The sequence below is a fragment of the Paludisphaera sp. genome, assembly GCF_037189885.1.
In the GTDB taxonomy this organism is placed as follows: domain Bacteria; phylum Planctomycetota; class Planctomycetia; order Isosphaerales; family Isosphaeraceae; genus Paludisphaera.
The window spans coordinates 57672-114436 of record NZ_JBBCIR010000004.1 but is presented as its reverse complement, the minus strand read 5'-3'; the positions used below and the strand labels follow the sequence as shown (position 1 = coordinate 114436).

Below are 56765 nucleotides of genomic sequence, written 5' to 3'. Positions count from 1 at the left end.
GTGGGCGTCGACCTGGACGTCGAGGCCGGGGCCGCCGCCGCCCGCCAGACGGGGCTGGCGGTGCTGGCGACGCTCAAGGACCACCTCGGCTCGCTCGACCGCGTCGTCCGGCTGGTCAAGACGTTCGGCCTGGTCAACTGCCCGGCCGATTTCACCGAGCAGCCGAAGGTCATCAACGGCTTCTCCGACCTGATGCGCGAGGTCTTCGGCGAGGCGGGCGTCGGCGCCCGGAGCGCCGTCGGGGCCGGCTCCCTCCCCGGCAACATGGCCGTCGAGGTCGAGGCGATCTTCCAGATCAAGGACTGACGCCGTGGCGGGACGGATGGACGGCTCGCGCTGCCTGGTCGTCGGCGGCACCGGCGGCATCGGCCTGGCGACCGTCCTCCGCTTCCTCGACGAAGGCGCCACCGTCGCCTTCTGCGGCAAGACCGACGCCGAGGTCGACGCCGCCGTCGCCGCCCTGCGCGCCGCCGACTCCCCTGCCGATTTCCACGCCCTGACGGCCGACGCGACCGACCCGGGCGAGGTCGACGGGCTGTTCCGCGAGGCGATCGACCTGCTCGGCGGCCGGCTCGATGTCCTGTTCCACGTCGCCGGCATCAGCGGCCGTCGCTTCGGCGACGGCCCGTTGCACGAGTGCTCGCCTGAAGGCTGGGACGCCGTCCTCGCCGCCAACGCTCGCTCCACGTTCCTGACCAACCGCGCGGCCGTCCGCCGGATGCTATCGCAGCCGATCGACGCTCATGGCCTGCGTGGGACCGTCGTGAACACGGGATCGGTCCTGAGTCGGTCCCCCGCGCCCGACCATTTCGGGACGATCGCCTACGCGGCGAGCAAGGGGGCCGTGGAGGCGTTGACGCTCGCGGCGGCCTCGCGATACGCCCGCGACCGCGTCCGGTTCCACATGATCGCGCCGGCCCTGATCGAGACGCCGATGGCCGCTCGCGCGTGCTCCGACCCCGCCATCCGGTCGTACCTGGCGGCCAAGCAGCCCATGGCCGGCGGCCCCGGCGCGGCCGTCGACGTCGCGGAGGCGGCCCTCTTCCTCTGCGAGCCGGCCTCGCGGTTCATGACCGGCGTCGCGCTGAACGTCGACGGCGGCTGGAGCGTCTCGGAAGGCCGCCTCCCCCCCGCCCCGGAATCCGACGAACCATGACCGAAGACGTCCTCTCGCAATACCTCCGCGCCGCCCGCGCGGGGCTCGACGCCATCGAGGCCACGCAGCTCCCCGCCACGCGCCAGGCCGCCCGGCTGTTCGCCGACGCCATCCTGGCCGATCGCCTGGTCCACGTCTTCGGGACGGGACACTCGCGCATGGCCGTGGAGGAGATGTTCCCGCGATACGGCTCGTTCCCGGGGTTCCACCCGATCGTGGAGCTGTCCATGAGCTTCCACAACCCGGTCGTCGGCGCGAACGGCCAGCGCCAGGCCATGTTCCTGGAGAACGTGCAGGGGTTCGGCCCGGTCCTCTGGCGGAACTTCGCGACCAGCCCGGCCGACGTCCTGCTCGCCGTCTCCAGCAGCGGCTGCAACGCCGTGACGATCGACGTCGCCGCCGAGGCCAAGCGCCTGGGCATGACCGTCGTCGCGCTCACCTCGCTCGCGAACGCGGCCGTGTCGACCTCGAAGCACGAATCCGGGCGCAAGCTCCACGAGATCGCCGACCTCGTCCTCGACCACAAGGCCCCGCCGGGCGACTCGTCGGTCTGGGTCGACGGCTTGGAGACGCCCGTCTCCCCCCTCTCGTCCGTCACCGGCTGCGCGCTCATCAACATGGTGAAGGCGGAGACCGCCCGCCTGCTGACCGAGGCCGGCCGGCCCCCGAAGGTCCTCACCTCCGCCTGCCACCTCGGACCCGATCGCGCGCGAGCCCTGTTCGAAGAGACCTACGACGACTACCGGCGACGGATCGGCGTCCTCTATCGTTGAACACGGCCGGCGAATTCAATGCTCGTGCCACTCATCCTCTCGGGGAGTGGGGCTCAGCCATTGCACGAGATAGGTGATGGCCCGGCCGATGAGGCCCAACACTCCCGCGCACGCGATCAGGATGAGGCCCGTGAAGATCGTCGCGAGCAGGGCGGTCGCCGGGTCCAGCCTCAGCGTGGCGGCGGAATGCCACTGGAGGAGGAAGCACGCCGCGCCAACCCCCGCCGCGCCGGCGAGCAGTTGGGGGATGGGGAAGAACTGGCAGAACGCCACGACGACGCCCCCACGCGAGACGGTCTGGACCGCCCACGGATAGACGTGGCAGGCCCGACGCCCCGCCTCGTGCAGGAGCGCCACCCCAGCCGCCATCCCGAGCAGGCCCCAGCCGTAGGACAGCCAGGCCCCCATGAACGCCGGGAACGGCAGGTTGGCGACGTATACCCACGACCAGAGCGCGACCGGCGGCGTCGGCGCGGCCTTCGCGCGGAACTTCTCGGGTTGTTTCTCCGGCAAGTCATGGAAGTCGGGATCGTAGACCATCGCCATGCCCCCGTTCGCGCGGTCGGTCCCCGGCCTCAATCCCATGCTACCATCGACGTCGCGACGCTTGGCCGCGCAATCCGCGCTCCATGCTCGGCCCGTTCGCCATCGACGGCCGGCTCAAGGAGCCCGCGATTCCGCCAGGAGGCAGACCGCCCGGCCGATCAGTCCCATGGCCCCGGCCCACGCGATCAGGATTAGCCCCATGACGACCGTCGCGACCAGGGCCGTCGCCGGTCCCAGCCTCGTGCCGTTGGCAACATCCCACGGGACGATGAAGAACGCCGCGTCCACCGCCAGCTTCCCGATGATCATATGGATCACGGGATAGAGCTGGACGGCCGCCACGACCACGCCCCCATGCGAGACCCTTCGGATCGCCCAGGGACACGCGTGGCAGGAGCGACGCCCCACCTCGTACAGCAAGACCACCCCCGCGACCAGGCCGGGCAGCCCCAGGCCGAAGGACAGGTCGGCGCCGAAATACGCGGGGAGCGGCAGGTTCGCGATGTAGACCCACGACCAGAGCGCGACCGGCGGCGTCGGCTCGCCCTTCGCGCGGAACCCCTTGGGTCGCTTGTCCGGCAAGTCCTGGAAATCGGGATCGTAGACCATCGTCAGGCCCCCGCGCGGGCGTTCGGTCAGCGACGCCGACGCCATGCTACGCGGCCCCAAGCTGCTTTGCAACACAAAGTCACACGAAAGCTCGAAGCTTTGCCTCGCAAAGACCGTTTCGGAGTCCTCCCGCGCGAGGCCGGGGCCCCGCTTGCGACGTCTCGGCCGGGGGGTCATCATGGCTGGCGGTCCCCCGTCGGGGACCGGACGAGATCGAGACGACCCGGAGACGAGCCATGCTGAAAGTGCTGTGCGTCGCGCCGCTGCTGCTGATCGGGGCCGCCCTGGCCTACCCCGCGTTCGCGACGACCGCCGACGACAAGGCCGAGGGGCCGCCGCTGGCGCACATGGTCTTCTTCACGCTGAAGGACCACTCGAAGGAGTCGGTCGACGCCTTCGTCGCCGACTGCGAGAAGTTCCTCGGCGAACACGAGGGGACGGTCTATTTCTCGGTCGGCCGCCGCGCCGAGGACGTGGAGGAGCCTTCGAGCGTGAAGGACTTCGACGTCGCGCTGCACCTCGTCTTCGCCGACCGGAAGTACCGCGACAAGTACCTCGAAAGCCCCCGGCACGACGACTTCGTCGCCGCCATCAAGGACAAGCTGGAGAAGGCCAGCGTCTTCGATTCCTACCTGTCGAAGCCCTGAGCCGTCGATCGGCGGGGGGCGACGCCTCGGCGTCCCCCCTCAGATCGTCCAGTCGCGCGCGTGCTGCTCGTCGGTCAGATGCGCGATCGTGGTCCGATTCAGGATCTCGACCTGCGACGCCTGGAGTCGATCCCACAGCCGGGCGAGCGCGCCCGGCGTCGAGCGACGCGATGGACGATCCTGGATCGGGTCGCCGTCGATGACCCGCAGGACGTCGCCCAGCGAGATCGACATCGGGTCTCGGGCCAGGCGATAGCCCCCGGACGACCCCCGCGTGCTGGTCACCAGCCCCGCCCCCCTCAGCCGGATGAGGATCTGGGTCAGGAAGGTCTCGGGGATGCCGTAGGCGTCGGCGATCTCGCGGATCGGGACCGGTCGCGCGTCGCCGTGACGATCCGCCAGGGCCATCACGGCCAGGCAAGCATACTCCGCCTTCGCCGAGAGCTTCATCGCCGCCCTCCTGGAACCGCCGGGCGGTCACGACGCCTGGTGCCCGCCCCTCGTCAGTTCCAACAGGGTTCCAGCATCCTCTGGAAGCGCGACGGCGTCGTCGCCGCCAGGGCCCGCTCGTACGCGAGCCGATAGATCGCGGCCCAGGGACCGGACACCGCGAACCCGCCGTTCATCGGCCCGAACCCGGCCGCCGCCGCGTCGAAGGCCGGGAGGGTCGCCGCATGGGCCGGTGCCGCCGGGGGATTGACCGTCCAGTTGATTCGGGACATCCGCGAGACCTCTTCTTACGGGACTCGATCGCCATCTCCACCGCTATATTACCATCCCGATCACGATGGTCAAGTTGAATCTTCGGAATTCCCACTGACTTTAGGGGTATTCGTGTTGGCCGAATCCGAGGCACGTCGATCAGACTGATCGAGAAGGTCATGATGCATCAGGATTCTTTGATTAATTCCTTGCGGCCCGGGGCGCGGCGTGGCTATAAATTCCAGAGTCGGGCGGCCGGTCGCGGTCGCCCCCGGATCGACCGGACGCCGGGCTTCCAACAGAGGGTATCCACGATGACCGCGATGATGATGGAACGGGGCGCGATGGGGATGAACATGGGCATGGGCGGCATGACCTCCGGCGCCGCGATGCCGACGACGCCGCAGTGGATGATGGTCCCCCGCTGCGCGATCATGATGGAGAAGTGCGACGGCGGCATGCGGATGGTCTGCAAGACCGACGACCCGACCTCGGCGTCGATGATGCAGAACCTCTGCGCCATGATGGCCGGCGGCATGTGCTCCTGCTGCATGATGATGAACGGGATGATGATGTGCTGCTGCAACATGGCGATGGCCATGTGCAAGTGCGAGGCGACGGCCGACGGCGTCACCATGACCTGCACCAGCGGCGACCCCGAGTGCGCCAGGATGATCCAGGCCTGCTGCGACTGCATGACGACCATGATGGCGTCGGGCTGCGTCTGCTGCGTCTGCATGAACGGCATGCCGGTCTGCTGCTCCTGCTGAGCCCGGCGGGCCGCCTTCGAAACGCCATGCTCCGGGGCGATCGGCGTGATGATCGCCCCGGAGCATGGCGGGTCCGCGCGGGGGGCGGCCCCCCGGCCGCTCGTCGATCGCGGGCCGATTTCGATCCAGGCCGATGGTCGGCCATGGCGGCGAGGGACGTGGGGCGCGGCTGGATATCCGTGGGCCGGCTCGCGACCCGGCTCGCGAAGGCTCCACGGCTCGCGAGCGCCGGGCTCGACGCGGCCGGCGACGGCGGTCTAGAAGACCATGACGGCGTGCCGGTCGGTCGCCGCGAGCCCGGCGCTCAGATCGTCCAGTCGGCGACGTAGGGGTCGCGCAGCTCGCGGTTCTCCTTGATGAGATCCGCGACGGTCGTCTCGTCGACGACGTCGGCGATGGCCTGGCGGACACGGCCCCAGAAGCCGAAGAACGGGCACTGGCCGGGGTATTCGCACTCCTTCGGCCGTGACTGGCTGACGCAGTCGACCGGCGCGACGGGGCCGTCGATGAACCGGATGATCTGCCCGATGGTCAGATCCTCGGGCGCCTTCGCGAGGAGGTATCCCCCCTCGGCCCCGCGACGGCTGTTGACGAAGCCCCCCCCGCGGAGCTGGCTGAGGATCGCCTCCAGGAACTTGATCGGGATGTGCTGGCGCTCGGCGATCTCGTTGGCCTTCATCGGCCCGGGGCCGCGATGCTCCGCGAGCGCGTAGATGGCCCGCAACGCATAATAACACTTCGCCGATATCGTCATCCCGCCCTCTTCCGCTCGCGACCGCTCGGCCGGCCATCCCCACCCTTTCGATTCTACCCCACCCGCGCGACGCGGTGAATCCCCCCTTGTCCGTCGACTTCGTGGAGATTCATCGAGCGCGACCCTTCCCCCTCTCATTGAACGCGAAAGGGCGGGCGCGGGGACCTCGCCCCACGCCCGCCCCCTGTGGACGACCAACGGTGTTCTCGCCTCGGAGACGTCGGGTCAGTTGGCCCGGCGGCGGCGGGCCGCCATCACCAGCCCGGCGGCGCCGGCGATCAGCCCCATCGCCACGCTGGACGGCTCCGGCACGGCCGGCGTGGGGAGGCCGCGAACCTCGAAGTTGTAGGTCGTCGACGCGCCGTTGAAGCCGAAGGTGATGTTGTCGACGGCCCCCTCGAAGGAGTAACCCGAGCTGGAGCCCACGCCGGAGGAGAACCCGATGATGCTGAGATTGTTCACGGCCGAGATGGCGATCCAATCCTCGAGCGTCATGTTGTAGCGATAGTTCGCCTGGCCCAGATGGGCGATGTCGCCGGTGTACCAGAAGTTGCCTCCGAGCACGTCGCTGGTCGTCCACTCGCCGGTCGGGATGGCCGTGCTGGACGAGCTGGCCGCGTTGGCGAAGCCGTTGTAGATCGGCTCCCAGACCAGGTACCTCTGGTTCGACAGCAGGATGCGAAGGCTCGGCACCTGGGTCGTGCTGTTGCTGGAGGCGCGATACCAGTCGTAGGCGAGCGAGGTCAGCTCGCTGAGGGTTCCGAGGTTGCCGCCGGGCCTGTACTCGATGTCGGCCTTGTTGTTGGTGCCCGATCCGGTCGCGCCGTTGGTCTTGAGGTAGACCGAGCCGTTGCTACCGGCACCCGCGAAGGTGGTGGTGATGCCAACCTGTCCGCCCCTATAGACATTCGTGTAGGACCAGCCGCCCGACAGGGCTTGCGAGTTGGCGAGGGACCCCGGAAGGAACCCCAGTTGGGTGACGCTGTCTCCCGGCGAGGTGTTGTTGGAGTGGATGATGACCGTGCCCGCCGTCGTCGCGCCGCAGCAGCCCAGCACCAGCGCCGCCGCCCACATCATCCGACGACCGCCGCTGACCAAGAAATGCGCCATGTCCGACCCCTTCACCATCAAGCTGACGTTGTAGAGAGGCGATGCATCCGACCCCACTGACCGGTTCGCCCGTCCGTCGACCACGAGACGGACTATAATCCATCAATTTTGGATCACACAGTCATGACTCCATTTATCATCGCGTGATGCCGCGGTCCATCGCCTGGCGCAAAGGGGCATCGCTCGGTAATCTTGGCGATGCGCACGAGGCGCGTCCTGTCACGGCCCGGACCTCGGACGAGGCGGCGATGAGAGGGCGTCGCGCCAGTCGGCGGGCCGCGACGCGGGTGATCCTCTCGCGGGCGTCCATCGACGCCGAAAGGCGGGCGCGGGGGCCTCGCCCCGCTCCCGCCAGGAAGGCGGCGTCGATCTGTCGACCAGGAAGCCCCCGGCTCAGGTCGCCCGGCCGCGGCGGCGATCAGCCCCATCGCCACGCCCGACGGCTCGGGCACGGCCTCGAAGTTGGTTGACCGTGCCGTCGAAGTCGCGAAACCGGCCGTATCCGAGCGTCGTCAACCGATTCAGCGTCCCGCCGAGGAAGCCGCCGGGCGTGTACCAGAGGTCGGCCTTGCCCGTCCCGCTGGCGAGGCTGAAGTAGGCCGAGCGGTTGCCACTCCGAGCGTGCTCCGTGTTGACGCCGACCGTGGCGTCCCGCCGAACGTTGGCGTAGATTCAGCCTGGCGAGGTTGTTGTAGGGAGTCGATGCATCCGATCTCATCGACGGGTTCGCCCGTCCATCGGCCATGGGACGCGATCCAAGCCACCGAAACGTCCGCATACAGCAATTCTCATCATACGATCCTCACCCCCGGACTCCTCGCCGCGACGCTTGGCGTCGCGATTCGTCGACTCGGCCCCGCTTCGGGCTGGCCGCGAGGGGCCGCATCCTCGCGAGACGCCTGGAACCGTCGGCTTTGTCGTGGAAGCATCCGAGCCTCGCGGCTATCCTGGCGTCGGGTCTTACTTTTTTGAAAGCGCAGAGGACGTCACGACCTGGGGGGACGCATGAGCGAACAAAACCGCCGCACGTCGCGCCGATGGTTCGAAGAGGTGTGGAACGGCCGCGACGCCTCGGGTGCCCTGTCGATGTGCAAGGCGGACGCCGTGGGGCACTCCGAGGGGGGCGACATCCACGGCCTCGATGAATTCATGGACTTCCGCGCCCGCTTCCTCGGGGCCTTCCCGGACCTGACCTTCGAGGTCGAATCCGTGGCGGCCGACGGCGACGACGCGGTCGTCCGATGGGTCGCGCGCGGGACGCACACCGGCGACGCCCTGGGCATCCCCGCGTGCCGCAAGACGGCCCAATTCCGCGGAACGACCTGGCACCACTACGAGGATGGCGTGATCGCCGAGGTGTGGGACTCGTGGAACCTGGACGGCCTGATGAAGCACCTGACCGAGGACTCGGTCGAGGCCCAGGCCGAGTCCGAAAGCCGGCCGGCGGCCCCCCCCGCCTTGCCCGGCATCGCGGCGCGACCGGGGCTCGCCGATCGGATCAGCGAGATTCGCGAGGAGGTCTTCGGCGAGCACGGCGGCCCCGAGCTGGCGCGTCGCCTCGGGATCCCCGGCCGGACGCTGTACGACTACGAGACCGGCGCGACCGTGCCCGCCGAGATCCTCCTCAAGCTCGCCGACCTGACCGGCGTGGAGCTGCGCTGGCTGATGACCGGCGAGGGCCCGCGCTACCAGAAAGGCCGCGAGCCGAAGCCCAAGGCCTGATGGATCGCCACGCGCGCCGGGCTCAGGCCCGCGTCAGGATCGCCCGGCGCGCCTCGGCGAGCCAGTCGGCCGACTTCGGGAAGTCGGCGTAGTCCTTGATGGGTGCCAGGATCGTGTCGTCGGGGCCCACGCCGGCCGATTGCAGCAGCGCCATGTCCTGGAGGCTCTCGGCGAAGACCTCCCAGCGGATCGAGTCGAGCGGGCCGTCGGGGCCTGGATAGACCGCGAAGGCGTCGCCGTAGGGCATCCCCGGCCACGCGCCGACGGAGGCGTCGGCGAACGGGTCGCCGATCTTGCTCGTGCAGAAGACGAACCAGTAGTTGTAGCCCCAGTGCAGGAACCCCCGCGCGCCGAGCCGGTGGAACAGCCAGCCGGTCATGCGGATCTTGGCCAGAGGCGTGTCCAGCAGCCGCTGGACGAAGCGATCGCGCGGGCCGCAGCAGAAGTAGGCCCACGCCGGGCAGCCGGCCCGCGTGAACGCCGGCGCGGTGGCGATGCTGGGGATGGGCATGTCGGAGAGGCGCTCCGTGGCGAAGCGCGGGTCGCTCATCGCGTCCATGACCTTCATCCACGGCGCCAGCTCCGTCAGCAGCGCGCGGGCCTTGCGATAGTCGGCCATCTGGACGTCGCCGTCGGGCTCGTCGGCGCAGTGGAACAGCGATCGATCCAGGACCCCTTCCTCCTCCAGGAACGCCTTGAACTCCGGGAGGAACTGGGCGAGGAACGCGCGGTAGGTGTCGGAGGTCGCGGCGATCTCCGGCTCCCAGAGCATGGGGCCGATCGCCTCGTCGTCGCGTTCGAAGACGCGCTGGGGGTGCCGCGCGCTGGTCGGCGCGGGGGTGAACAGGTGGGGCCATTCCAGGTGGTTCGCCCCGGCCTCCACGGCGATCCGCACCCAGCGCCGGACGTCCTCGAAGTCGAACTCGTAGCGATCCGGCGCGGTCCGCTTGACCTTCAGGAGCTGCGCGGGGCGTTCCAGGATCTCGTGCCGGATGTTGAGCAGCGGCGTGTAGATCACGTCGACGCCGTGATCCGTCAGGTTGCGGATGTAGGCCGCGGCGAGCTTCCAGAACTCCTCGCCGCACGGCTTGACGCGATACCACTCCCAGATGGAATCGGCCGAGATCCACTTCGTCACCGGGAAGTCCCGACGCGGCCGGACGACCAGCGGGCGAACGTCGACCCGGACGGGCATCTCGATCGTGACGGGCTCGGGGCGGGTGAAGTCGACGTAGCCGTAGCGGTTTTCGAGCGTCAGCTTCACGAGGACCTCGTGGACGCCCGGCGTCGCCCCCTCGGGGACCTGGAGCGAGATCCAGAAGACCCCGTTCGCCTCGGGACCGACGTGGGCGCGGGGCTCGTCGTGCAGCGGGTCGGGGCAGAGCCCGGGGATGAAGCCGACCCCCTCCAGCTCGTCCTTCGGCGTGTAGGTGTCGAGGTGTTGCATGGGCACGAAGCCGACCCGGCGGACGCGGGCTTCCCAGCCGTCCGGGGGGGAGACCTCGCAGCGGACGACGGCGGAATCGGTCTCCACGTTGCGGAAGCACGCCTGCAGCGACAGCCGCTCGTTGCGCGCGGCGAGCATCTCCAGCGACGTCATTTCGCCGGGAGGAGAGGTGGGATAGACTCGCCGCAGGGACGTCTCCAGCCAGCAGCGGAGGCCGTCGCGTTCGATGGCCTTGGCCGGCTCGGCGCCCGCCTTCGCCTCGATCGTCCCCAGGGCGCCCGCGATGGCCAGGCCCCGGATCGCGTCCCTTCGATTCATGGCGGTCATCCCCGATTCGCGCGGTCGCCGGCGATCGTCCCGCCGCCCTCGCGGCGAGCCCTCCGGATCAATCTACACGAGCCGACATCCGCCCGGAACCACGCCCCGAAGGAGCCCCCATGCGGAACCGATCCCTTCCCATCGCCACGTTCGCCCTCGCGTCATGGGCCGCGATCGCGGCCCGGGCCGACGACGCGCGGCCCGCCCCGCCCGCGATCCGCGCCGAGATCGGCGAGGCGCGGGCACCGGTCGCCTACTGGCTGGAATCGTCGCTCCGTCGGGTCTATCCGGCGACCACGCCCGGCTCGTCGAGCCTGGCGATGACGGTCCCGCGAGCGGGCCGGGCGTCGTTCCAGGTCTGCGTTCGGAACGACAGCATCCATCCCGTCGGCTTCCGCTGCGCGGTCGCGGGCGCCGACGACCTGAAGCCGCGCGTCCGGCTCGTGGGGCTCGTCCCGCTCCCCCACTTCACGCCCGGCACCGCGCCCGAGGAGTTGGAAGGAGTCGAGCACGGGCCGGGGCTGGTCCCCGACCCGCTCTACCCCGAGGACTCGGTCCTCGTCGGGCCGATGGAGTCGCGGTCGTTCTGGATCTCGCTGGATGTCCCCGCGGGCGCGGAGCCCGGCCCGCGGACGATCACCGCGCGGGTCACGCCCTGGGGCGCGAGCGAGTCGGTCGAGATGCCCGTCGCGCTGGGGGTCGCGGAACTGGTCGTCAAGCCCCGTCGCGACTTCCCCGTGATCCACTGGTGGCGCGGCGAGGCGACCTGGGACTACTACGGGACCGAACGCTTCGACGAACGCTGGTGGGAGCTGACCAGGGCGCAGCTCCAGAACATGTGGGACCACGGCTCCGACGTCATGCCCGTCCCCCTGCTCGTCGCGCGTCGGGAGGCCTTCAAGCGGCCCTGCCAACTGCTCGACGTGGAGGAGACGGCGCCCGGCCGCTACGCCTTCGACTGGGCCCGGACCAAGCGATTCATCGACATGTGTCGCGAGATCGGCTTCCGCGAGTTCGAATGGTCGCACCTCTGGATCTACTGGGGCGCCGAGAACCCGGTCCGCGTCTACACGCCGAAGGGGGACGGCTTCGAGATGCTCTGGCCGCCGGACATCAGCGGCTTCTCGGACGTGTTCCTCAACTTCCTGGACCAGTTCCTCCCCGCGTTCCACGAGTTCCTCGTGAAGGAAGACCTGCTCGACGGCGCGTACTTCCACCTTTCGGACGAGCCGGGCGAGGGCCGGCACATCGAGAACTACCGCAAGGCCCGCGCGATCCTCCGCGAAAAAGCCCCCTGGATGCAAGGCAAGGTGATGGACGCCCTCAGCTCGATCGAGTACGGCCGCGAGGGGCTCACCGACATCCCGATCCCGCTCGTCTCCTCGGCCCAGGCCTACATCGACGCCGACATCCCGCACTGGGTCTACTACTGCTGCGCCCCGACGGGGCCGTGGCTCAACCGCTTCCTCGACACCCCGCTGGCGAAAATCCGCATGTCGGGCTGGCTGTTCCACCGCCAAGGCGCGCGCGGCTTCCTCCACTGGGGCTTCAACTACTGGCATCTGATGGAACGCGAGGAGTTGGGCGACCCGTTCCACGACGCCTCCAACGGCTCGTGGCCGAACATCCCCTTCGGCGACCCGTTCATGATCTACCCCGGCAAGGACGGCCCGCTCGACTCGATCCGCTGGGAGGTGTTCGCCGAGAGCCTCCAGGACATGGCCGTTCTCCAGACGGCCGGCGTCAGGCCGGACGACCCGCGGCTGGCCGCGATCAAGACCTACGCCGACTTCCCGAAGTCGGAAGACTGGCTGAAGACCGCGATCGACGCCGTCCTCGCGCCCGGGCCATGAACGTCTCCGACCCCGCCCTCAGGACTTGATCTCGACCCGGCGGGCCCGGACGCGATCGGTCCTGGGGAGGAAGACCTTCAGGACGCCGTCCTTCAGCTCCGCGGTGATGCGGTCGCGGTCGACGTCGTCGCTGAGGATGAACGAGCGATGGTAGTCGCCGATCGGGAATTCCTGATGGATCAGCCGCGCGGGGTCGGCGTCGGGCTCGTCGATCCGGGCGTCCAGGGTCAGGACGTTGTGTTCGAGCTGGATCGTCAGGTTCGATTCGTTCGCCCCCGGCAGGTCGGCCTCCAGGGTCAGCCCGTCGGGGCCCTCGTGGATGTCGATCGGCGGGGTGATGGCGGGGCGGGCCTGCGCGGCGTGCCTCGCCTCGTCGTCGCCGCGCGACCTCCCCGCGCCCGGGGGGCCGACGGGGACGCGGATCGGCGGGTGGGAGTCGCTCACGGCCGTCCTCCTTCCTCGCCGATGTCGATCGGCGGCGAGCCGGAGCCCGGGGCGGTCAGGGCGATCTGTCGCGGCCTGGCCCCCTCGGCGCGGGGGAGTCGGACGGTCAGCACGCCGTCGGCGAACTGGGCCGTCACCCTCGCCTCGTCGACACGATCCGGCAGCGTGATGGTGCGCGACCAGCGCCCCATGAAACGCTCCTGACGCCGGTACGAGTCGTCCTTCACCCCCACCGGCCGCCTCCGCTCGCCGCGGAGAGTCAACGTCTCGGGGGTCACCGTCAGCTCGACTTCGCCCGGATCCATCCCCGGGATTTGCGCCGAGAGGACGAACTCCGCCCCCGTGGTGGCAAGGTTCAGCGGCGGGAAGGCGCGGACGTGCCGCAGCGCGCGGAACGGGTCGAACGACTGAAACAGCCTCCCCATCTCGCGCTGGAATTCGTGGAAGGGATCCCACCCCCCAGACCAGTCCGGCCCCGCCATGTTCACCCCCTGAATCACGCCTCGGGTCGTCGGTTCCCATCAGACGCAGAGGATGTGCCAGCTTGACAGAAAATCGGGAATTCAACAGCCTGTCTTCCCTAACACGCTGCCACCATGTCAGTTACAACAAAGCAAAAGTCGACCCGGGGCGTGATCGCGTCCTAATCCGGCTCGCGACCGCCTGCCATTTTGACGCCCTGGACGGCCGACCGTCAATCCGGCGGTCGCTCGCGGCGAGGATGGCAGCCGGGCTCACCAGGTGACGACCATGCGACGCAGGGTCGCGACCTCGTCGGCGGGGGTGATGGAGAGCCAGTTGACGCCATGAAGCAGCCGGGGGTCGAGGTCGAACTCCTCGCCGTCGAGGCTGGCTCGCAACGCGGCGTAGTTGCGGCGCAGGGTGAAGCGGTGGGTCTCCACCGGTCCGTCGGGGGGGGATTCGGCGAGCGTGGCGTGGTCGGGGGTCAGGGGGCAATTGACGATCCGGAGCCGGCCCAGGGCGCGACGACTCGCGACCACCTCCGACTCGAGCCGGAAGACCTGCGGCAGCGCCATCGGGAGGACGTAGGAGGCGGGGCCGGTCGGCGAGGGCGACAGCGGGACGACGACGAACTCGGGGACCGGGAAGTTGCGCATCAGGGGGTCGATCGCCCTGGCCCGCTGGTGCAGCGCCGCGGAGTCGACCGGGGCGAGGAAGCGGCACGACGAGAGGGCCACCGCGACGAGCGCCACCGACCCCGGGGCCGCGATCAGGAACCAGCGCGGCGGGCGTCCCTCCACGGCGAAGGGGCAATAGAGGAGCATCGCGACCCGTTGCAGGAGCTGGGTGTTGAAGCCCCCCGCGCCCCAGAAGGTCGGCGCCGCCGCCGGGGGGGCCTCCGGGGCAGCCGACGGGGCGACGCGGGGGAGCCGGCCGCTGGAGAGGCCCACCAGCCATCGCGCGTAACGGGTCGATTCCCCGAGCGGCGCCGCGGCCTTGCGATCGGCCAGGAACTCCTGATCGATCCGCATCTGGCCTCGGAGCCACCAAAGGTGCGGCAGGAAGAACCAGAGGACCTGCGTCAGCCCCGCCAGCGCGTGGAACCAGGCGTCGCCGCGGTCCGCGTGCGCCAGCTCGTGCAGCAGGATCAGGCGGAGCGCGTCGCGGTCGAAGTCCTCGCGGTCGATCTCCGCCGGGACGAGGATGACCGGGCGGATCACCCCGCCCAGCACCGGCCTGCGGAGCCGCGAGGAGACGCGGAGCGTCGGGTGCGGCGGCGACCGGCCCAGGTCGTCGACCAGCTCGTCGAACGCCGCGCGGAGCGTGGGGCACGGCTCCCGCGACCGATCGACCAGCCGGCGGAACCCCCAGAGCCCCAGGCCCATCCAGGCCAGGCCGACGGCCGCGCCGGCCAGGTACAGGAGCGCGCCGACGCGGACCAGCCGCTCCCCCGCCGGCCACTCCGCGGGCGCGCCGCCGGACCGTCGGCTCGCGTGCGCTCCGCCCGGCGGTACGAGGGCGGGGGGCGCCGCGATGTCCAGCGGGTCCTGCTCCGGCACCAGCGGCGGCGGCACCAGTCCCGTGCTCAGAAGCCAGTCGACGGGATAGACCGTCGGCGCGACGTGGAACGCCGCGAGCGGGAACATCAGCAGGGCCGCGTAGACCCCCGACCTCGCGAGGACGACCCGGCGGGCCGGCTGGCGGGTGAAGACCACGACCGCCACGATGAGGCTCAGCAGGATCGCATTGGCGACCGCCGCGTCGATCAGCGTGCGGCTGAACTCGTCCAGCACGATCCACATGCCGCCCGAAGACTCCTCCCCGACGAAGGGTCCCCGGCCCGACCGGCGCCCTGGAGACGCATCGCGACCCCGGCGCTCCCCGGGAAAGGGGATGGGGCCGGGAAGGGCCCGCGCGTCGCGCCCGTCCCGACCCGGCTGCGTAGCCTTATGCGCCCGGCGGGCGTCAGGCGTCCTTGTCGCCCTCGGCGGCCGGCTCGGCCGGGGCCGCCGCCTGCCCGCGGGCGTCGTCGATCATGGCGCGGAGCCGGTCGAGCTCCTCCGGCGTGGGGGGCTTGGAGTCGAACAGGGCCACCATCACGCGGTCCAGCGCGCCGTCGAAGACGCGGTCCACGAACTTGCGGGTCAATTCGCGAATCGTCCGCTCGGACGACTTCTTGGGGTGGTAGATGAACGTCCGCCCCTCGACGACGTGGCGCACCAGCCCCTTCTTATCTTCCATGATGTTCAGGAGGGTTTGCACGGTGCTGTAGGCCACCGGCCCGGAGTCGCGGTTCAGATCCTCCTGAACGTCGCGAACGCTGGCCTGGCCCCGAGCCCAGAGGATCTTCATGATCTCGAGCTCCCGATCGGTCACCATCTGAGTCTTGCGCACGGGACTCTCCTAGCGGATGATCGGAAAAACGAAAATGATCATCCTCGCAACGTACCCCGCGCCACCGGCCTACGCAAGCTGAAAGATTTCGGAATGCGCACGCCTCCATACAGGGCATCTAGAAATCGACGCCGGCGTCGATCAGGCGGAACTTTCCCCCTCGGCCAGCCGCCGGGCCAGCATCTCGGGGAACCGTGAATACCAACGCCTATTCAGAGGCGAGGGATGCGGCAACGGCGCGACGATCACGGCCCTGTCGCCCCCCCCCGGGATCGGGAGGCGGCAGGGGTACTCGGCGTCGAACCGGGCGTCGGTCGCGGCCGATTCGGGGAACGTTCCCCCCTCGGCGTAGGGCTCGAACCAGCGGAACGCCTCGGTCCCCAGTGTGAGCACCCGCGAGCCCGACCAGAACCGCGCCAGCAGCTCGGCAACGTACGGCCGGAACCGCGCCCGGACCGATTCGGAGTAGGCCTTGTTCCCCGGCGGCTTGAACGGGACCGTGTTGGTCAGCAGGGCGAACTTCAACGCCTCTTCCGGCTCCCCGCCGCCGTGGGCCGCCACGATCCCGGCCCGGACCAGCTTCCCCCCCGCGCCGATCAGCGGCTGCGCCGCCGCGACCTCGTCCCGCCCCAGGTCGCGGGCGAGGATCGCCACGGGCGCGTCGAGCGCCCCGGCGAACAGGATCGGCCGCGACGGGTCGCGCCCCGCCTTCTGGTAGACCGGCTCGTCGACCGGGAACGGCTCGCGGCTGGCCTCGGCCTCGGCCTCGTCGATGAGCCGCTCAATGGTCCTGGCGTGCGGCACGGGGAACTTCCTCGAAAAGAACTGCAAACCTGAAATCCGCCGGCCCGGCGCGAAGATCATACGGACGACGGCGAATACCGTCGAGTCTTTGGCAATTCGGATGTCACCCAGGGAACCCCGGCGCGATCGGGGTCGGCCCGGGCCGATCCGCGCGCCGGGCGATCGGGAAGGCCGCGCGAAGTGCCGTGGAGGTTGGGCGGGCGCGACCTGGACGCGGGACTCACCGGGCGTGAAGCGCCCATCCTCTTCCCGGCCGGGCATGGTTTTGGACACGACGCCGTGACATGATTGGTCCCACTCGATCGGGTGCCGGTCAACCCGGCCGCCCGTCACATTTTTCGGAGCCCTCGATCAACTCAAGGAGCATCATGGGCTACTCGCACATGTTTTACGCGGTGGATCTGCCGCGGCTTCGGTCGACCTTCGGGTCGCAGGATCTGGGGCTTTTCGAGGCGGTCGTGAAATCGAGCGAGTCCCTCACCGAGGAGGAGACGGGGGCGCTCCGAGAGATCATCCAGGGAGAATGTCGGAACGAGCCCGTCGCGGAGCATCTCTACGGATACGCCCTGAAGGCGATCTGCGAGCATGTCGGAGAGTTGCTCCTCGTGGGCGACGTGGCGGCCGTGCGCGATCACCCCTATCGCTCGAAGCTGGTGGCCAGCGGCCCGCCGGTGGCGATCCCCTACACGGGTCGCGACTTCCCCGAGATCGGCCACCTGTCGCGGGACGACCTGGCCGAGGAGTACAGGCTGGCCACCGAGACGAGGCCGAGGGCGAAGCGGTCGCTCGGCGGGTTCCTGCTCCGCAAGCTGACCGGCGGCATCGCGGGCCGCGAGCCGGACGCCGAGGATGTCGCCGAGGACATGGAGCAGTACGCGGAAACCCTGAAGGAATGCATCAACCGGAATGCGTCCCTGGTCTCGTTCCGCCATTGATCCACGGCCGATGATCCGACCGTCGGCGTCCGGCTTACCCCACACCGACGGGGTCGGGAGCACGCGCCGTCGTCCCGGGCGTCACCGGCCCATCTCCCCTCGCCGGGGCGGCCAGCAACTTGACAGAGTGGCCGCGCGTCATTCGAAAATGACGAACGAAGCCAACTCGAAACCGCAACCAAGCCCTGGTCTGTCAAGGACTTAAGTCGCCCATCGCGGGCACGCCTCGACGACGAACGAAGCCAACTCCGCCGATCGCCGCGAGGGCCGAACGGCGAGGCCCCCGACGGGTCGTCGAGGGCCTCGCGGAGGTCGAGCGTGGTGGGTCAACGGCCGGCGGTGGTCCCGAATGGGACGCGGGGGGGGAGGATGACGGAGTCCTGATCGTGGACCCCGGGCTCCAGCTTGCGGGCGTTGTTGAGGTAGACGTCGCGGTCGTCGGGGCCGACGAGCCGGGAGCGGAGCCAGCGGACGCCGCCGTCGCTGTACAGGACGTTCTGGCCGGCGCCGTAGTGGTTGGGGCTGTTGTGGTCGACGTCACCCAGCAGGACGCCGTCGGGGGGCTGGTCGGCGACGACGGCGATCAGCGACGCCGGCCGGGCCGAGATCGGGCCGACGCGGCCGGAGGCGTGGCGATAGCCGGGGTTGTAGCCGTAGTCCCAGTTCACCATCTTCTCGTAGGACGCCGGGTCGGTCCGGCGGAGTTCCTCGGCCTGCTCGAACGAGGCGAGCTTGTGGGCGTGGGCGAGGTCGTTGCGGCCGTTGTAGGGGCAGTCGAGCACGCCGAGGTCGGGGAGGAGCCCCGCGCCCCGGAGCATGGCGGCGAACAGCCCGCTCTGGGCGTCGGCCCGGTCGCCCGGAGGGGCCGGGTACGACGGATGGATCGTGGCGTACTCGCCCAGGCTCTGGCCGATCTGCTTCAAGTTGAAGACGCAGCCCGCCTGGTCCATCCGCTCCCGCGAGCGCTGGACCGCCGGCGTCAGCGTGAGCAGGCCGGCGATGAAGATGCTGGCGGCGACGGCGAAGTCGGCCAGGCGGAAGGGGACGCGGGTGGGGATGTAGTCGAGGACGGCGGGGTCGTTGGCGGGTGCCTGGGCGACGAAGGCGAGCGTGCGTTCGGCGAGGCCGGGGGGCGGGGCGTAGGCCAGGCCGTCGTCGCAGAGGTCGTCGACCCCGCGTCTGATCGCCTGGATTCGGGCGTCCAGGTCGGGATCCAGCCTCGCGTCTTCCTCGAGGGCCCGCCGCCTCGGGTCGTCGAGCTGACCGAGGGCGAAGTCGAGTAATTCGTCGGCGTTCATGGCGTCAATCTTCTTTCCCGTCTCGCTTCGCCGCCTTCGCCATCTGCTGGAGCTTGGCGAGGGCGGCGTGCAATCGCGATTTCACGGTGCCCACGGGAATCTTGAGGATCTCGGCGATTTCCCGATACTTCAAATCCTGGTGGTACGCCAGAATCAGGGTCTGCCGCAGCAAGTCCGGGAGCTTCTCCACGCTCTCCCTGACCCACTCCCGGCGCTCCCGATCCTGGAGACCGGCCAGCGGGCCGGCGTCGTCGTTGACGAGCATGTCCAGCAGCGAGCCCGCGTCGGCCTCCCCGCCGGGGGCGGAGAGGCGTTGGTCCAGGCTGACGGTCGGTCGTCGTCCAGCCTTCCGCAGCAGGTCGACCGCCTGGTGGGTGGCGATCGCGTACAGCCACGGCCGGAACGGCCGCCCGTCCTCGTACAGGCCGCGCTTCAGATGAATCTGGAGGAATGTGTTCTGGAACACGTCCTCCCCCATCGAGGCGTCGCCCGTGTATCGAGCCAGGTAGCGGAACAGCTCCCGCTCGTAGCGATGGACCAGCTCGTTGTAGACCTTCTCGTCACCGGCGTCGCGATACCGGCGCATGAGTTCCTCGTCCGTCTCGTGGGCGAGGCCCCGCTCCGATTCCGTCCCGATGACCTTAACCATGGTTACGCACCGTCACGATCGAGGGTTCGATCCGGCTCCCAGAAGAGACGCCCGCGCCCGGGGAATCCCGGGCCGTCGCGCGGGGGACGGGCCGCCGGGGGCGCCGACGTCAGTATATCCGGCGGATGGCCTCGACGTTAGGCCTCGCCGGCAGGACGAGGTCGGGGCCGAGCCGGAAGGCGGGCCAGGCCGGCCGGAGGTGGGGCCAGTAGACCGTGAACGCCCGGCCGATCACCAGCGACCGCGGCACCTCCCAGCTCTCCCTCCCCGACTCGTCCCAGCCGCGGTCGGGGGCCGTCGGCGTCGTCTGGTCGACCCGCGTCCAGGCCCGGCCGTCCCGGCTCCACGAGCTGTTGTCCCCCAACATCATGTAACGGCCCGCCTCGATCGGGTACTCGCGGGGCTCGCGCCAGCGCAGGGCGGCGTACCGGTCCGGGTCGGCGAGCAGGTCGAAAAGCTCCTGGGGGGGCTTGAGCCGGTACTCCAGCAGGTCGTCGGAGTCGGGCTCGCCGGGGTCCCGCGTGTAGTGGACGTCGCGCCTCAGGACCAGGGCGCTCACCGTCGCCGAGGTCCCTCGCGCCGCCACCCGCGCCGGCTCCAGGTCGTCGAAGGTCGGGGCCGGCGGGTCGTCGAACCGCGTCTCGTAGGGCAGCCCGTCGCCGAAGGGGAGCGCGTCGTCGACCCAGAGCGTCAGCCGGTCGTCGATGTTGGCGAAGGTCAATTCGTGCGAGCCGCCGGCCCGGATCGCGGTCGGGGCCTCCCCGAGGATCCGGCCGTCGCGCGAGAGGGTCGCCCGGCCGGTGGCTGCGTCGATCTCGCAGCGATGGACGACGCCCCCTTCGATCAGGTCGACGCGGACCGCCCCCGTCGGCTCGGCGACTTCCAGGCGCAGCGAGAGGGCGAGGTCGCCGACCCAGTGGGGCTGGAACCACGGCCGGGTCGCGATCCGGACCTGGGAGAGCCCCTGGGGGGCGAGGTCGGTGTTGAACGAGCAGAAGTCGGTGACGAGGCTGGCGCGGGGCGGCGTGTCCGGCTCCCTCCCTTCGACGATCGCCTCGGCCTGCTCGGGGGACGGGACGACGTGCCGATATCGCAGCTCGCGCCAGGCGTCGTCGGCCTCGGCGCGATAGGCGCCGGGCGTGGCCTCGTCCCAGCCTTCCCAGCGCCGCCATCGGGGGTCGCCGGCGAGGCGTCCGGGGCGATAGGCGTCGACGTGCACGGGGATGTTCACCTGGAGGGACTGCCGGGGCGGACGGCGGAGGATGGCCGGCGGCCCGCCCCCGTCGAGTTCGCTCCGCCAGATGTCGCCGCGGCGGATCTGGAGGAGGTCGCCGGGCATGCCGACGAGCCGCTTGATGTAGCGGACCGAGGGCTCCTCCGGGAGCTTGAAGACGGTGACGTCCCAGCGCCGGGGCTCCTCGCGGCCGAGGCCGGGGGCGAACGGGACGGAGACGCCGGTCTTGAGGGTGTAGACGCGGTCGCCGGCGAAGCTAGGCAGGTGGTCGACGCGGGCGGGGAGGCGGCAGTTCTCGCAGACTCCCCACTTCACTCGCAAGCCCGTGGCGCCGCCGTCGCCGCCGGAGTCGACCTCGGAGTCGGCGTTGACCCGGTAGGTCCAGCCGCACTGGGGGCACTCGACCTCCTTGTGCCGGCCCAGCAGGGTCGGGGCCATCGACCCGGTCGGGATGACGTAGCCCTCGGCCTCCAGGCTCCAGACCAGGAAGCCGACGACGACCACCACGAACGACTCGATCGTCTCGCGCCGATTCTTCCGCCGCTCGCGCCGGGCCGCCGCCTCGGGGCCCTCTTCGGGAATGGTCGTCGCTCGGCTCATGGAAGTAATTCGTCCGGGAGGTGCTGAGATTGCGTCCGCGGCGGGATCATTTCAGATAGATCGGCCCCTCGACGACCGTGCCGGCCTCGACCTTGCCCTTCAGGGCCTGGGCGTCGAGCGCGAACAGGGGGCTGATCTCCAGGGCGAAGGGGACGCTGCCGTCGTCGCGGCGCGGGACGACGGCCCCGGCCTGTTCGAGCCAGGAGCCGAACAGGTCGCTCATCCGCTGATGGACGGTCGCCGGGGAGTCGGGCCCCACCGCGTTCTTCAGCGGCTCGAACTCGATCGCGCGGTCGGTCTCGACGACGAGGTGGCCCTTGGCCTCGGGGAGCGCGTCGAAGATGAACTGCTCGAACTTCACGGCGTTGGGCTCGGCCGGGTCGACCAGCTCGCCGGAGCGGTCGAGGCATGGCACCTTCTTCACCGCCCGATGGAACGGAAGGCGGTGGACGCCCACCAGCCGCTCGACGAACGAGCGTTCCAGGACGTGGATGGCGATGCTGCCGGCCCAGTAGGCGAGCTGCCCCTCCGGGCGGCGGGCCTCGGACAGCGGGCGCGGGAGGTCGGAATACTCGATGATCCGGGGCCGGCCGTCGACCTCGACGACGACGCCCACCTTCTCGTCCGGGTCGATCTTCTCGATGACCTTCAGCGACATCTCGGCGTCGGCGCGGCGGTGCAGGCCGATGAAGGCCGGGGAGGCGACCTCGACCATCGGGTTGTCGACCTGGAAGTAGAAGAGGGTCCGCACGCCGCGTTCGGCCATCTCCTCCAGGCAGCTCGGCCCGCCCCCCTCGCCGGGGGCGGCCAGCGCGGCGAGCGTGCCTCCGTGGCCGTCGGGGCTCATGGCGATTTGCCCGGGGGCCGACATCAGGATCTCGCCCGTGGCCAGGTCGACGGCCGGCATCCGACCCTGGACGAACAACCGGACCCGCTCCAGGCCGAAGTGGCCGTTCTCCTCGAAGAACCGGGCGGTGGCCTCGTGGTTCTCGTGGCTGGTCATGACGTATAGCGGCGGCTGCTTGCCGTGCCGACGGCCCAGCGCGACGACCTTCTCCGCGTGGATCTGGAACAGGCTGGCGGAGGATACCGGGCCGATGGGGAAGGTCCCCTTGGGGCCGGGGAAGCCCAGCCTGGTGCCGGAGCCCCCCGCCACCACCACGACGCCGACCTCGCCGGCGGCCAGGGCCTCCTCGCCGATCTCGGCGGCGCGGCGGCGGTCGGCGCGCTCGGAGTCGGTGTGGGGCATGCGGACGACCTCGCTCGGGCGGGCGCGATCGGCGTCGACCACGTCGGGCGTCGTCGCCGCCCCCTTCACCAGCTCGGCGATCAGCCGGGAGAGCTGATCGAGGTCGATGGACTCGATCTCCGCCGCGAGCGCCGCGCGGCCCGCGTCGTCCAGCGATCCCCAATGGCGCAGGAGGTGTTCCTGCCCGTGCTTCTCCAATCGTCCCGCCAGATCCTGCTTCATTGCCATCGCGCGGCGCGCTCCTCGTGGGTCGCTCGCGGGGCCGCGTCGGCCAGCCCGCGCCGACCCGCCCCGTCCCCCACGATGGTACCATCTCGCCGCGTCGGGGGCATCACGTCCCGGCGCGCGCGATCCCGCCCCCCGGCCTTCGGGGGTGCCCGAGGGGCGGGGGGCGGGACGCGCGGATCGGATCGGATGGAACGGGATCGGTTCGAGCCCCATCGTCGGGGGGGGCCCCGACGCAGCCGTGGTCGGGGCGGGTCGAGCCTGGCGGCGGCTCAGGTCCCGAATTCGGGGCGGCGCTGGGAGAGCTGCGACTGGAGCCGCTGGATGATCGACGAGTGCATCTGCGAGACCCGCGATTCGCTCAGGTCGAGCGTGGCGCCGATCTCCTTCATCGTCAGCTCCTCGTAATAGTAGAGGATGATGATGAGGCGCTCGTTGCGGTTCAGCCCCTTCGTCACCATGCGCATCAGATCCTTGCGCTGGAGACGGCGGGTGGGGTCCTCCCCCTTCTTGTCCTCGAGGATGTCGATCTCGCGGACGTCCTTGTAGCTGTCGGTCTCGTACCACTTCTTGTTGAGGCTGATGAGGCCGACGGCGTTGGCGTCGCTGGCCATCTTCTCGTACTCCTCCATCGGGAGCCCGAGCCTCTCGGCCAGTTCGACGTCGGTGGGGGGCCGGCCGTGGCGGGCCTCCAGCTCCTTGCGGGCCTCCTCCATCTTGGTGGCCTTGGAGCGCACCAGGCGGGGGACCCAGTCCATGGTGCGCAGCTCGTCGAGCATGGCGCCGCGGATGCGGGGGACGCAGTAGGTCTCGAACTTGACGCCGCGCGTCAGGTCGAAGGCGTCGATGGCGTCCATCAGGCCGAAGACGCCCGCGGAGATCAGGTCGTCGAGGTCGACCCCCTCGGGAAGCCGCTGCCAGATGCGCTCGGCGTTGTACTTGACCAGGGCCAAGTAGCGCTCGACCAACTGGTTCCGCAGTTCCGTGGTGGGCTGTTCCTTGAACTCCCGCCAGAGTTCGGTCACATCCACATCCACCTTGGTTGCCATCCTGACCTCCGTGTCGGCTGCGCGAAGGGACGCACATCCCTGTGCGGGCTCCGGGGGGGCCTCGGTGCGGCTCCCCCGTCGTTCGTGGCCGTGGCCCCGAGCGTCGCGGCCCCGGCCCCCGTTGAGGGCCCGGCCCGCGGCGTCCGGCGTCTCCGCCCCCGCCCCTCGCCATTCAAGGAACTCGATCCTCTATACTCATCGGACGACCGGCCCATCCGTCTTGAGCCGCATCGCCCGGATAATCCGGACGATCGCCCCGCGATCAGCCGGGGGGGCCGGTGGTCATCGTTCGCCAGGGATCCCCGGCCGGGTCGTCCATGGGCCTCCTCCGTCGTCGTGGGTCGCGCGACATGCTTCAGGCGGCCTCCTCGCCGAGGATCAGGCGGGCGAGCCGGCCCCGCGTGGCCGCCTCCAGATCGTCCGGCGCGGCCGGCCCGGTCGTCAGGTGGCTGACGGCGCGGTCGGCCCGGCCCAGGACGGCCAGGAGCGGCCCCAGGGTCTCGGCTTCGTCGAGCTTGGTCAAGATCAAGCGGTCGGGCCGGGCCGGCGCGAGCCGATCGACGGCCGCGCGCAGGCCCCGCGCCGAGGTCGGCGCCGCCAGCGTCAGGTGGATCTCGTCCGGCCGCAGCGCGGCCAGCAGCCCGGCCAGCTCCGCGACCCGCGTCGAGTCCCGCGGGGGGACCCCTGGCGTGTCGACCAGGACCACGTCGATCCCCTCGAGCACGCCCAGCGCGGCGCGGGCCGCGTCGGGGCCGTCGGCGACGGCCATCGGCGCGTCGAGAAGGTCGGCGAAGGCCCGCAACTGCTCGTGGGCCCCGATCCGGCGGCCGTCGGCCGACAGCAGGCCGACGCTCGCCCCCTGCTTCAGCTTGAGAGCCGCGGCCAGCTTCGCGATCGTCGTGGTCTTGCCGACGCCCGTCGGCCCGACCAGGGCGACGACCCGGCGCGTGCCGGGGACGGGGCGGATCGGCGGGGCGACGGCCAGCGCGTCCTCCAGGGCGCGACGCGCGGCCGACGCCGCGTCGTCCGGGGGCGTGGCGGCGGCGGCGGCGCGGGCCAGCAGCCGGGCGAACGGCTCGGGCGCGTCGGCTTCCAGGAGCCTCGCGTAGATCGCGGCCGGCTCGGGCGTCGCCGGGGGCCACGCCTCGACCGCGAACCGGGCCGGGGCCGAGCCTTCCGGCGCCGAGGACGCTTCAACCTCGACGCCCGCCCCGTCGCCGAGGCCGAACAGGCGGCGGCGTCTGACCTCGCGGGCCGCCAGGATCACGGCGTCGCCGCCGAGGTCGCGGCGCACGCGGGCCAAGGCCTCGCGCATCGTCCGGCCGCGATAGGTCCGCGGGCCGCTCGTTTCGGTCGCCCGTCCGGCGGGCACCGCGGCGCTCATGCGAACGCCTCGGTGGTGGCGAACCGCACCGGGTCGACGGCCGGCGCGTCGTCGCTGTCGTCGGCCTCGTCGGCCTCCTCGACGATCGTCCCCAGCACCTCGACGGGGGTGTCGCGGGGGATCTCCCGCTGGCTGAGGACGATCAGCCGGGGGAGGTCGGCGCGGGTGAGATCCTTGAGGACGGCCCGGGCGGAAGCGGTGGTCAGGACGATGGGCGGCAGGCCCGCGTCGACCAGCGCGGCGACCCCGAGCGCCACGGCGCGGAGGATGCCCCGGACGGTCTCGTCCCCAAGGGCCTCCGACGGGTGGGCGTCCGACTCGGCCGCGACGGCCGCCAGCCGGGAGTTCAGCTCCCGCGAGAGCGTGACCACCCGCAGCCGGCCGTCGTCCGAGCGGTGGCTCTCGGTGATCTGCCGCGCCAGGCTCTGGCGGGCCAGCTCGGTGAGGGCGGCGACGTCCTTGGTCTTGCCGGCGTGGACGGCCATCGTCTCCAGGATCGTCTCCAGGTCGCGGACGCTGACCTGCTCGCGGAGCAGGTTCTGCAGCAGCCGTTGCAGCTCGCCCGGCCGGAGCAGCCCGGGGACGACCTCGTTGGCCAGCGTCGGGGCCGTGGCCCGGACGCGATCCAGGAGCCGCTCGATCTGGTCTCGGGTCAGCAGCTCGTCGGCGTGGTTGCGGACGATCTGGCCGAAGTGGGCCGCCACGACGGCCGAGGCTTCCATGATCTTGCAGCCGGCCAGCTCGGCGACCTCGCGGCCCTCGGCGTGGATCCACACGGCGTCGCGGCCGGTCGCCGGGTCGACGACCTCGCGCCCCTCGGGGCGCTCCCCCGCGCCAGCGGGGGGGATGGCCAGGAGCCTGCCGGCGTAGGCGCTGCCCGTGCCCACCACGGTGCCTCGGATCTTCACGCGGTATTCGTGCGCGGTCAGGCCGATCTCGTCGTGGATCCGGACCTGCGGGACGATCAGCCCCAGCTCGCGGGCGACGCTCTGGCGGACGGTCCGCAGCCGCTCCAGCATGTTGCCGCCGCGGGTGGAGTCGGCCAGGCTGATGAGCCGGTAGCCGATCTCAAGCTCCAGCAGGTCGACGTGCAGCAGGTCCGTCATGTCGTCCGACGGCGGGTCGCCCGCCGGCCGCGCCGGCTCGGCCGCGCGGGGGGCCTCGGCCTCGGCGCGGGGTGCCTCGGCGTGCGGGCGAGCGTGGGTCGGCGAGCGTCGCGGGGCGGGGCGGGCCTCGGCCTCCTCCTCGTCGGCCGGCATGGTCCCCCGCAGGCGATAGGCCCGATAGCCCAGGGCCGCGGAGAGGATCAGCAGCGGCGCCTTCGGGAGCGGCGTCAGCGCGAGGATCGCCAGGAAGCCCGACGAGACCCCCATGACGCTGGGGTTGCGGGTGAGCTGCGAGACCACGTCGCGGCCGATGTCGGTGGAGGTGGACGAGCGGGTGACGATCAGCCCGGCGGCCAGCGAGATCAGGAACGCGGGGATCTGGCTGACCAGGCCGTCGCCGATGGTCAACTTGGTGTAGACCTCGACGGCCTGGTCGAAGGGCATCCCCTGCTGGGCCACGCCGATGAACAGGCCTCCCGCGATGTTCACCATCAGGATGACCACGCCGGCCACGGCGTCGCCCCGGACGAACTTGCCGGCGCCGTCCATCGCCCCGAAGAAGTCGGCCTGGCGGTAGACGTCCTCGCGGCGGGCGTGCGCCTGGTGCTGGTCGATGATCCCGGCGTGGAGGTCGGCGTCGATGGCCATCTGGCGGCCGGGCAGGCCGTCCAGCATGAACCGCGCGGCGACCTCGCTAATGCGCGTCGCCCCCTTCGTGATAACCACGAACTGGATGACCACGAGGATCGCGAACAGGATCACGCCGACGAGCACCTGGTCGCCGGCGACGAACTCGCCGAACGCCCTCACGACCGTCCCGGCCGCGTCGATCCCCATGTCGCCGCCGTGGGTGAGGATCCGGCGCGTGGTCGCGACGTTCAGCACCAGCCGCGTGAGCGTGGTGGTGAGGAGGAGCGTCGGGAACGCGCTGAACTCCCGCGGCGAGCGGATGCCCAGGGTCGTCAGCAGGATCAGGACCGCCAGCGTGAGGTTCGCCGCCAGCAGCAGGTCGAGCACGGCCGGGGGGACCGGCACGACGAAGACCAGGACCGCGCCGACGATCGTGATCGGCAGGATCAGGCTCGCGAGGCCGCGCCAGGCGGATTCACCGGAGTTCGACGAAGGCATCCGAACCGCTCCTGACGAAGACCGAGAAGACGCGGCGCGCGGACCATCCCCGCGACCCCGAGAAACACCCGCCCAACTTACCCCCGACCGGCCGGAATGGCCCGCTTGATGTGTGCGGGGACGATACCCCCGAGGCCCCGGCCTGTCCAGGGCGAATGGCCCTCCGGGGCCGTCGGATCAGCCCCGCGGCCAGGCCTCGCGAAGCTGGGCGATCAGCAGCGGATCGGCGATCGCCGCGCGTGGGGAAGCCGCGGGGGACGAGGCGATTCGCAGGGCGAGCTGGGGCGCCTCCACCTCCGGCAGTTTGGCCTGCCGGATCGCCCGGCGGATCGTCGCGGCGGTCCTCCCCCGCGCCGAGATCCGCGCGAACACCTTGCGCGGCGGCGGGCCGCCGCTCAGCACCACGACGAGCCCGGCGTCGCCGACCAGGGCGAGCGTCGCACCCGCCAGCAGCTCCGGCGTCTCGTCGCGGAGCGCCTGCGCCATCCGCCGTCGCGAGGCCCGTACCTTGGGGTCGCCGTCGAGCGACTTCTGGTCCTCGCGCTGCTCCTCCGGCGACATGCGGAGCATGGCCTCGAACCGCGCGAGCCGCAGGCCGTAATCGACCATCCCCACGACGACCATCGCGCCCGCCAGGGCCCAGGCCGGGGCGCGCAGGATGGCCATCGCGGCGGGAACGGCCGTCGGGAAGTCCTGGAACGCGAGCCCTTGCAGCTCCCCCCAGCACGAGCGCAGGCCCCAGAAGGCCACGAAGGTCAGGACGACCGCCTTGACGATCGACCAGACGGACCGCTCCAGCTTCGCGCCGATCCCTCCCCCCTGCCCCACGCGCCAGAGTCTCGCGGAGTCGGGCGCGAGCAGGGCCGGGGAGAACATCCCGCGCGTCTGGATCATGTGCGCCGCGGTCGCCCCCAGGGAGAAGCCCGCGATCATGACTGCGAACGGCGGCGCGACCGTCGCCGCGACGCCCCACGCCAGCCGGCCGAGGTCCCCCGCGGTTTCCAGGCTCGCGCCGGGATCGATCAGGGGAACCCGCGCCACGTCCACCAGCGAGCCGATCAACGACGACTCCCGCCACGCCAGCAGCGCCACGGCCACGAGCCAGCCGACCGCGGCGCTGAGCTCCGGGCTGTGCGCGACCTTCCCCTGCTCGCGGGCGAGTTGCCGGCGACGCGGCGACGCGGCCTGCGTGCGATCCTCGGACATCGGACCAGCCCCCTTGCCTCGGTTTCAGCCGTCCGCCCAGGCGAGCCACGCGTCGTCGAGGCAGGCGACCAGGCCGGCGAGGCTCGCCATGACGAGGACCACGCCGAGCGTCGCGCGGATGGGCAGCGACAGCGCCATCAGGGGGACGCTCGGCGCGAGCCTCCCCAGCCATCCCAGCGCCACGCCGGCCGCCGCCAGCGCCACCCCGGGGGGGGCCGCGGCGCGGAGGGCCAGCTTCAACGCCTCGGCCGTCTGGGAGAACAGCGCCTGGGCCGACTCGCGACCCATCGCCAGCCCGCCAACCGGCACCGTCTCGAAGCTGCGCAGGAGGGAGTCCAGGATCATCAGCGGGCCGTCCATCGCCAGGAACGCCGCCAGCGCGATCAGGCCGTAGAGATGCCCCAGCGGCGTCGATTCCTCGCCCGTCTCCGGGTCGAACAGCGCGGAGGTCGCCAGCCCCGCCTGGGATGACACCAACTCGCCCGCCTGCCGGGCCCCGGCGACGACCAGCGACGCCGAGAGCCCCATCAACCCGCCGACGATCGCCTCGTTCGCGGCCATCCAGCCCAGGCCGATCCCGGACGCCGGGGCGCCGATCGAGCCCAGCGCCAGGGGGGCCGTCCAGCCTCCCAGCGCCAGGGCCATCACGACGCGAAACCGCCAGCCCAGCCCCGGGGCGGCGAGCACTGGCGCGGTGAAGCAGACGCCCGCCGTCCGCGCCGTCACCAGCGCGAGCGCCGGCGCGTTCGCCATCAGCCACATCACGTCGATCGGGAGTTCGCCCATCGGGGCCGGGGCCTCGTCGCGGCTAGAGCAGGTCGGGGATCGAACCGATGAGGTCGACCGTGAAATCGATCCAGCGCGACGCCAGCCACGGCAGGAGGACGAGCGTCGCCACCGCGACGGCCACCAGACGGGGCGCCAGGCCGATGACCGGCTCGTTGAGCTGCGTCATCGTCTGGAATATGTTCACGACGAGGCCCGTCACCAGCGCGGCGGCCAGGAGCGGCCCCCCCAGCAGCAGCGTCAGCCGGAGGGCCTCGCGGGTCCAGTCGATCGCCTGATCCATGTCCATGCGGCCCCCTCCCTGGGGTCAGCCCGAGAGCCCGGCGAGCAGCATGTCGGCCACCAGGAGCCAGCCGTCGGCCAGGACGAAGACGATGAGCTTGGCGGGGGTGGAGACGAGCGTCGGCGGCAGCATGAACAGCCCCATCGCCGCCAGCACCGCCGAGACCACCAGGTCGATCACCAGGAACGGTAGGTAGAGCATGAAGCCGATCTTCAGGGCCGTCGTCAGCTCGCTGAGGATGTAGGCCGGCGCCACCACGCCCAGGTCGAAATCCTCCCCGGCCGTCGCCGGAGACTCCGGGTGGGCCCGCTCGCGCAGGGTCGTCAGGTAGTCGTGGTGGTTGTTCCGGTCGATCTGATCGACCATGAATTCCTTGATGGGTCCCGACCCCGCGTCCCACGCGGCGGCGGCCCCAGCCTCGCCGTTCATGTACGGCTCGACGGCGTCGTTGTACACCCGCTCGGCGACCGGCCGCATCACGATGGCGCTGAGCAGCAAGGCCAGGGCCATGAGCACCTGGTTCCCCGGCGCCTGCGGGCTCCCCAGGGCCTGACGCAGCAGGATGAGCACGATGTTGATCCGCACGAACGGCGTGATCATCAGCAGCGCGACCGGCAGCAGCGACGCCGCGCCGAACATCACGACCGTCTGGACGGAGCGAGCGGCGTCGGCCGCGATCGGCGGCGGCTGGGCTCGCGGCGGCGGCTCGTGGACCTCCGCCGGCCGGTTGATCCGCGAGACCGGCTCGGGCCGCCGCGCCTCCGGGGCCGGCGCGGTCTGCGCCGAGGCGGGCCCGGCGAGGAGCAGCAGCAAGGCGGCCAGGGCGCGCGCGGCTCGCCTCATGACTCGTCTCCGATCCGCACGTCGAAGCGGGGCCGGGGGTGGATCGGGGCATGGGGGGCGGCGACGGTCACGGCCGGGGACTGGGCCTGGGCGAGAGCCTCCGCGGGCTCGTCGTCCAACTCGCCGAGGAGCGTGGGGGCGCCTTGCGGGCCGGTGCCGATGAGCAGCGTCCGGCCCCCGGCCTTCACGGCGAAGACGGCGTGCCGCGGCGGGAGGTGGACCCGGCCGACGACCTGGAGCTTGACCGCCGCGCCGTTCGAGCACTGCCTGCGCGCGGCCACGCAGAGCGCGCCCGCGCCGCCGAGGGCCAGGATCATCACGGTCGTCCCGAGCCACCACGCCTGCGAGACGGGCGCCCGCGACGCCTTGCGCGACCGCTCGGCGGCCAGCGTGCGGCCGGGCCTCGCCTCGTCGTCCGCCGCGACGTCCTGGGCCGGGAGGGAGGGAGCCGCCCCCAGGATCAGGGCGAGCGTCATCAGCAGGATCTTGGCTCGGGCCATGCGAGGTTCCTTCGGTCGTCGCGGAGCCGGTCGGGGGTGCGCGGGCGTCGGGATTCGCGGGCGCTCAGACGAGGACTTCCTCCCGGCCGCTGGGGTCGGGCAGGTCGATCGCGCCCTGGTCGTAGAGGATGCGGATCCGCTCCGCGACCTCCACCTGCGCGACCTCGGTGTCGGAGAGGCGGAACGGGCCCAGGCCTTCCAGGTGGCGCTGGAGCACCAGGGCGGCCGAGGCGTTCAGCGCCCCCAGCACCTTCGCCCGCAGCGGCGGGGCCGAGCCCGCCAGGGCCAGCGCCCAGGCCTCGGCGTCCTCGGAGTGGAAGGCGGCGCGGATCTCGGCGTCCCCCATTCGGAGGACGTCCTCGAAGACGAAGCAGAGCCGGCGCAGGCCCATGCCGAGGAACTCCTCCAGCACCACGGCCTGCTCCTCCGGGTCGACTCGGTCCATCCGGGCGATCTCCCAGGTGACGGCCTCGACCGCCTCCTGGTCCAGGTGCGCGAGCATCTGCGACGAGACCGACTGCTCCAGGCTGACCAGCACGATCGCCGCCTTGCGCAGCGGCGGGATCGACGCGGCCGAGGGGGGCTCGGCGGGCGTGGGACCCGGGCCGGCCGACGGGCCTCGCGGCGGCTCGGCGGGGTCCTCGCGCCAGGGCATGGGCCGGGATGACGCGGACGGGGACGACGTGGCGCTCATGACTTACCCCCACCCTGGACCGTCCATCGGTTCAGGACGCTGAAGGCCGCCTCGGGGTTGCGACGCACGAATTCGAGCACCCGCTCGGTGGGCGCCGGAGTGCCGGGCGAGCCGCGATGGTAGCGGGTCTCGCCGCGCCTGGGGGCCGCCTTCCGGGTCGGCTGCCGGCCGAGGACCCAAGTCCCCAGCGCCACCAGGGCCGCCGCCGCCGCGCCCGCCCCCCCCGCCACGGCCCACTCGCGGGCCGATCGCCGCGAGCCCGCCGCCGCGGCCGGCGAGGGGCCCTCGGCCGGCATCTCGTCGGGCAGCACGTCGACGATCGTCGGCGCCCAGTCGACGTCGCCCTCGGTCGAGGCCAGCCTCACGGTCGTCTGGATGACCTGCTCGGTCTTGTTCTTGTTCGCGATGTAGTCCTCGTGCGACGGCTGGCCGCCGCCGGGGTGGCGGCTCACGTCGTAGTAATGGCTCCGCGGCACGAACACCCACGCCCCGCCACGTTTCCGGGTGGGCTCGCTCGTCGCGACGAGGGCCGGGACCAGGTCGTCGATCCGCGGGGCCGGCTCGTCGGCGTCCACCTCCATCGCCCGGTTGAGCCCGACCGACACCCCCGGCTCGCGCCTCGGCGCGGGGGGAGGGAGCGGCTCGGCTTCGGAGGGAGCGTCCTCGAGCTGGACCAGGACGAGGACGCCCTTGATCCATGAGAGCTTGTCCATGATGCGGCGGGTCAGCTCCTCCTCGCGGGCGCGGTTGCTCGACTGCGCGGCGAGGTCCGGCTGGGCGGGGTCGCGGTAGATCCGCCCCTCGCCGTCGCCGATCCAGAACGACTCCCGCGTCAGCCCCGGGGAGGCGGCGGCCAGGATCGAGATGATCGACTCCACCGTCCCCGGCGACAGCTCCGCGCCGGACTCGGTCCTCACCTGGACCAGGCAGGTCGGCTTCGCGGCGAGCTTCGCGGAGGGGCGGGACCGCTCGCGGACGGGGAGCGAGACGAAGGAGCTTTCGACGCCCGGCAGGCCGTCGATGATCGATTCGAAGACCTTCGCCCGATCGCGCTGGAGCCGCTCGTCGCGCTCGCGGGAGGACTCGAACAGCCAGGAGGAGGGGGCGGAGCCCTCGCGTAGCTCGTCGGGGGTGCGGGGGCCGAGGTCCAGCTTGGCGACGACCTCCGCGGCGACGTCGGCCGACCGGCTCGGGACGATCACCCGGCGGCCGTCGATCGCGTAATCGAGGCCGCGCGACTGGAAGGCCCGCTCGATCTTCTCCAGGTCGACCTTGCGGAACGACCGGCCCGAGGCCAGCGGCACGCGGTCGGCCGGGGCGACCGACCAGGCGGCCAGGCATCCCGCCACGGCGAGCGTCCCCGCCAGCAGGGCCAGCAGGCCGAGCCTCGCCGCCGCCGGCCGGTCGGACGTCGCCTTGCGGGCGCGGTCGAGCCAGGAGCGGAGCCGGGCCGGCGTCGCGCCGATCGCGTCGATGCGGAAGGTCGCCATCCATCCTCCACGGGTCCGCCCCCGACGCATGGGCGCCGCGGCGTCCGGGCCCGTCCCTGGGCCGACGCCCCCGGCGCGTCGCGGGGCGACCGTGTTATCCACATTCCGCCGGCGCTGTCAATCGCGGCCGGCGCGACGGCCCGGCCGGGCTCAGGCGAACAGCGATTCCACGAAGGCGTCGGCGTCGAAGGGCTGGAAGTCCTCGATGCCCTCCCCCACGCCGACGAACTTGATGGGGAGCTTCATGGTCTGCCGGACGGCCACCGCGACGCCCCCTTTGGCCGTGCCGTCGAGCTTCGTCAGGATGACGCCCGTGGTGCCGATGCTCTTGGTGAAGACCTCGGCCTGGCGGATGGCGTTCTGGCCGTTGGTGCCGTCGATGACCAGCAACACCTCGTGCGGCGCCCCGGGGATCTGGCGGCGGACGACGCCGACGATCTTCTCCAGCTCGCGCATCAGGTGGGTCTGCGTGTGGAGCCGGCCGGCGGTGTCGACGATCAGCACGTCGGAGCCCCGCGCCAGGGCGCGCTGGCAGGCGTCGTGGGCGACGCTGGCGGGGTCGGCCCCCGGCGCGCCGCGGACGATCTCGCAGCCGGCGCGGCCGGCCCAGATGGAGAGCTGGTCGGCCGCCGCGGCGCGGAAGGTGTCGCACGCCGCCAGGCAGACCGACTTCCCCTCGTCGCGCAGCCGCTGCGCCAGCTTGGCGATGGAGGTCGTCTTGCCCGAGCCGTTCACGCCGGCGATCAGGTAGACGCTCGGCTTCTTCGCCGCGACCGCCAGCGTCTCGACGCCCGGCTCGTCCAGCAGCTCCTTGAGCTGCCGCTTCACCAGCGCGACGAGGTTCTCGTCGGCGGTCTTCTCGGCGAACGCCTCGCGCACCGAGTCGATGATCCGCGCCGTCGCCACGACGCCGACGTCCGCCTGGATGAGCCGGCCTTCCAGCTCGTCCAGGAACGCCTGGTCCACCTTGCGCCCGAACCACGACCGGACGTCGAACAGCCGCGCCGTGCGAGCCAGCCCCTTCTTGAACCGCTCCAGGATCCCCTTGATCGCCATGTCCGCCCTTCCGTCTCGCCTATTCGCGTCCGACCATGCCGACCCGTCATCGTAACATCAGGGCAGGTCGGACATCAGCCGAACCGGCGGCCGGACGCGATACACCGCGATGGTCCCGTCGTCGGTCGTCGCGACGGGCACCCGCCCGTCGAGCGGCCGGAAGAAGCCGTCCGGCCCCCAGGGGCCATGCTGGAGCGAGGCCGACACCCCGAGGTAGCCGGTCGTCGCCGATTCCAACGGCGGGGGCTCCGGCCATGCTCCCACGGCGTCGACGACGTGATGGACCCCCGCCACGCCATACGCGGCGGGGTCGACGTCGCCGAAGTAGTAGAGGGTCAGGTCGCGGAACTCCGGGCGCTCGTCCTGGAGCCGCCGCAACGAGCGCAGGCCCTGGCCCCAGTCCAGGTTGGAGTCCGCCAGCACGTACCGGCCGCCGCCCCGGCCGCCGGCCAGCGGGTTGAAATAGGTCAGCTCGTGGGGGAAGACGCTCGCCACCGCGATCGCCTGACCGATCAGCCCCAGCGACACGACGACCCGCGCCGCGCGACCCCGGACGCCGGCAAGGGCGGCGTCGCTTGCCAGTCGAGAGAGCCAGACGATCGCCAGGGGCGCCATCGGCAGCAGGTAGCGCACGCCGTAGTTCCGCGACGACCCGATCGAGGCGACGAGGAAGAACAGCAACGCCGCCTGCAACAGACCCTTGTCGGGCTCGCGTGTCAGGCAGTTGCGGAGGCCGTCTCGGAAGAACCGGGCGCCCGCCAGCAGCCAGAACGCCAGCGGCACCTTCACCGCCAGGGCGACGAGGTAGTAGTGCCGCCATCCCCACATCCGGCGCTCGCCCAGCAGGTAGCTCGGGCCGCCGGTGGCCTGGTGTTTCATCTGGGTCGCGAAACCCACCCAGTCCTGGGGGATCGGCGTCTCGTACGCCCGCGAAATCAGCCCCGCGAATCGGCCCGTCGCGCTGGGGTGGTCGCCGACGTGGGGGCTCAACGGGAGGGTCGCGAAGCCCGTCAGCGCGAAGTCGGCCGCGAGCATCGCCGCGACGAACCCGGCCATGGCCAGCCCCTTCCGAAGCAGCGCGCGCCGGGAGCGGTCGTGCAGCCACCAGACGACGCCCAGGATCGGCGGGTAGACGATCGCCGTGAACTTGCAGGCGAACGCCAGCCCGCAGAGCGCGGCGGACGCCCAGAACCAGCGGCGGCGGCCGGTCGCCAGGAACGAGCCGAAGGCCAGGAACGTCGCGGCGGTCGCGACGGTCAGCGGCACCTCCATCGTCACGAGCGAGCCGTGCGCGATCAGGTTCGGGCTCAGGGCGTAGAGCCACGCCGCGAACGCCATCGCCCAGGGGCCGTTGAGGTTCCGCGCCCAGAGGGCCGAGACGGCGAGCCCGGCCAGCCAGATCCAGGACGCCCCCAGCCGCGCGATCGGCAGCAGCTCGGCCTGGCGTCCGGGCTGATCGGCGATCAGGTCGCCGCGTCCGGAGAGGTCCAGGGCCAGGTACGTCGGCGCGAGCTGGGCTTTCCAGAAGAGGTTCGGCGTGCCCATCCGGGTGATCCCGACGGGGTCGCCGGTTCGCCACCACCGGGCGGCGGCGTTGAGGTAGGTCGTCTCGTCGTAGGTCGCCGAGGAGGAGACGGCCGCGGCCCAGACGAGGAGCCAGCCGACGACCGCCGCGGCCAGGGTCGCGGCCGCTGCAGCATGGCGTCGCACGGGTCAGCCCTCCCCGGCCCGGCCGCGTTCCATCGCGGCGACCAGCCGGGCGGCCTCCAGGGCGTCCCGGATCGTCGGGGCCTGCGAGGGGAGGCCTTGGACGAGCCGGTGGAACTGGTCGTTGAGCACGTCGCCGACGGTCGGTTCCACGGGGAGGCGTTCCTCGTGGGGGCCTTCGGCGTCCCACCACTGGATATGGTCGGGCATCTCCAACCAGGCCACGCCGCGCTCGGCGAACACCTGGATGCCGGAAGGGGGGAGGAAGCGACCGGCATCGCCCCACTCGGCCCGGTGGTACAGGCTGTAAGAGACCTGCGCCGTGCCGCCGTCGGGGACGCGGGCGGCGAAGGAGTCGAAGTCGCGATCGTCGGCGCTCCGGGCGCGGCCCGGGAGGACCTGGGAGCCGAACGCCGAGACGGTCGTCGGGCACGCGCCGAAGATGAACGAGCACCAGTCGAGCAGGTAGCTCCCCGGGTCCACGGCCAGCGGCGCCGGGGCGAGCTGCGCGGTCGGGCCGGGCTGGGCGTAGCGGTCGAAGCCGAGGATTCGAGACTGGCCGACGACCAGGCGCGGCCGGCCGAGGGTCGTCCCCAGCAGCTCGCGGAGGCGGATCGTCGCCGGGTAGCAGCGGCGGGCGAACTCGGGCATGAACGGGACGCCGGACTGCTCCACGCGCGTCGCCAGTCGCTCCAGCTCCCGCGGGTCGGCCGAAAGCGGCAGGGCGCAGTAGATGGGCTTGCCGGCGTCGCAGGCGAGGAAGGCGGCATGGAGGCCGAACCACTGGGGGGCCGTCAGGTAGACGACGTCCACGTCGGGCCGGGCGATGAGGGCCGCGAGCCCCTCGCTCGCCGCGCAGCCGAGCTGCGCCGCCTCGATCTCCGCGCGGCGGGCCACCTGATCGTGGACGGCCGTCACGCGGAAGCGGTCGTGGAGCCGCGCCAGCGACGGCTTGTGGCGACTTTCCCACAGCCGACCCAGGCCGACGACCCCGACCCGCAGCCGTTCCGGCCTCGTCGCGTCCTCCAAGACCTAGCCTCCAGAGCCAGCCGTCGGTCCCCTCCGTCCCCAAGAGGTTATCAATTCCCCCAACTCGCGGCCACCCGGAGCGACGGCCGACGGGCCTCAGCTCGGATCGATGCCCCGCTCGCGGAGCATCGCCGCCATCCTCTCGACCTGATCCCTCAATGCGGCGGCGTGGGCGTCGGCCTCCTCGCGGATCCGTCGATCGGCCTCCGCCCGACGCTCGGCCTCTTCGCGAAGGCGACGGTCCGACTCGGCGCGAAGGTCGGCCTCCGCGCGTAGCTGGCGCTCGGATTCCGTCAGGCGCTCGGCGACCCGGCGGCGGCGACGCTCCGCGCGGGCGATCCTCCGCGCCGCCTTCTCGTCCTTCGCCAGCTCGCCGAAGGTCCGGAACGGTCGGCCCTCGGGGTCGAGGATCACCAACGCCTCCTTCCGCGGGGGGGCCTTGAAGGTGACCCCCAGCCGAGGGCTGGTCCAGCCGTCCGCGCTGATGGGCCGCGGGCCGTCGGGACGCCGCAGCCAGCCTTCGAAGTCGCCGCTCTCCGGGTCGTAGAAGTAGTACTCCTCGACGCCGCGCGAGTCGTAACGACGCCGCTTCTCGGCCATCTCGTCCGGCGTGTTCGTATGCGAGGCGACATCGAAGACCACCTGCGGGACGACTCCGTCCTCGACCCATTCGCGATAGGATCGCCGGTCTCCCTTGGGACGGCCGAAGACGACCATGGCGTCGGGGGCCATCACGTCCGTCTTGTCCCCCTTGGTGGCATACCAGAGGAGGTCGCCGGCGACGAAGACGTTGGGGTACGCGGCGAAAAGCGCGTCGAGCCCCTCCTTGATGGTGACGATCCAGCGGAACTGGGTGGTGCTCTCGGCCATCGGCCTGCCGTCGCTGGAGGGGTATTCCGGCTCATACGGGTCGATGTAGCTCAGATCCCGCATCCACGACCGAGGGCCCGGCTGGGCGGTGCTCATGGCGAGGACTCCCGCGCTTCGAGGCCAAGACAAGCGTTCAGATCATATCTAGCACGAATCGTCCGGGCCCGCCAGTTGACGTCCCGGCGGCGGCTGGGAGATGGGTCGCCCGCCGTTGGCTTCGTTCGTCATCGCGAGACTCCCAGCGATTTCGCGCAACTCATTGACTTGAGTCACCTTACCCGAAAATCGAGTTGGCTTCGTTCGTCGTTTTCGAATGCATTTCTCGATCCCCGCCGGGGGAGGCCATGGTCGCGGGCAACCCGACCATCCGACGGCGCGCCCGGGACTGGTCGCGGCTCGGCTGTCGTGGCTCATGCGACGCGACGGCGTGCTCTCGCTCGTCCCACCGATTCCAGGTTTTCAAAGAACGGGCTCCACGATCTCCCATAACAGTCCGCGGCGGCCGGTCGGTGATTTCAGCTTTCCGGTGATATTTTTCGCCGGACCCGCCCGGCTCGGGGTGAGCGGGTGGGGCACTCACGAGGGGCCTTTCAATCTGCCCCTGAGCGACCTTGTGCGTCAGGCCGATCGCCTCGGCGTGCTCGCGCGTGAAGGAAGACTCGGTGGTATCGCGCGGCACGAGCACCGGGCCGTCGACCGCCGCGAATCGCTCGTGCGTCGCGGCGAAGTGTCCGGCGAGGATGTCGGCCTCGTCCACGCGGTCGTTGTCGAGGAAGCGGTACGCGGCCTTGGTGGCCGCCCAGTCGCCGCGCGCCAGCGGGATTGTCCGGCCGATGCCCCGAGACAACTGCCCCATCAGGATCCCGAACCGCTTGCCGAGTCGGGCGTCGGCGAACTCGTAGCCGGCCAGCTCCTGATCGACCCACGACCCCATGACCTCGGCTCCGCCCGAAGGATTGAGGCCGCCCGTGGCATCACCGCGACAATAACCGAACGTCCGCCACCTCGGGCGCGACGAATTCCCCGCACATGCCGCGTCACGTAATTTCGTGCCAGTCCGACCTGCTCACGCCCGCCTCTTCCCAGTCGGACAACGCCTCCTCAATGTTCGCGTAGTTGTCCCACTTGCATGGCAAGTTGATGTCTTCGTACTGGAATACGTACGCGCCGCCGTCGCCTTCCTCCACTTCGAGCCAACGAATACCCTTCCGTACTTTGTCAGGGGGGAATTCGTACCGTAGTTTCATCGATCCGTCAGCGGAAAATGGACGTTCCGCCCTCCGTTAAACTCGAAGTGGCCGCGTGGAAGTCCGCCCTTGTCCCGCGGGGGCTCCCCTCGTGGGTGCCCTCCCCTCCGGCCGACGCGTTCTCGATTCGCCAAAATGGAAAGGCATCCCCGGATCATCCCTGGCTCAGCAGGCCGGCGAGGGCTTCATCGATCATGTCCATGCGGGCGAGGCCTCGGCGAAGGTCGGATGGGATGGCCGACTCGCCCCAAAAAGCGCCGGCGAGTTGGCCGCAGACGGCGCCGGTGGTGTCGGCGTCGTCGCCGAGGTTGACGGCGCGGAGGACGGCCTCCTCGAAGCTCGCGGCGTCGTGGAACGCCCAGAGCGCCGCCTCCAGGCTCTGGACCACCCACCCCGAGCCACGGATCTCGGGCGGGGCCTGGTGGCGGAAGCTCCCGGCGGCGACTTCTCGGATCAAGGGGTGCAGCGCCTCGGCCGCCTCGATCCGCCTCAGCGACGGCCAGCCCGGGGACAGCACCTCGTCGCGGTCCTCCCCCAGGATCAACGCGGCCAGCACGACGGCCAGGTAGCGGCAGGCCGAGAGGCATTGCGGGCTGGCGTGCGTCGGCAGGCTCGACTCGGCGCCCAGCCGCGCCAGGTCTTCCGCCCGGTCGGGATGGAGTCCGGCGTGGCGAATTGGTACCGGGGCCAGCCGCATGATCGAGCCGTTGCCGCTGGCGGACTCCGCCGGGTTGCCCGACGTCCTCGCGTCGCGGCCCGACTCGAACCGCGATAGGGCGAGGCTCGTCGCGATGCCGACGTCGAAGCAACGGCCGTTGACCGAGTACGCTCCGGAGCGCCGCCATTTGAGGTAGCGGGCCGCCTGATCGTCGAGGTCCCACCCGGCCGTCGCCAGGCTGTCGGCCAGGGCGAGGGCCATGCTGGTGTCGTCGGTCCACTCCCCGGGGGCGAGGCCGTGGGGGCCGCCGTCGCGATAACCGACCACCGGCGCGAACGTCCCCGGCGGGCGGAACTCCACCGCCGCCCCCAGCGCGTCCCCCACCGCCATCCCGACCAGCGCCCCGCGTCGCCGGTCCGTCGTCGCGGCATCCGTCGATTTCGTCCCCATGTCCGTCTCCTCGTGGTGAGCGCCGGCTCAGGCCCCGGGCGGGCAGAACTTCCCCAGCACGGCCGCGCGGCGGGCGCCGGTTACGGACGGCAGCGACGTGGGGTGGCCGAAGAGGGCCTCGTGGGCCAGCACGGCGAACGCCATGGCCTCGCGAGCGTCGCCGGGGACGCCGCGATCGTCCCCCAGCAGCAGCCGCGCCGGGGCGAGCAGTTCGGCGATCCGGCCGAACAGCGCGGGGTTTCTCACGCCGCCGCCGGCCCCGATCACTTCGACGACCGGCGGCACGAACCGGGCGAAGGCGTCGGCCACCGTCCGCGCGGTGTACTCGGTCAGGGTCGCCATCAGGTCGGCGTCGAACCGGCCCAGCAGCGCCCCGGCGCGCTCCACGAAGGCGTCGCCGTACATCTCGAACCCGGTCGACTTCGGCGGTCGCCGAGCCAGGTACTCGTCCTCGGCCAGGAGCCGGGCCACGAGCGCCTCGTCGACCCGCCCCGCCCGCGCGAGCGCCCCGTCGCGGTCGCAGGCGAGCGCCCCGCCGGTGACGCGCCGGGCCAGGCGGTCGAGCAGCGAGTTCGCCGGGCCGGTGTCGAAGCCGAAGACCTTCGAGGGGTCGGGGTCGAGCACGGTGACGTTGGCGATCCCCCCCAGATTGAGCACCGCCCGGCGCTCGGGGGCGGACTCGGGCTCGCGGGGGGCGTACAGGATGATGTCGGCGAAGGGCGAGATGGGCGCCCCCTCGCCGCCGGCCGCGATGTCGCGCATGCGGAAGTCGGCAATGACCAGGGCGCCGGTCCGCTCGGCCAGGACGTCGCCGTCCCCCACCTGGAGCGTCGCGCCGATCGCGCCCGGCACCGAACTGTGATGATAGACCGTCTGGCCGTGCGAGCCGATCAGGTCGACGTCGCCCGGCGAGAGCCCCGCCCTGTCCACCGCCGCGCGAAACGCGTCGGCGAACGCCTCCGCGACCAGCACGCCCATCTCGGCGACGTCGCGCACCCGCCAGTCCTTCAGGCCGAGGATCCGGGCGCGGGTCTCGGCGGGATAGGGGGACTCCGCGTAGTGGAGCAGGTCGACCCTCGCCCCGGGACGATCCGCCGATGGGAGGCCGGAGCCGTGGACCCGGCAGACCGCCGCGTCGATCGAGTCGGCGCTGGTCCCGGAGATCATCCCCACCACCACCCGCGACGGCTTCCGCGTCCGGGAGGCCAACATCTCGGCGATCGCGCTCATGCTGCTTGGGACTCCGTCGTCGCGTCCATCGGCCGTGGGGCCGTCCGCCCCGATCCCCCGCGTCATCCTAGCACGTCCAGCCCGCCCGGACGGAGCAATCCTCGTCGCCGTAACGACTGTCGCGCGGGGGGGGCGTCGGGCGGAGGATTCTCGTCCTTGAGTCATTTCCCCGTGTGATATAATTCGGAGCGACGGGGGAGGGCCGGAGGAGCCGATCCCCCTCGCCAGCGACCGATCGCGAGCCGGGCGTTCGCCTCCGGCCTCGGCGTCCGTCGTGACCGCCAGACTGATTGACTACCATCTGATTTGCAACAACGGAGCGGTGCGAGGAGACGCAACCCCCGATCAGCGCCAGTTTTCCGCGACAGGATGACCGTCAGGGCCGCATCCGAGAGCCGCCGTCCGTCGTCATCTTCATCTCCGCTGGACTCTACGCGCCGGATTCGGGTCGACCCGCGTCAGCATCGCCTCCGCCCGGGAGGACGGTCGACCATGCGCCGGATCGGGAACCCACGCTTGGCCTGGTTGCTCGCCCTGCTTCTCTCCTGGGCCCCCTTCTCGACGGCCGCCGCCCCGCGCGACGAGTCGGCGACGACGACGGCGACCGCCCAGGCCGAGGACGCGGCGACCGACGCCGACGTCGCGATGGAGCGAGGGCTGGACCGGGAGCGGGAGAAGAACTGGTCGGGGGCCATCGAGGTCTACCGCGACGCGATGGCGAAGTGGCCCAGCCGGACCGACTTCCGTCGCCGGATGCGGCTGTGCGAGCTGCACTTCAAGCTCGGCAAGCGCTATCATGACGCCAGCTTCCGGTCCGTCCTGCTCCGCCTGCCCCGCGAGCAGTCCGCCGACCTGTACTCCGAGGTGCTGGAGCGGATCCAGAGCTTCTACGTCGACTCCGTCGGCCTGGAGCCCCTGCTCCGCCACGGCCTGGACAACCTGGAGGTGGCCCTCCGCGACCCGACCTTCCTGAAGCTCAACGCCACCACGACCGAGCCCGCCCGGATCGCCTGGCTCCGCGAGCAGTACAAGGGGTTGCGGACCCGCCTGGCGGTCGCCGACCGCGAGTCGGCCGTCGCCCTGGCGCTCCAGGCCGCCGACCTCGGCCGCCACGGGCTGGGGATCGAGGCCACGCCGATCCTCCTTGAGTTCACCTACGGGGCGTGCGACGCGCTCGACGACTTCACCAGCTACCTCACGCCCGACAAGCTGGAAGACCTGTACGCGATGATCGACGGCAACTTCGTCGGCCTTGGGGTCGAGCTGAAGGGGACGCCCGAGGGGCTGAAGCTCGTCGGCGTGATCCGCGGTGGGCCGGCGTGGGAGGCGGGCCTCGTCGCCGGCGACCAGATCGTCAAGATCGCCGGCCAGCCGGTCAAGGGGCTGGGGCTCGACGAGGCGGCGAACCGGCTCCAGGGGACCGAGGGGTCGAGCGTGGATCTCGAGGTCCTGAAGCGCGACTCCAGCGTGGCCGTCCTGCGGCTGGTCCGCCGCCACGTGGACGTGGAGAGCGTCACCCGGGCCACGATCGTCGACGAGTCTCGCGGCATCGGCTACGTCCAACTCTCGGGCTTCCAGAAGAGTTCGACCGAGGAGATCGACCAGGCGCTCTCCGGGCTGACGGAACTGGGGATGAAGACGCTGGTGCTGGACCTCCGCGGCAACCCCGGCGGGCTGCTGAACGTGGCCGTCGACATCGCCGACCGCTTCATCGACACCGGCGTCATCGTCTCCACCCGGGGCCGCGCCTCGGGGCAGTCGCAGGTCTTCCAGGCCGACGGCCGGGCGCGATGGCGGATGCCGCTGTACGTCCTGGTCGATCGCGAGAGCGCCTCGGCCAGCGAGATCCTCGCCGGCGCGTTGCAGGACCACAAGCGGGCCGTGATCGTCGGCGACCGCACCTACGGCAAGGGGTCGGTGCAGAGCATCTTCTCGCTCCGCTCCGCCCCGGCCGGGCTCAAGCTGACGACCGCCAAGTTCTACTCCCCCCTCGACCGCGCCTACAGCGAGCGCGGGGTGACGCCGGACATGCCCGTGAAGCCCCACGTCGTCGCCCGGCCGGTCGACGGCGCCGAGCCCGAGGCCCTGGACGACCCCCCGACCGGCGACCCCCGCACCGACCCGGTGCTGGCCGCCGCCATCCGCGCCGCCGACGAGTCGTCGCGGGCCCAGGCGTCCGCCCGCTGACGTCGCCCGCCCAGCCCCCACCCCGCCCCCGGGCCTCCCCCGGGGGCCTTCTCTTTTCGAAGGAAGCCCCACCGTGAAGATCGTCGTCCTCGACGGCCGGACGCTCAACGACGACCCCCGGGCCTGGTCCGGGCTCGAACCCTTCGGCGAGGTCTCCTACCACCCCGTCACCGCGCCCGAGGACGTGCTGGAACGCTCCGCCGGGGCCGACGTCCTGATCGTCAACAAGTGCCCGATCCGCGAGGCGACCCTCGCCAAGCTCCCGGACCTGAAGTTCATCGCCGTGACCGCCACCGGGTTCGACTGCGTGGACGTCGCCGCGGCGAAGGATCGCGGCGTCGTGGTTTCCAACGTTCGCGGATACAGCACCGACTCGGTGGCGCAGCTCACCTTCGCGCTGCTGCTGGAGCTGACGCTCCAGGTGGGCGTCCACAGCAACGCCGTATTCGCGGGCGAGTGGGCGTCGCAGCCGGACTTCTCGATCCGCAAGACGCCGCTGGTGGAGCTGGCGGGCAAGACGATGGGGATCGTGGGCCTGGGCCAGATCGGCCGGAAGGTCGCGGGGATCGCCGAGGCGTTCGGGATGCCGGTCATCGCCCATCGCCCCAGCGGACGGACGCCCGAGCCCTCCGACCCGATCCCGGCCGTGGGCCTCGACGAGCTGTTCGAGCGGGCCGACGTGATCAGCCTCCACTGCCCCCTGACCCCCGCCACCGAGGGGATGGTGAACGCCGACCGCCTGAAGCGAGCGAGGCCGACCGCCTACCTGCTGAACACCGGCCGCGGTGCCCTGATCGTGGAGCAAGACCTGGCCGACGCCCTGAACGCCGGGACGATCGCCGGCGCGGCGGTGGACGTGGTCACGCGCGAGCCGATCGCGCCGGACAACCCGCTCCTGAAGGCGAAAAACTGCGTCATCACCCCGCACATCGCCTGGGCCACGGGCGAGGCCCGCGAGCGGCTGATGGAGGCGACGGTCGCGAACGTCGCGGCCTTCGCGGCCGGGAAGCCGACCAACGTGGTGGGCTGAAGTCCGACGCGATTCGAAACGCCGCGAGCCGACCGGGGGTCCGGCCGGCTCGCGACGAGGTTTGCCTCGGGGCGTTCGCCGAGGTCGGTCGTCCCGGTCAGTCGTTGATGACGACGGGGGCCTTGACCGGGGCCGCGGCGAGGGCCTTGGAGCCCAGGGTGAGGTAGTCGCCGACGATGCGGAGGATCTCGTCGTTGTAGAAGTCGGGGACCCAGGCCTCGCGCTCGTTGTACTTCTTCTTGGCGCGCTTGTCCTTCTTCTCCTTCTCCTCGGCGGCCTTCTCTTCCTCGTCGGGGATGAACTCGGCCTTGAACTTGGCCTCCTCGAGCGGGATCTGGTGCTTGGCCTTGCGGTCCAGGTACTGCTTGATGCGGCCTTCCAGCTTCTGGAAGCCGGGGTCGTCCGAGCGACGCGCGGCGGACCGGGCCTTGACGGCGGCGACGAGGTCGTCGGGGGTGCGGTTCCACTTCTCGTGCGGCAGCGGGTCGACCTTCTCGAACTTCAGGGCGAAGTCCATCTTGCCCTCGCCGACGTCCATGGAGTCGCGGAGCGACGGCAGGTGGACGTGGGGGGCGACGCCGTTGATCTGGGTGCTGTCGCCGTTGGCCCGGTAGAACTGCTGGATGGTGAGCTTCAGCGCCCCGCGGTTCTTCGCCCGGTCGCCGCCGCGGCGGCCGAGGTCGCCGATGTTGACGATGCTCTGGACGGTCCCCTTGCCGAAGGTGCTGGAGTCGCCGATGATCAGCCCGCGGCCGTAGTCGGCGATGACGCCGGCGAAGATCTCCGAGGCGCTGGCGCTGGACTTGTTGATCAGGACGACCAGCGGGCCGTCCCACGCCGTCCCGTCGTCGTCGTCGCGGAGCGACTTGACGCCCACGGCGTCCTTCACCTGGACGACCGGGCCGGTGTCGATGAACAGGCCGGAGAGGGTCTTCGCCTCTTCGAGCAGGCCGCCGCCGTTGTCGCGGAGGTCCATGACGATCGCCTCGACGCCCTCGACCTTGAACTCGTCGATCAGGCGCTGGCAGTCGATCGTGGCGGAGACGGCGTTCGGGTCGCCGCGGAGGATGGCCATGGTGTCGCCGTAGAAGGCCGGCAGGTTGATCACGCCGACCTTGACCTGGCGGCCGTCGGCCTCGACCTCCAGCACCTTCCCCTTGGCGTGCTGCTCGGTCAGCTCGACCTTGCCGCGGGTGATGGCGTACTCCTTGAGCTCCTTCGCCTCGGCGGTCTGGACGATCAGCTTGACCACGGTGCCGCTCTTGCCGCGGATGAACCGGACCACGTCGCTGAGCTTCTTCTCGATCAGGCTGGTCTCGGAGCCGTCCTCGTTGCGGATGCCGACGATCTTGTCGTCGGGCTGGAGCCGCCCGTCCTTGTCGGCCGGGCCGTTGGGGACGATCTCCTTGACGACCGCGTAGCCGTCCTCCGAGCCGAGCGACGCGCCGATCCCCTCCAGCGACAGGTGGAGCTGCTGGTTGAGGAGGTCTTCGAGGTTCTTGGGGCCGAGGTAGGCCGAGTGGGGGTCGAAGGTCCGTGTCAGGCTGGACAGGTAGATTTCCAGCAGCTCGCCGGAGTCGAGCTGGTGGAAGATCCGGTTGCGATCGCGGTAGCGGACGGTCAGCTTCTGGACGATCTCATCCTGGGAGAGCGAGCCGTCCATGCGGAAGCCGAGCTGCTCCAGCTTCAGCTTCTTGCGCCAGCGCTCGTCGGCCTCGGCCTTGTCGACGGGGTAGTCGAGCAGGTCGGGGTCGTCGACGATGTACTCGTCGACCGTGAAGTCGAACGGCTTGGCGAGCAGGTCCATCACCGTCTTGTAGCGCTGGTCCTGGCGCTCCAGGAAGCGGTCGAAGACCCGGCGGGCGAAGCTCACGTCGCCGCGGCGGACCTGGTCGTCCAGGTCGGTCGCTTCCTTCTTGAACTCCTCGACGTCGGCCTTGAGGAAGTAGTTCTTCTGGGGGTCGAGATCCTTGAGGAAGTTGTCGCACCACTTCACCGCGATGTCGTCGTCGATGACCGGGTGGGCCATGTGACCGCGCTCCACCAGCGCGACGACGGTGCGGGCGATCTCCTGCTCCTCGTCGGTCGGAGTGGGGGCCTGGGCCCCCACGATCGCGGCCATCAGGAACAGGAGCCCGATCAGCGAGAGTGGACGTAAGGCAATTCGCGGCATGGGGATGTGTTCCTGAAAGCCTGATCCGCGGGGAGTACGGAGGCGACCCTGGCCATCGGCCAATCTTAGCCCTGGGGGTGAATCCCGGCAAGGCCGCCCCCGCGACCCGCCGATCCGTCGCGACCGCCCCCTCCGTCATCGTCGGCGGGGCCATTCGCGAAGATTTAACATTCCTTCGCCACCCGACCCCGCAATGTTCGTCGGAAAACCGCGCGAACGCCCGACCCTCGCCGCGCACGCTCGTTCCCGCGCATCGGCCCGAAGTTGGCTTCGTTCGTCGTCGCCACGTCGGCCTCCACGAGACGCAAACTCATGAGCTATCGGGACCTCCGCCGAAACCGCGTTGGCTTCGTTCGTCGTTTTCGAATGTGTTTTCGCGTCTCGCGTCGGGATGTATCGGCTGATTTCGGTGACGGGTTGATTGGGCCTAAGGATGCCGAATCCCCTCTCGCCGGATCGAAGCGCCTTCCTGCCGTCGCGAGTCGCCCCACGCCCCAAGAGCGAGAACCCCGCCTAATGTAGTGCTACACAAAACCAGCCCGGAAAACGGCGGACGACGTCAGCCGGCGGACGACATCCGAGATTACCTCTATAAACTGTTTCTCAGTAGCAATTTGCGACCGACAAAATTTTCGCTGTCCGGGATGCTCGCGTGCCACTTCGCTGGTCTTGGTTCCTGCCATTCGCGCCGGAATCACCAGATTCCTGGCCTCCGACGGCGTTGCTTCCGGGAAAGGGCAGGCGCTCCAGAACAAGCCAGGGTCGGGGGGTTTCGGCAATGGCCATGGCCGTGTCCGACAGGGACCGGCGTTCTCCACAAGTCCCGAAGGGGATCCCGAGCGAGGTCCCTGCACCAGGAGGACGACGGTTTGGTTCAAGTCCGAGGGGGCGCGTGGCCGATGAGGGAGGATGAGGCGTGATCCTTCCCGCCCGCACCCATTGAGCCGAGCACCATGAACCGCCAAGTCCTCCCCAGCATGCTGCTGAGCGTGTTCATCGTCTGCTTCTTCGCGGTCGTCCTGCGCCCGCTCGAACCAGCCGGGGGGCAAGCCCTCGCGGAGCCTCCGTCCGCCGCCGCTCCCGCCCAGGCCCCCGCGGCCCCGGAGCCGACCCCGCCCCCCGAGACGGTCGCGGCGGTCCCCCCCGCGGTGGAGTCGGAAGACCAGGCGGAAGCGGCCGAGCCCGAGCACTCCGCGCCGGGGCCCGCGCCCCCCGCGGAGGTCTTCGCGATCGTCGAGCCGACGCCCCTCCCGACCACAGCGCCCGCGCCAGAGCCGGAGCCGATACCGGAGCCGGAACCCAGCCCCCCCGCGCCGACGCCCGCGGTTGCCGTCGTCCCGGCACCGGCACCGGCCCCCGCGCCCGCGCCGGTGGTCCATGTGGCGCCCCGGGTCGTGAAGCCGGCCGCCGCGCCCCGGCTCGAAGAGCGGATCGAGGTACGGATCGCCAGCACGCCCGCGCCCCGGCGCACGCCCCCTCCGCCCCGCGTTCCCGCGCCCGAAGCGCCGCCGGAGCCCGAAGCCCCCGAGCCCGAGCCCGAGCCCGAGCCGGAGGTGGTGGCGATCCCTCGGGGCGAGCCGGAATCGACGGTGGCCGCCGAGGGGGAGACGCTGGAAGACGTCGCCCTGCGGGTCTACGGGACGCGCGCCGCCGCGGCCACCCTGCGCGACGCCAATCGCGGCCTCGCCGGCCGTCTCCGGGCGGGGGCCCTGCTCTGGACCCCCCCGCTCTGAATCGGGCTCACGAGTCGATCCCTTCGAACCTCGTCGGGATCCGATCCGGGTGGATCGGGAGCCAGGGCCGGAGCGCCGCCCTCTCGTACCATCGGGCCAGCCAGGCGTGGAGGGCCCGGTCGCGCCGAGTGCCTTCCCCGCGTCGGGCGGCGTGGTAGGTCGACATCGCGCGACATAACGAAGAGCGTGTCCTCATCTCCTGCGCGCCCCAACTCACGGCGAGCACGCCGACCAGGGCGACCGGCCAGAGGGCGGTCCAGCGGCGAATGCCCGGGGGCCGGTCGCGGGCGAGCGTCCGGTCCAGGGCCGAAGCGACTCGCAGGGCCAGGGCGGCGCCGATGATCGTCCCGATGGCCATGTGGACGGGCTCCAGCGCGGCGCTGTAATGACTCATCGCGAAGACCTCGTCCGCGAGCCTCCTGTAACCCTGGAGGATGATCATGAAGGCGAACGTCGAGCCGCCCAGGATCGTCGTCGCGCGCGCCGAGGCGCGGAGCATCATCCCCGCCCTTCGGCGTCGCGACGACGCTTCTCCCTCGGCCGTCCGGCGGGCCAACTCCTCCCGATAGGTCCGTGCCGCGAGGATCGCCGCGCTGCCCGCCACGAGCGTCGTCCCCACGGCGGGCGCGCCGCCGAAACTGGCCGCCGCGACGAGGGAGGCCGTGATAACTGCCAGGAGCATGAGCCGACGCGGCCAGGCGCGCATGGGTATCTCCCGAACGGGACGGCGGCTCAGCTCGCGGCGGGCTCGCCGAGCCGGGCTTCCAGGAGGTCGAGGCCTCGTTCCAGGTCCGCCAGGGTCTCGGGCGATAGCTCGCGGCGGCCGAAGCGGACCTGATAGAACGCCTCGACGAGCTTCTCGGGGAGTTCGGCCATCGCGGCGTCGCCGTCGCCGCTTTCATCGCGACCGCGGAGGAGGCGGAAGGCGCGGGTGGCGAACTCGCTCTGGGTCTCGGCCGGGGCCCGCCTCAGGTCGTGGGCGGCCAGTAGTTGGACGAGGCGGCGGTAGAAGTGGACGCCGGAACTTCCCAGGATGTCGTCGGCCGGGCCCCGCCACCAGGCGAACATCCGCCGGGCCAGCCAGACGAGCGCGCGGAACAGGGCGGCCACCAGCGTCAGCACGAAGAACGAGACGACGAACCCGCGCAGGCTGATGAACGAGCGGAAGCTCTTGAAGTCGAACATCGTGGAGAACGCCGACCGCGTCGCGCCGCCGAGCATCCCGAAGCCCTCGCGGACCTGCTGGAACACCCAGATCACCGGGCTGTAAAGCTTGGCCTGGCGGTTGGCGTCGTAGCCCAGGACGTAGAAGACCCAGACGTAGCGGACCACGTCGGTGACGCCGCGGAAGCGCGAGGCGAGGCCGCCGACCTGCGCGACCGACTCGTCGCGCTCCTGGCCCGGCGTGGGGTCCAGGGTGATCCAGCGCGGGCGGCCGTCGGCGTCGCGTCCGAGGTAGGCCTCCACCCAGGAATGGGCGTGCTTCTGCCGCACGGTCATGATCTGGGTGAAGTCGTTCCAGTCCCCCCCCTTGAAGCCGTTGACCATGCGCGAGGGGATCCCCACGGAGCGCAGGAGCATCGTCAGGGCGCTGCCGAAGTACTCGCAGTGGCCCTCGCGGCGGTTGACCAGGAAGTCGACGATGGGGTCGAGCGAGTAGTCGACCCGGTCCATCGCCAGGGTGTAGGAGAAGCGTGAGGGGTCGTGCAGGTATGCCTCGAGCGCCCGGGCGCGTGCGGCGACGGCGTCGGGGCCGTCGCCCTCATGCCCGGCGACGATCGGCCGGGCGATGGGCTCCAGGGCGGCGCGGACGTCGTCGGGGATGTCCAGGAGCACCTCGCGGACGCGGGACTCGCTGGGGGGATCCTCGCCGACCTGCGGGAGGGACGGGTCCAGCTCGGAGACGACCTCGTAGTCATACGCGCCGCGGGGGTCGTTGCGGTAGATGGTCCCGTCGACGGCGTTGAACTGGGGGCCGAGGCCCAGGCGATGGCCGGACTCGGCGAGGACGTACGGGCGGAGGCCGAACAGCGTGGGCGAGTCGTTCGCCTCCAGCTTGATGATCTGGCGGAGGGTGGGCCGTCGCGCCGCGGTCCGCTCGCGGTAGCTGGGGAACGTGCGCTGGGATCGGTAGTTCTGGCGTCGCCAGCGGCCCCGCTCGTAGCTGTTGAGGGTGACGCCGCGCCAGAGCGGCTCGGCGGGGGGGCGGGCCGGGGCCTTGTCGGCGTCGGCGAACTCCACGGTCATGACGGGGGTGTCGTTCTCCAGGATCTCGCCGAGCTGGCCGAGCATCACCTCCTCGTCGAAGCCGGTGAGGTGCTTCGCCGTGGTGGGGCCGAACCGGGCCCGCGTCACCCCCTGCTGGCGGGGGAGGAGCAGGAAGACGAAGTATCCCAGCCCCAGCGTGAGGGCCAGGATCTGGAGGGTCGACCAGAAATAGGGGGCGTCGAACAGGCCGCGGTACGGGTCGCGGGCCGAGGCCCCCAGGGGGGCGCCGGCGTCCGGGGCCGCCGCCAGGAACCGCCGCGACTCGCGCTGGAGGAAGAACTGGCCCAGCACCCAGATGGCCAGCAGGGCCCAGAGGAACAGCCAGACGCCCACCCGGTCGCCCATGTTGATGACGGCGCCGATGAGCACCTGCATCAGGCCGACCAGGAAGAGGACCCAGTCGTCCTCGACCCGCTTGGGGAGGAAGTACTTGATGAGCTGGAGCGAGACGAGCCAGTGGCCCAGGCAGCGGATGAGCTGGGTGTCGTCCAGCGAGTATTCGAAGTACAGGAGGCCCAGCGAGCCGACCGCCAGGAGGGTGGCCAGGGACGGCGGGAGGGACCACTCGGGCTTGCGGTCGACGGTCAGGAAGGCGGCCAGGCCGGCGGCGGCGACGACGGGGGGCAGGAGCCAGCCGCCGCGGTCGTCGCTGGTGTCGGCGCAAAGGGCGGTCGTGGCGACCGTCATCATGAGGTAGAAGCTGGCCCGATAGACGAGGTAGCTGTTCACGACCCGCCCCCCCTCCGCGCGCGCCAGGCGGGGGGCCCGTCGGGCGTCACGGTCTCCTCGATGATGACCCCGTCGTCGTCGGGCTCGGCCGGGAAGATGCCCCGCCGGCGCTCGTCCTGGGTGGCGAAGCGGTCGGCCTCGGCGGCGGAGAGCCGCTGCTGGAGCAGGCCCCGCGTCTCCTCCTCGTCGAACTCGATCAGGCCGTCCAGGTCCCCCTGCGCCGCGTTGAAGGCCAGCACCCGCCCCGAGAGGCCGCGGGCGGCGGTGGGGTTCAGCCGCGAGGAGCGCTCGGCCTCCTCAAGCAGGTTCAGCGGCCGGGCCCCGGCGACGATCAGGAGGGCGTCGCGCAGGGTGGCGGGGGGGAGGACGTCGATCAGCTCGGCGAGGCCCCCCTCGTTCACCGGGCGGAGGACGGCCAGCTGCTCCAGCAGCTCGTGCAGCAGCTTGACCGACGCCGGGCCCTGGATGACGCCCGGCACCGGGCCGGTCCAGCCCAGGACGATCCGGCGGCCCTGGCGGCGGCAGGTCTCCAGGCAGACCGTCGCCGCGAACGAGATCGCCTGCTCCACCGCCTCGCGCTGCTCGGGCTCGACCTTCGTCCGGGGGAGCCACGGGTCGACCAGGATGGCGAGGTCCTGCTCGTTCTGCTGCTCGAACTCCTTCACCATCAGCTCGCCCCGCCGGGCGGAGGTGCGCCAGTGGATCCAGCGCGGGCTGTCGCCGGATCGGTAGTCGCGCAGGCCGTGGTATTCCTCCTGCTGGGCGGAGCGGTCGTGGCGGCGACCCTGGCGGTTCTCGCTGGCCTGGCGCTGGAGTTGGAACCAGCGCCGGGAGAGCCGGCCGACCCGGGGGTAGACCAGGAGCGTGTCGGGCATCGGCATCGTGACCCGGCGCTCGACGATCCCGAACGGCGCTCTGGTGCCGAGGTCCAGGTCCTGGAAGCGGTACTTGCCGCGACGGGGCGACTCGCCCCGCCAGCGGGCCCGGGCGCGGTCGCGGGCGACGACGCGCGGGAAGAAGACCTTCAGGGGGGTGGCCCCGGCGGCCGCCCCGCGCTCGGCCGGGACCAGCCGGTCCTCCACGAACAGGGCCAGCGCGGGCATGCGGCGGCGGTCGTTCTCCAGGGTGTAGTCGACGACCAGCGGGTCGCCGGCGAAGATGTAGCCGGGGCTGCGCCTCAGGACGGCCAGGCGCCGCAGCATGGCCCGGCTGCCGAACCAGGAGGCCACGAACGGCCCGGCCGCGGTGGTGGCGACGAGGAGGATGAGGTTGATCTGCTGGAGCATCCCCGCGGCGAGCAGCACCAGCATCACCCCGAAGTAGGCGAAGCCCTCGCGGGTGACGATCGCCCGCTCGGTCGGCGCGAGGGCCTGGATCAGCCCCCGGGCCAGCCCCCCCGCCCGTCGTCGTCGCCGCCGCGATCGCGGCGCCCCGGCCCTGTCGTCCGCGATCATGGCTCGATCCCCCCCGCCGCGTCGATGCCGATGCTCCGCCCGCCGGGCCCGCGCCGACCCCCGCCCCCGTCGGCCGAGGTCAGGTCGGCACCTTCACCCGATCGACGATGTCCCGGATGATGGCCTCGGCCGCGCCGAACTCTCCGGCCTGGAGGAACGACTTGCCGACGACGCGGTGGGCCAGGACCGGGACGGCCAGCGTCTTCACGTCGTCGGGGACCACGAAGTCGCGGCCGGAGACCATCGCCAGCCCCTGCGCCGCGCGGTAGAGCGTGAGCGCCCCGCGGGTGCTGACGCCGACGTGCAGGTCCTCGCTGCGGCGGGTCAGGTGGACGAGGTCGAGCAGGTAGTCGGCGATCGAGTCGTCGACCCGGACCTTGCGGGTCCCCTCCTGGAGCAGGACGACCTCGGCGGCCGTCAGCGCGGGCTTGAGGTCGTCGACCGGCTCGCCGGAGCGGTGGTCGTTCAGGAGCCGCTTCTCCTCCGCGCGGATCGGGTACCCCATGCGCAGGCGGATCATGAAGCGGTCGAGCTGGCTCTCCGGCAGGACGTAGGTGCCCTCGAATTCGTAGGGGTTCTGGGTCGCCAGGACGATGAACGGACGCTCCAGGCGGTAGGTTGCCCCCTCGACGGAGACCTGGCGGTCGGCCATGGCCTCCAGCAGGGCGCTCTGGGTGCGGGGGGTGGTGCGGTTGATCTCGTCGGCGAGGATGACGTTGGCGAAGAGGGGGCCGGGCTTGAAGACGAACTCCCCGGAGGGGGCGTGGTAGATGCTGGAGCCCAGCACGTCCGAGGGGAGGAGGTCGGGAGTGAACTGGATTCGGCGGAAGGAACAGTCGATACTGGCCGCGAGGGCCCGCGCCAGGAGCGTCTTGCCGACGCCGGGCACGTCCTCGACCAGGACGTGCCCCTGGGCGAGCAGGGCGACCACGGCGAGCTTGATGGACTCGGGCTTGCCGAGGACCACCCGGCCGACGTTCTCCAGCAGCCGGCTCGTCAGCGCGTAGAGATCTTCCTGGGCCGTGGGCGCGACATCGGTCGTTTGCGATGGGGTCATTCGGTGGGCTCGTCGAGGGCTCGGGCGCGGTCGTCGGGCTCGGGGCGGTCCGGATTGCCACTATAATCCACGCGGCTCGCGGATCCAACGCCCGCAAGCGGCGGGCCGAAGAACGTCCCGGTTTCCGGGGGAGAGGGGGACGGTGGCGGACGGAGACGAGGCCTCGCCCCCGATGGACGTGACGATCCTGGCCGGCCGGCTCGGGCTGGACGACGACGGCTGGCCGCTGGGCCCGCTGCTCGACCGCCTGGAGCGGCGCGGGATCGCCCCGCGGGTCGTCTGCACCGGCCGGGCCGACCGCCGCGAGGACCCCCGCGTGACGGTCGTCCCGGCGCTGGGCCGCCCCTGGATCAAGGCCCTGGCGGTCCGCCGCCTGGCCGGCGACGGCGCCTCCCCGCGCCCCGCCGTGCTGCACGCGCTGCACGAGGAGACGGCAGACGTGGCCCTCGCCCTGGCGGAGACATGGCGCGTGCCGTACCTCCAGACCGTCGACGACTTCCTCGTCGCCGAGGACGGCCTGCGCGTCAGCCGTCGCTGGCTGCGCGCGTTCGTCGCCTCCAGCGAGGAGCTGCGCGACGTGCTGATCGGCGAGCTTGGGGTCCCCCCGAATTTCATCGCGGTGGTCCCCCCCGGCGTCGTGGCCGAGCCCCTGCCCCGCCCCCCCGGCGGCGGCGCGGTGCCGGTCGTGGGAATCGCCGGCCCGCCGATGGGGGAGACCGGCTTCGCGCCGTTCCTGGAGGCCGCGGCGCTGGTGCTGGGGAGGGGCCGCGACGTGGAGTTCCTCCTCGCCGTGCAGGGGGGAGACTCGATCGAGGTCCGCCGCCACGCCCAGGCGCTCAAGATCCAGGACCGCGTGACGGTCGCCGACTTCGACCTCGTCGGCCCCCGGCTGTGGTCGGTCCTGGACGCCTACTGCCAGCCGGCCCTGGAGCCCAGCGCGGGGCGCACCCTGACGCTGGCCCTGGTGCAGGGGGTGCCGAGCGTGGCGACGAACGTCCGGGGCCTGCGCGGGCTGATCCGCCCCGGCCGTTCCGGGCTGCTGGTGCCCCCGGACGACGCCCCCGCCCTGGCCGACGCGATCGCCCGCCTGCTGGACGACCGCGAGGCCGCCCGCGCCATGGCCGAGTCCGCCCAGGCCGACCTCCGCGCCCGCTTCGACATCGACGCCGAGGCCGACAAGCTCGCCGCCCTCTACCGCAAGGCCGCCGCGTCGCCCCCCGACGCTGGCCCCCCCCGCGGTTGATCGTTCGTGCCGGGCTCGGATAAAATGCGTCGGATGGATGACCGCGAGGTCAAGACCGTGGGGAAGCGCCGGGGGTGCCGCATGCGACGATCCGCCGATCCCGTGGCCGCGAGGGGCGGGGCGTCGTGAACGAGACGGAGCCGACGCCCGGAAGCCGACTCTCGCTCGCCGAATGGCTGGACCGGTATGACGAAGCTCTCCTGCGCGGGGAGACGCCTCCCGACCCGGCGGAGGTGGGGGGCGCGGACGCCGAGGGCCTGCGAAACCTGCTCGACATGCTCGACAGGACGCTCCGGCCGACGGGGTCGGCGCCGGGGACGCTGACGCACGCGTCCGGCTCCGGGGGCGAGGGCTCAGCGTCGCCGCCCCGCGAGGCCATCGGGCGGTTCATCATCGAGGAGGAGCTGGGCCGCGGAGGGTACGGGATCGTCTACCGGGCCTTCGACTCGACGATCGGCCGGCGGGTCGCGGTCAAGGTCCCGCGGGCCGACGCGCTGTCGGATCCCGACGTCCGCCGTCGCTTCCTCCGCGAGGCCCACGCCGCGGCGCGGCTCGACCACCCGAACCTGGTGCCCGTCTTCGAGGTCGGCGAGGCCGGGGGCGTCTGCTACATCGCGTCGGCCTACTGCGAAGGCCCGACGCTCCGGCGATGGATCAACGAGGGGCGAGCGCCGGCCGATCCTCGCGCGGCGGCGCGGCTGGCGCTGGCCCTGGCGCGGGCGATCGAGCACATGCACGCCCGGGGGGTCCTGCACTGCGACCTGAAGCCTGAGAACGTGATGATCGACCCGGCGGGGCCGGGCGAACCCGACGGCGACCCCACGCCGCGCGTGACCGACTTCGGCCTCGCCCGCCTGGCCGACGCGCCCGTCGGCGAGTCGACCGCGGCGCGGGCCTGTGGGACGCCGCCGTACATGGCCCCCGAGCAGATCGAGATGCGCCGCGAGTCGATCGGCCCGGCGACCGACGTCTACGCCCTGGGGGCGATCCTGTATGAGCTGCTGACCGGCCGCAAGCCGCACCGGGGCAAGTTGACGTGGGAGCTGATGCGGGCCGTCGTGGCCGCCCCCCCCGCCCCGCCGCGATCCCTACGGCGAGCGATCCCGCGCGACCTGGACGCCGTGGCGATGCGATGCCTGGAGAAGCGGCCGGACCGGCGCTACACGGACGCGGGGGCCCTGGCCGACGACCTGGCCCGATACCTCGACCGCCTCCCGACGCGAGCCCGGCCGCTGGGGCGGGCCCGCCGCCTGGCGCGGTGGTCGGCGCGCAACCCGGCCGCCGCCGCCCTGCTGGTCATGGGCGCGGCGACGCTGGTCGCCAGCGTCTGGTACTCGCTGACGCTGCGACGGGTCGTCGACGACCTGAACCACGCGAACACCGTGGCCAGGATCGCCCGCGGCATCGCCGAGCGGCAAGAGGCCCGGACGCGGGCAGCCCTGGAACGCGCCGAGGAGAAGACCGAGGCGGAACG

General features: G+C 71.4%; 52 protein-coding genes (2 of these 52 cut by a window edge). 14 read left to right on the top strand and 38 right to left on the bottom strand.

The genetic code is table 11. The annotated features are described in order from the left end of the window. The 3 genes in view from WG209_RS01095 to WG209_RS01085 are tightly spaced (at most 4 nt apart) and all read left to right on the top strand, a layout consistent with a single transcriptional unit that may run on beyond the window. Positions 1–306, top strand: the 3' portion of a protein-coding gene (locus WG209_RS01095) for a RidA family protein (protein WP_337173141.1). 156 nt of this gene lie to the left of the window's left edge; only the last 306 of its 462 coding nucleotides appear in the window; its start codon lies beyond the left edge, outside the window; it ends in the stop codon at positions 304–306. Positions 307–310: 4 nt separating this feature from the next. Further along, positions 311–1156 carry an SDR family oxidoreductase gene (locus WG209_RS01090; RefSeq protein ID WP_337173140.1) on the top strand — a complete coding sequence of 282 codons (846 nt, stop codon included), beginning with the start codon at positions 311–313 and terminating at the stop codon, positions 1154–1156. Continuing rightward, on the top strand, positions 1153–1929 hold the full coding sequence (locus WG209_RS01085; RefSeq protein ID WP_337173139.1) for an SIS domain-containing protein: 777 nt from the start codon (positions 1153–1155) through the stop codon (positions 1927–1929). Before WG209_RS01090 ends, WG209_RS01085 begins: the two co-directional genes overlap by 4 nt. 15 nt (positions 1930–1944) lie before the next feature. Here WG209_RS01085 and WG209_RS01080 read toward each other — a convergent pair whose 3' ends face one another. Together WG209_RS01080 and WG209_RS01075 are read right to left on the bottom strand one after the other, a co-directional pair. Then, positions 1945–2514 (bottom strand): hypothetical protein, encoded by a 570-nt coding sequence (locus tag WG209_RS01080; RefSeq protein WP_337173138.1) that lies wholly within the window; start codon positions 2512–2514, stop codon positions 1945–1947. 75 nt (positions 2515–2589) lie between these two features. Further along, positions 2590–3129, bottom strand: coding sequence for a hypothetical protein (locus WG209_RS01075; protein WP_337173137.1), 540 nt, complete (start codon positions 3127–3129; stop codon positions 2590–2592). A gap of 191 nt (positions 3130–3320) precedes the next feature. On the opposite strand from WG209_RS01075, the gene WG209_RS01070 reads away from it, so the two are divergent. Continuing rightward, positions 3321–3731, top strand: a complete 411-nt coding sequence (locus WG209_RS01070) for a Dabb family protein (protein WP_337173136.1) — start codon at positions 3321–3323, stop codon at positions 3729–3731. A gap of 39 nt (positions 3732–3770) precedes the next feature. On the opposite strand, the gene WG209_RS01065 is transcribed toward WG209_RS01070, so the two are convergent. Beyond that, the gene (locus WG209_RS01065; protein ID WP_337173135.1) at positions 3771–4181 is read right to left on the bottom strand and encodes an Rrf2 family transcriptional regulator; all 411 of its coding nucleotides are present in this window, start codon (positions 4179–4181) and stop codon (positions 3771–3773) included. Between the two features lie 53 nt (positions 4182–4234). Then, a complete protein-coding gene (locus WG209_RS01060) occupies positions 4235–4453 on the bottom strand; it encodes a hypothetical protein (protein ID WP_337173134.1) in 219 nt (72 codons plus the stop codon). 303 nt (positions 4454–4756) lie between these two features. Between WG209_RS01060 and WG209_RS01055 the strand changes: the two genes are divergently transcribed. Beyond that, positions 4757–5203 carry a hypothetical protein gene (locus WG209_RS01055; protein ID WP_337173133.1) on the top strand — a complete coding sequence of 149 codons (447 nt, stop codon included), beginning with the start codon at positions 4757–4759 and terminating at the stop codon, positions 5201–5203. Between the two features lie 304 nt (positions 5204–5507). On the opposite strand, the gene WG209_RS01050 is transcribed toward WG209_RS01055, so the two are convergent. Next, positions 5508–5957, bottom strand: a complete 450-nt coding sequence (locus tag WG209_RS01050) for an Rrf2 family transcriptional regulator (RefSeq protein ID WP_337173132.1) — start codon at positions 5955–5957, stop codon at positions 5508–5510. A gap of 225 nt (positions 5958–6182) precedes the next feature. Then, positions 6183–7067 (bottom strand): PEP-CTERM sorting domain-containing protein, encoded by an 885-nt coding sequence (locus WG209_RS01045; RefSeq protein ID WP_337173131.1) that lies wholly within the window; start codon positions 7065–7067, stop codon positions 6183–6185. Between the two features lie 472 nt (positions 7068–7539). Here WG209_RS01045 and WG209_RS01040 point away from each other — a divergent pair, with 472 nt between their 5' ends. Together WG209_RS01040 and WG209_RS01035 are read left to right on the top strand one after the other, a co-directional pair. Beyond that, positions 7540–7665: a hypothetical protein gene (locus tag WG209_RS01040; RefSeq protein ID WP_337173130.1), complete on the top strand. Its 126-nt coding sequence runs from the start codon at positions 7540–7542 to the stop codon at positions 7663–7665. Positions 7666–8072: 407 nt separating this feature from the next. After that, positions 8073–8789, top strand: coding sequence for an ester cyclase (locus tag WG209_RS01035; RefSeq protein WP_337173129.1), 717 nt, complete (start codon positions 8073–8075; stop codon positions 8787–8789). Between the two features lie 22 nt (positions 8790–8811). Here the strand turns inward: WG209_RS01035 and WG209_RS01030 are convergent, their stop codons facing one another. Further along, a complete protein-coding gene (locus tag WG209_RS01030; RefSeq protein WP_337173128.1) occupies positions 8812–10554 on the bottom strand; it encodes a DUF4091 domain-containing protein in 1743 nt (580 codons plus the stop codon). Between the two features lie 119 nt (positions 10555–10673). On the opposite strand from WG209_RS01030, the gene WG209_RS01025 reads away from it, so the two are divergent. Further along, complete coding sequence (locus WG209_RS01025; protein WP_337173127.1) at positions 10674–12407, top strand: DUF4091 domain-containing protein; 1734 nt, start codon at positions 10674–10676, stop codon at positions 12405–12407. Between the two features lie 18 nt (positions 12408–12425). Here WG209_RS01025 and WG209_RS01020 read toward each other — a convergent pair whose 3' ends face one another. The 5 genes from WG209_RS01020 to WG209_RS01000 form a co-directional block, all read right to left on the bottom strand. Further along, complete coding sequence (locus tag WG209_RS01020) at positions 12426–12851, bottom strand: Hsp20/alpha crystallin family protein (RefSeq protein ID WP_337173126.1); 426 nt, start codon at positions 12849–12851, stop codon at positions 12426–12428. Next, positions 12848–13351 carry an Hsp20/alpha crystallin family protein gene (locus WG209_RS01015; protein WP_337173125.1) on the bottom strand — a complete coding sequence of 168 codons (504 nt, stop codon included), beginning with the start codon at positions 13349–13351 and terminating at the stop codon, positions 12848–12850. Before WG209_RS01015 ends, WG209_RS01020 begins: the two co-directional genes overlap by 4 nt. A 234-nt stretch (positions 13352–13585) precedes the next feature. After that, on the bottom strand, positions 13586–15115 hold the full coding sequence (locus WG209_RS01010) for a M56 family metallopeptidase (RefSeq protein ID WP_337173124.1): 1530 nt from the start codon (positions 15113–15115) through the stop codon (positions 13586–13588). Positions 15116–15278: 163 nt separating this feature from the next. Continuing rightward, positions 15279–15707 carry a BlaI/MecI/CopY family transcriptional regulator gene (locus WG209_RS01005; protein WP_337173123.1) on the bottom strand — a complete coding sequence of 143 codons (429 nt, stop codon included), beginning with the start codon at positions 15705–15707 and terminating at the stop codon, positions 15279–15281. A gap of 141 nt (positions 15708–15848) precedes the next feature. Beyond that, positions 15849–16511 carry a uracil-DNA glycosylase family protein gene (locus WG209_RS01000; RefSeq protein WP_337173122.1) on the bottom strand — a complete coding sequence of 221 codons (663 nt, stop codon included), beginning with the start codon at positions 16509–16511 and terminating at the stop codon, positions 15849–15851. A 368-nt stretch (positions 16512–16879) separates the two neighbouring features. Between WG209_RS01000 and WG209_RS00995 the strand changes: the two genes are divergently transcribed. Beyond that, positions 16880–17446, top strand: a complete 567-nt coding sequence (locus tag WG209_RS00995) for a hypothetical protein (protein WP_337173121.1) — start codon at positions 16880–16882, stop codon at positions 17444–17446. 326 nt (positions 17447–17772) lie between these two features. Here the strand turns inward: WG209_RS00995 and WG209_RS00990 are convergent, their stop codons facing one another. The 21 genes from WG209_RS00990 to WG209_RS00890 all read right to left on the bottom strand — a co-directional run bounded on the left by WG209_RS00990 (position 17773) and on the right by WG209_RS00890 (position 41417). Beyond that, the gene (locus WG209_RS00990) at positions 17773–18744 is read right to left on the bottom strand and encodes a hypothetical protein (protein WP_337173120.1); all 972 of its coding nucleotides are present in this window, start codon (positions 18742–18744) and stop codon (positions 17773–17775) included. Positions 18745–18748: 4 nt separating this feature from the next. Further along, the gene (locus WG209_RS00985; protein WP_337173119.1) at positions 18749–19393 is read right to left on the bottom strand and encodes an RNA polymerase sigma factor; all 645 of its coding nucleotides are present in this window, start codon (positions 19391–19393) and stop codon (positions 18749–18751) included. A gap of 109 nt (positions 19394–19502) precedes the next feature. Next, positions 19503–21227, bottom strand: a complete 1725-nt coding sequence (locus WG209_RS00980) for a S26 family signal peptidase (protein ID WP_337173118.1) — start codon at positions 21225–21227, stop codon at positions 19503–19505. 46 nt (positions 21228–21273) lie between these two features. After that, the gene (locus tag WG209_RS00975; protein ID WP_337173117.1) at positions 21274–22704 is read right to left on the bottom strand and encodes a UTP--glucose-1-phosphate uridylyltransferase; all 1431 of its coding nucleotides are present in this window, start codon (positions 22702–22704) and stop codon (positions 21274–21276) included. 269 nt (positions 22705–22973) lie between these two features. Next, on the bottom strand, positions 22974–23750 hold the full coding sequence (locus WG209_RS00970) for a FliA/WhiG family RNA polymerase sigma factor (protein ID WP_337173116.1): 777 nt from the start codon (positions 23748–23750) through the stop codon (positions 22974–22976). Positions 23751–24105: 355 nt separating this feature from the next. Next, positions 24106–25134, bottom strand: a complete 1029-nt coding sequence (locus WG209_RS00965) for a flagellar GTP-binding protein (RefSeq protein ID WP_337173115.1) — start codon at positions 25132–25134, stop codon at positions 24106–24108. Further along, complete coding sequence (locus tag WG209_RS00960; RefSeq protein WP_337173114.1) at positions 25131–27368, bottom strand: flagellar biosynthesis protein FlhA; 2238 nt, start codon at positions 27366–27368, stop codon at positions 25131–25133. The genes WG209_RS00965 and WG209_RS00960 overlap by 4 nt, the downstream gene beginning before the upstream one ends. 177 nt (positions 27369–27545) lie before the next feature. After that, the gene (locus WG209_RS00955; protein ID WP_337173113.1) at positions 27546–28574 is read right to left on the bottom strand and encodes an EscU/YscU/HrcU family type III secretion system export apparatus switch protein; all 1029 of its coding nucleotides are present in this window, start codon (positions 28572–28574) and stop codon (positions 27546–27548) included. 24 nt (positions 28575–28598) lie between these two features. Beyond that, positions 28599–29360, bottom strand: a complete 762-nt coding sequence (locus tag WG209_RS00950; RefSeq protein WP_337173112.1) for a flagellar biosynthetic protein FliR — start codon at positions 29358–29360, stop codon at positions 28599–28601. A gap of 22 nt (positions 29361–29382) precedes the next feature. Further along, a complete protein-coding gene (locus tag WG209_RS00945; protein ID WP_337173111.1) occupies positions 29383–29649 on the bottom strand; it encodes a flagellar biosynthetic protein FliQ in 267 nt (88 codons plus the stop codon). Between the two features lie 18 nt (positions 29650–29667). Beyond that, on the bottom strand, positions 29668–30486 hold the full coding sequence (locus tag WG209_RS00940) for a flagellar type III secretion system pore protein FliP (protein WP_337173110.1): 819 nt from the start codon (positions 30484–30486) through the stop codon (positions 29668–29670). Next, positions 30483–30986 carry a flagellar biosynthetic protein FliO gene (locus tag WG209_RS00935; protein ID WP_337173109.1) on the bottom strand — a complete coding sequence of 168 codons (504 nt, stop codon included), beginning with the start codon at positions 30984–30986 and terminating at the stop codon, positions 30483–30485. Before WG209_RS00935 ends, WG209_RS00940 begins: the two co-directional genes overlap by 4 nt. 64 nt (positions 30987–31050) lie before the next feature. Further along, positions 31051–31680, bottom strand: coding sequence for a FliG C-terminal domain-containing protein (locus tag WG209_RS00930; protein WP_337173108.1), 630 nt, complete (start codon positions 31678–31680; stop codon positions 31051–31053). Continuing rightward, complete coding sequence (locus WG209_RS00925) at positions 31677–33170, bottom strand: hypothetical protein (protein WP_337173107.1); 1494 nt, start codon at positions 33168–33170, stop codon at positions 31677–31679. Before WG209_RS00925 ends, WG209_RS00930 begins: the two co-directional genes overlap by 4 nt. 150 nt (positions 33171–33320) lie before the next feature. Further along, positions 33321–34226 carry a signal recognition particle-docking protein FtsY gene (gene ftsY / locus WG209_RS00920; protein ID WP_337173106.1) on the bottom strand — a complete coding sequence of 302 codons (906 nt, stop codon included), beginning with the start codon at positions 34224–34226 and terminating at the stop codon, positions 33321–33323. A gap of 57 nt (positions 34227–34283) precedes the next feature. After that, positions 34284–35936, bottom strand: a complete 1653-nt coding sequence (locus WG209_RS00915; protein ID WP_337173105.1) for a glycosyltransferase family 39 protein — start codon at positions 35934–35936, stop codon at positions 34284–34286. A 3-nt stretch (positions 35937–35939) separates the two neighbouring features. Beyond that, positions 35940–36962 (bottom strand): Gfo/Idh/MocA family oxidoreductase, encoded by a 1023-nt coding sequence (locus WG209_RS00910; RefSeq protein WP_337173104.1) that lies wholly within the window; start codon positions 36960–36962, stop codon positions 35940–35942. A 96-nt stretch (positions 36963–37058) separates the two neighbouring features. Continuing rightward, positions 37059–37928 (bottom strand): Uma2 family endonuclease, encoded by an 870-nt coding sequence (locus WG209_RS00905; protein WP_337173103.1) that lies wholly within the window; start codon positions 37926–37928, stop codon positions 37059–37061. Positions 37929–38106: 178 nt separating this feature from the next. Then, a complete protein-coding gene (locus WG209_RS00900) occupies positions 38107–38766 on the bottom strand; it encodes a transposase DNA-binding-containing protein (RefSeq protein ID WP_337173102.1) in 660 nt (219 codons plus the stop codon). 467 nt (positions 38767–39233) lie between these two features. Then, positions 39234–40187: an ADP-ribosylglycohydrolase family protein gene (locus WG209_RS00895; protein ID WP_337173101.1), complete on the bottom strand. Its 954-nt coding sequence runs from the start codon at positions 40185–40187 to the stop codon at positions 39234–39236. A 27-nt stretch (positions 40188–40214) separates the two neighbouring features. Next, complete coding sequence (locus tag WG209_RS00890; protein WP_337173100.1) at positions 40215–41417, bottom strand: anhydro-N-acetylmuramic acid kinase; 1203 nt, start codon at positions 41415–41417, stop codon at positions 40215–40217. A 516-nt stretch (positions 41418–41933) separates the two neighbouring features. Between WG209_RS00890 and WG209_RS00885 the strand changes: the two genes are divergently transcribed. Together WG209_RS00885 and WG209_RS00880 are read left to right on the top strand one after the other, a co-directional pair. Beyond that, the gene (locus WG209_RS00885) at positions 41934–43604 is read left to right on the top strand and encodes a S41 family peptidase (protein WP_337173099.1); all 1671 of its coding nucleotides are present in this window, start codon (positions 41934–41936) and stop codon (positions 43602–43604) included. Positions 43605–43677: 73 nt separating this feature from the next. Continuing rightward, entirely contained in the window at positions 43678–44634 is a 957-nt protein-coding gene (locus WG209_RS00880; RefSeq protein WP_337173098.1) for a D-2-hydroxyacid dehydrogenase, read from the top strand. A gap of 97 nt (positions 44635–44731) precedes the next feature. On the opposite strand, the gene WG209_RS00875 is transcribed toward WG209_RS00880, so the two are convergent. Beyond that, the gene (locus WG209_RS00875; protein WP_337173097.1) at positions 44732–46807 is read right to left on the bottom strand and encodes a carboxy terminal-processing peptidase; all 2076 of its coding nucleotides are present in this window, start codon (positions 46805–46807) and stop codon (positions 44732–44734) included. Between the two features lie 953 nt (positions 46808–47760). Here WG209_RS00875 and WG209_RS00870 point away from each other — a divergent pair. Then, positions 47761–48540: a hypothetical protein gene (locus tag WG209_RS00870; protein ID WP_337173096.1), complete on the top strand. Its 780-nt coding sequence runs from the start codon at positions 47761–47763 to the stop codon at positions 48538–48540. A 7-nt stretch (positions 48541–48547) separates the two neighbouring features. Here the strand turns inward: WG209_RS00870 and WG209_RS00865 are convergent, their stop codons facing one another. The 4 genes from WG209_RS00865 to WG209_RS00850 form a co-directional block, all read right to left on the bottom strand. Continuing rightward, positions 48548–49246, bottom strand: coding sequence for a hypothetical protein (locus WG209_RS00865; RefSeq protein WP_337173095.1), 699 nt, complete (start codon positions 49244–49246; stop codon positions 48548–48550). 26 nt (positions 49247–49272) lie between these two features. Beyond that, a complete protein-coding gene (locus WG209_RS00860) occupies positions 49273–51537 on the bottom strand; it encodes a DUF3488 and transglutaminase-like domain-containing protein (RefSeq protein ID WP_337173094.1) in 2265 nt (754 codons plus the stop codon). Next, positions 51534–52991, bottom strand: a complete 1458-nt coding sequence (locus WG209_RS00855; protein WP_337173093.1) for a DUF58 domain-containing protein — start codon at positions 52989–52991, stop codon at positions 51534–51536. Before WG209_RS00855 ends, WG209_RS00860 begins: the two co-directional genes overlap by 4 nt. Before the next feature lie 79 nt (positions 52992–53070). After that, positions 53071–54048, bottom strand: a complete 978-nt coding sequence (locus WG209_RS00850; RefSeq protein ID WP_337173092.1) for a MoxR family ATPase — start codon at positions 54046–54048, stop codon at positions 53071–53073. A gap of 142 nt (positions 54049–54190) precedes the next feature. Between WG209_RS00850 and WG209_RS00845 the strand changes: the two genes are divergently transcribed. Both WG209_RS00845 and WG209_RS00840 read left to right on the top strand, forming a co-directional pair. Then, positions 54191–55291 (top strand): glycosyltransferase family 4 protein, encoded by a 1101-nt coding sequence (locus WG209_RS00845; protein WP_337173091.1) that lies wholly within the window; start codon positions 54191–54193, stop codon positions 55289–55291. 125 nt (positions 55292–55416) lie between these two features. Continuing rightward, positions 55417–56765, top strand: the 5' end (the start) of a protein-coding gene (locus tag WG209_RS00840) for a serine/threonine-protein kinase (protein WP_337173090.1). Its footprint extends 2038 nt past the window's final position; the window shows 1349 of its 3387 coding nt (coding positions 1–1349); the start codon lies at positions 55417–55419; the stop codon falls past the right edge of the window.

Bases quoted from the DNA above. Each gene is read 5' to 3' on its own strand.
- WG209_RS01085 (WP_337173139.1), top strand. From the start codon at position 1,153: ATGACCGAAGACGTCCTCTCGCAATACCTCCGCGCCGCCCGCGCGGGG.
- WG209_RS01080 (WP_337173138.1), bottom strand. From the start codon at position 2,514: ATGGGATTGAGGCCGGGGACCGACCGCGCGAACGGGGGCATGGCGATG.
- WG209_RS01075 (WP_337173137.1), bottom strand. From the start codon at position 3,129: ATGGCGTCGGCGTCGCTGACCGAACGCCCGCGCGGGGGCCTGACGATG.
- WG209_RS01070 (WP_337173136.1), top strand. From the start codon at position 3,321: ATGCTGAAAGTGCTGTGCGTCGCGCCGCTGCTGCTGATCGGGGCCGCC.
- WG209_RS01065 (WP_337173135.1), bottom strand. From the start codon at position 4,181: ATGAAGCTCTCGGCGAAGGCGGAGTATGCTTGCCTGGCCGTGATGGCC.
- WG209_RS01060 (WP_337173134.1), bottom strand. From the start codon at position 4,453: ATGTCCCGAATCAACTGGACGGTCAATCCCCCGGCGGCACCGGCCCAT.
- WG209_RS01055 (WP_337173133.1), top strand. From the start codon at position 4,757: ATGATGATGGAACGGGGCGCGATGGGGATGAACATGGGCATGGGCGGC.
- WG209_RS01050 (WP_337173132.1), bottom strand. From the start codon at position 5,957: ATGACGATATCGGCGAAGTGTTATTATGCGTTGCGGGCCATCTACGCG.
- WG209_RS01045 (WP_337173131.1), bottom strand. From the start codon at position 7,067: ATGGCGCATTTCTTGGTCAGCGGCGGTCGTCGGATGATGTGGGCGGCG.
- WG209_RS01035 (WP_337173129.1), top strand. From the start codon at position 8,073: ATGAGCGAACAAAACCGCCGCACGTCGCGCCGATGGTTCGAAGAGGTG.
- WG209_RS01030 (WP_337173128.1), bottom strand. From the start codon at position 10,554: ATGAATCGAAGGGACGCGATCCGGGGCCTGGCCATCGCGGGCGCCCTG.
- WG209_RS01025 (WP_337173127.1), top strand. From the start codon at position 10,674: ATGCGGAACCGATCCCTTCCCATCGCCACGTTCGCCCTCGCGTCATGG.
- WG209_RS01010 (WP_337173124.1), bottom strand. From the start codon at position 15,115: ATGTGGATCGTGCTGGACGAGTTCAGCCGCACGCTGATCGACGCGGCG.
- WG209_RS00995 (WP_337173121.1), top strand. From the start codon at position 16,880: ATGGGCTACTCGCACATGTTTTACGCGGTGGATCTGCCGCGGCTTCGG.
- WG209_RS00990 (WP_337173120.1), bottom strand. From the start codon at position 18,744: ATGAACGCCGACGAATTACTCGACTTCGCCCTCGGTCAGCTCGACGAC.
- WG209_RS00985 (WP_337173119.1), bottom strand. From the start codon at position 19,393: ATGGTTAAGGTCATCGGGACGGAATCGGAGCGGGGCCTCGCCCACGAG.
- WG209_RS00980 (WP_337173118.1), bottom strand. From the start codon at position 21,227: ATGAGCCGAGCGACGACCATTCCCGAAGAGGGCCCCGAGGCGGCGGCC.
- WG209_RS00975 (WP_337173117.1), bottom strand. From the start codon at position 22,704: ATGGCAATGAAGCAGGATCTGGCGGGACGATTGGAGAAGCACGGGCAG.
- WG209_RS00970 (WP_337173116.1), bottom strand. From the start codon at position 23,750: ATGGCAACCAAGGTGGATGTGGATGTGACCGAACTCTGGCGGGAGTTC.
- WG209_RS00965 (WP_337173115.1), bottom strand. From the start codon at position 25,134: ATGAGCGCCGCGGTGCCCGCCGGACGGGCGACCGAAACGAGCGGCCCG.
- WG209_RS00960 (WP_337173114.1), bottom strand. From the start codon at position 27,368: ATGCCTTCGTCGAACTCCGGTGAATCCGCCTGGCGCGGCCTCGCGAGC.
- WG209_RS00955 (WP_337173113.1), bottom strand. From the start codon at position 28,574: ATGTCCGAGGATCGCACGCAGGCCGCGTCGCCGCGTCGCCGGCAACTC.
- WG209_RS00950 (WP_337173112.1), bottom strand. From the start codon at position 29,360: ATGGGCGAACTCCCGATCGACGTGATGTGGCTGATGGCGAACGCGCCG.
- WG209_RS00945 (WP_337173111.1), bottom strand. From the start codon at position 29,649: ATGGACATGGATCAGGCGATCGACTGGACCCGCGAGGCCCTCCGGCTG.
- WG209_RS00940 (WP_337173110.1), bottom strand. From the start codon at position 30,486: ATGAGGCGAGCCGCGCGCGCCCTGGCCGCCTTGCTGCTGCTCCTCGCC.
- WG209_RS00935 (WP_337173109.1), bottom strand. From the start codon at position 30,986: ATGGCCCGAGCCAAGATCCTGCTGATGACGCTCGCCCTGATCCTGGGG.
- WG209_RS00930 (WP_337173108.1), bottom strand. From the start codon at position 31,680: ATGAGCGCCACGTCGTCCCCGTCCGCGTCATCCCGGCCCATGCCCTGG.
- WG209_RS00925 (WP_337173107.1), bottom strand. From the start codon at position 33,170: ATGGCGACCTTCCGCATCGACGCGATCGGCGCGACGCCGGCCCGGCTC.
- ftsY (WP_337173106.1), bottom strand. From the start codon at position 34,226: ATGGCGATCAAGGGGATCCTGGAGCGGTTCAAGAAGGGGCTGGCTCGC.
- WG209_RS00905 (WP_337173103.1), bottom strand. From the start codon at position 37,928: ATGAGCACCGCCCAGCCGGGCCCTCGGTCGTGGATGCGGGATCTGAGC.
- WG209_RS00900 (WP_337173102.1), bottom strand. From the start codon at position 38,766: ATGGGGTCGTGGGTCGATCAGGAGCTGGCCGGCTACGAGTTCGCCGAC.
- WG209_RS00895 (WP_337173101.1), bottom strand. From the start codon at position 40,187: ATGGGGACGAAATCGACGGATGCCGCGACGACGGACCGGCGACGCGGG.
- WG209_RS00890 (WP_337173100.1), bottom strand. From the start codon at position 41,417: ATGAGCGCGATCGCCGAGATGTTGGCCTCCCGGACGCGGAAGCCGTCG.
- WG209_RS00875 (WP_337173097.1), bottom strand. From the start codon at position 46,807: ATGCCGCGAATTGCCTTACGTCCACTCTCGCTGATCGGGCTCCTGTTC.
- WG209_RS00870 (WP_337173096.1), top strand. From the start codon at position 47,761: ATGAACCGCCAAGTCCTCCCCAGCATGCTGCTGAGCGTGTTCATCGTC.
- WG209_RS00865 (WP_337173095.1), bottom strand. From the start codon at position 49,246: ATGCGCGCCTGGCCGCGTCGGCTCATGCTCCTGGCAGTTATCACGGCC.
- WG209_RS00855 (WP_337173093.1), bottom strand. From the start codon at position 52,991: ATGATCGCGGACGACAGGGCCGGGGCGCCGCGATCGCGGCGGCGACGA.
- WG209_RS00850 (WP_337173092.1), bottom strand. From the start codon at position 54,048: ATGACCCCATCGCAAACGACCGATGTCGCGCCCACGGCCCAGGAAGAT.